The sequence below is a fragment of the Ruegeria sp. BHSC026 genome (assembly GCF_059613065.1).
This window is the reverse complement of record NZ_JBXWRV010000013.1, coordinates 1-54,294: the sequence shown is the minus strand read 5'-3', so window position 1 is coordinate 54,294 and position 54,294 is coordinate 1. Positions and strand designations below refer to the sequence as shown.

General features: G+C 61.5%; 66 protein-coding genes, 1 tRNA gene and 1 pseudogene (1 of these 68 only partly in view). 16 read left to right on the top strand and 52 right to left on the bottom strand.

Features of this window, described 5'->3' with window-relative positions:
- Positions 1–421, top strand: the 3' end of a protein-coding gene (locus tag AC2FME_RS14755) for an amidohydrolase family protein (RefSeq protein WP_496800812.1). The gene continues 449 nt to the left of window position 1, outside the view; the window shows 421 of its 870 coding nt (coding positions 450–870); the start codon falls outside the window, past its left edge; its stop codon occupies positions 419–421.
- A gap of 10 nt (positions 422–431) precedes the next feature.
- Here the strand turns inward: AC2FME_RS14755 and AC2FME_RS14750 are convergent, their stop codons facing one another.
- The 8 genes from AC2FME_RS14750 to AC2FME_RS14715 all read right to left on the bottom strand — a co-directional run bounded on the left by AC2FME_RS14750 (position 432) and on the right by AC2FME_RS14715 (position 9,548).
- Positions 432–1,433, bottom strand: coding sequence for a HupE/UreJ family protein (locus tag AC2FME_RS14750; RefSeq protein WP_496800811.1), 1,002 nt, complete (start codon positions 1,431–1,433; stop codon positions 432–434).
- Positions 1,430–2,257, bottom strand: coding sequence for a peptidyl-prolyl cis-trans isomerase (locus AC2FME_RS14745; protein ID WP_496800810.1), 828 nt, complete (start codon positions 2,255–2,257; stop codon positions 1,430–1,432). Before AC2FME_RS14745 ends, AC2FME_RS14750 begins: the two co-directional genes overlap by 4 nt.
- 131 nt (positions 2,258–2,388) lie before the next feature.
- Complete coding sequence (locus AC2FME_RS14740) at positions 2,389–4,311, bottom strand: DUF3604 domain-containing protein (protein ID WP_496800809.1); 1,923 nt, start codon at positions 4,309–4,311, stop codon at positions 2,389–2,391.
- A gap of 134 nt (positions 4,312–4,445) precedes the next feature.
- Entirely contained in the window at positions 4,446–5,204 is a 759-nt protein-coding gene (locus AC2FME_RS14735) for a porin family protein (protein WP_496679139.1), read from the bottom strand.
- A 648-nt stretch (positions 5,205–5,852) separates the two neighbouring features.
- Positions 5,853–5,929: transfer RNA gene (locus AC2FME_RS14730), tRNA-Arg, on the bottom strand.
- 64 nt (positions 5,930–5,993) lie between these two features.
- A complete protein-coding gene (locus AC2FME_RS14725; RefSeq protein ID WP_496686955.1) occupies positions 5,994–7,328 on the bottom strand; it encodes a sensor histidine kinase in 1,335 nt (444 codons plus the stop codon).
- A gap of 66 nt (positions 7,329–7,394) precedes the next feature.
- Positions 7,395–8,813, bottom strand: a complete 1,419-nt coding sequence (locus AC2FME_RS14720; protein WP_496800808.1) for a dihydrolipoyl dehydrogenase family protein — start codon at positions 8,811–8,813, stop codon at positions 7,395–7,397.
- 3 nt (positions 8,814–8,816) lie between these two features.
- Positions 8,817–9,548 carry a TVP38/TMEM64 family protein gene (locus AC2FME_RS14715; RefSeq protein ID WP_496800827.1) on the bottom strand — a complete coding sequence of 244 codons (732 nt, stop codon included), beginning with the start codon at positions 9,546–9,548 and terminating at the stop codon, positions 8,817–8,819.
- Between the two features lie 295 nt (positions 9,549–9,843).
- Between AC2FME_RS14715 and rpmH the strand changes: the two genes are divergently transcribed.
- The 15 genes and pseudogenes from rpmH (at position 9,844) to AC2FME_RS14640 (ending at position 22,543) form a co-directional block, all read left to right on the top strand.
- Entirely contained in the window at positions 9,844–9,978 is a 135-nt protein-coding gene (gene rpmH / locus AC2FME_RS14710; RefSeq protein ID WP_005980833.1) for a 50S ribosomal protein L34, read from the top strand.
- Between the two features lie 26 nt (positions 9,979–10,004).
- Positions 10,005–10,427: a ribonuclease P protein component gene (gene rnpA / locus AC2FME_RS14705; RefSeq protein WP_496686700.1), complete on the top strand. Its 423-nt coding sequence runs from the start codon at positions 10,005–10,007 to the stop codon at positions 10,425–10,427.
- Complete coding sequence (gene yidD, locus AC2FME_RS14700) at positions 10,424–10,663, top strand: membrane protein insertion efficiency factor YidD (protein WP_093965416.1); 240 nt, start codon at positions 10,424–10,426, stop codon at positions 10,661–10,663. Before rnpA ends, yidD begins: the two co-directional genes overlap by 4 nt.
- 78 nt (positions 10,664–10,741) lie before the next feature.
- Positions 10,742–12,364, top strand: a complete 1,623-nt coding sequence (locus AC2FME_RS14695; RefSeq protein ID WP_496800807.1) for an acyl-CoA dehydrogenase family protein — start codon at positions 10,742–10,744, stop codon at positions 12,362–12,364.
- A gap of 42 nt (positions 12,365–12,406) precedes the next feature.
- A complete protein-coding gene (gene ttcA / locus AC2FME_RS14690; protein ID WP_496679153.1) occupies positions 12,407–13,300 on the top strand; it encodes a tRNA 2-thiocytidine(32) synthetase TtcA in 894 nt (297 codons plus the stop codon).
- A 68-nt stretch (positions 13,301–13,368) separates the two neighbouring features.
- Positions 13,369–14,910 (top strand): putative bifunctional diguanylate cyclase/phosphodiesterase, encoded by a 1,542-nt coding sequence (locus AC2FME_RS14685; protein ID WP_496800806.1) that lies wholly within the window; start codon positions 13,369–13,371, stop codon positions 14,908–14,910.
- Positions 14,911–15,026: 116 nt separating this feature from the next.
- Complete coding sequence (yidC, locus tag AC2FME_RS14680) at positions 15,027–16,856, top strand: membrane protein insertase YidC (protein ID WP_496800805.1); 1,830 nt, start codon at positions 15,027–15,029, stop codon at positions 16,854–16,856.
- Positions 16,853–17,590 (top strand): MOSC domain-containing protein, encoded by a 738-nt coding sequence (locus AC2FME_RS14675; protein ID WP_496800804.1) that lies wholly within the window; start codon positions 16,853–16,855, stop codon positions 17,588–17,590. The genes yidC and AC2FME_RS14675 overlap by 4 nt, the downstream gene beginning before the upstream one ends.
- On the top strand, positions 17,587–18,240 hold the full coding sequence (gene yihA / locus AC2FME_RS14670; protein ID WP_496800803.1) for a ribosome biogenesis GTP-binding protein YihA/YsxC: 654 nt from the start codon (positions 17,587–17,589) through the stop codon (positions 18,238–18,240). The genes AC2FME_RS14675 and yihA overlap by 4 nt, the downstream gene beginning before the upstream one ends.
- 70 nt (positions 18,241–18,310) lie before the next feature.
- Positions 18,311–18,601: a DUF2946 domain-containing protein gene (locus AC2FME_RS14665; protein ID WP_496742856.1), complete on the top strand. Its 291-nt coding sequence runs from the start codon at positions 18,311–18,313 to the stop codon at positions 18,599–18,601.
- A 66-nt stretch (positions 18,602–18,667) separates the two neighbouring features.
- A pseudogene (locus tag AC2FME_RS14660) lies at positions 18,668–19,384 on the top strand (PepSY-associated TM helix domain-containing protein); the annotation flags it as partial.
- Positions 19,385–19,683: 299 nt separating this feature from the next.
- Entirely contained in the window at positions 19,684–20,547 is an 864-nt protein-coding gene (argB, locus tag AC2FME_RS14655) for an acetylglutamate kinase (protein WP_496686689.1), read from the top strand.
- A gap of 57 nt (positions 20,548–20,604) precedes the next feature.
- Positions 20,605–21,399 (top strand): sterol desaturase family protein, encoded by a 795-nt coding sequence (locus AC2FME_RS14650; RefSeq protein WP_496794666.1) that lies wholly within the window; start codon positions 20,605–20,607, stop codon positions 21,397–21,399.
- Complete coding sequence (locus AC2FME_RS14645) at positions 21,396–22,061, top strand: ferredoxin (protein WP_496800802.1); 666 nt, start codon at positions 21,396–21,398, stop codon at positions 22,059–22,061. The genes AC2FME_RS14650 and AC2FME_RS14645 overlap by 4 nt, the downstream gene beginning before the upstream one ends.
- Complete coding sequence (locus tag AC2FME_RS14640) at positions 22,046–22,543, top strand: SixA phosphatase family protein (protein WP_496800801.1); 498 nt, start codon at positions 22,046–22,048, stop codon at positions 22,541–22,543. Before AC2FME_RS14645 ends, AC2FME_RS14640 begins: the two co-directional genes overlap by 16 nt.
- A 47-nt stretch (positions 22,544–22,590) precedes the next feature.
- Here AC2FME_RS14640 and AC2FME_RS14635 read toward each other — a convergent pair whose 3' ends face one another.
- The 44 genes from AC2FME_RS14635 to AC2FME_RS14420 all read right to left on the bottom strand — a co-directional run.
- Positions 22,591–23,382: an amino acid ABC transporter ATP-binding protein gene (locus AC2FME_RS14635; protein WP_496679171.1), complete on the bottom strand. Its 792-nt coding sequence runs from the start codon at positions 23,380–23,382 to the stop codon at positions 22,591–22,593.
- 12 nt (positions 23,383–23,394) lie between these two features.
- Positions 23,395–24,693 (bottom strand): amino acid ABC transporter permease, encoded by a 1,299-nt coding sequence (locus tag AC2FME_RS14630; RefSeq protein ID WP_490362205.1) that lies wholly within the window; start codon positions 24,691–24,693, stop codon positions 23,395–23,397.
- A gap of 3 nt (positions 24,694–24,696) precedes the next feature.
- Positions 24,697–25,929 (bottom strand): amino acid ABC transporter permease, encoded by a 1,233-nt coding sequence (locus AC2FME_RS14625; RefSeq protein WP_496679174.1) that lies wholly within the window; start codon positions 25,927–25,929, stop codon positions 24,697–24,699.
- 121 nt (positions 25,930–26,050) lie between these two features.
- Positions 26,051–27,067, bottom strand: coding sequence for an amino acid ABC transporter substrate-binding protein (locus tag AC2FME_RS14620; protein WP_496679175.1), 1,017 nt, complete (start codon positions 27,065–27,067; stop codon positions 26,051–26,053).
- Between the two features lie 209 nt (positions 27,068–27,276).
- The gene (locus AC2FME_RS14615; RefSeq protein ID WP_496800800.1) at positions 27,277–27,984 is read right to left on the bottom strand and encodes an ATP12 family chaperone protein; all 708 of its coding nucleotides are present in this window, start codon (positions 27,982–27,984) and stop codon (positions 27,277–27,279) included.
- On the bottom strand, positions 27,977–28,660 hold the full coding sequence (locus AC2FME_RS14610) for an HAD-IA family hydrolase (protein WP_496679178.1): 684 nt from the start codon (positions 28,658–28,660) through the stop codon (positions 27,977–27,979). The genes AC2FME_RS14615 and AC2FME_RS14610 overlap by 8 nt, the downstream gene beginning before the upstream one ends.
- Positions 28,657–29,700 carry an RluA family pseudouridine synthase gene (locus AC2FME_RS14605; protein WP_496800799.1) on the bottom strand — a complete coding sequence of 348 codons (1,044 nt, stop codon included), beginning with the start codon at positions 29,698–29,700 and terminating at the stop codon, positions 28,657–28,659. Before AC2FME_RS14605 ends, AC2FME_RS14610 begins: the two co-directional genes overlap by 4 nt.
- A gap of 133 nt (positions 29,701–29,833) precedes the next feature.
- On the bottom strand, positions 29,834–30,640 hold the full coding sequence (locus AC2FME_RS14600; protein ID WP_496800798.1) for a crotonase/enoyl-CoA hydratase family protein: 807 nt from the start codon (positions 30,638–30,640) through the stop codon (positions 29,834–29,836).
- Between the two features lie 96 nt (positions 30,641–30,736).
- Positions 30,737–32,050, bottom strand: a complete 1,314-nt coding sequence (locus tag AC2FME_RS14595; protein WP_496743329.1) for a replication-associated recombination protein A — start codon at positions 32,048–32,050, stop codon at positions 30,737–30,739.
- Between the two features lie 4 nt (positions 32,051–32,054).
- The gene (locus tag AC2FME_RS14590) at positions 32,055–33,440 is read right to left on the bottom strand and encodes a trypsin-like peptidase domain-containing protein (protein ID WP_496800797.1); all 1,386 of its coding nucleotides are present in this window, start codon (positions 33,438–33,440) and stop codon (positions 32,055–32,057) included.
- A 169-nt stretch (positions 33,441–33,609) separates the two neighbouring features.
- Entirely contained in the window at positions 33,610–34,035 is a 426-nt protein-coding gene (gene rplQ, locus AC2FME_RS14585) for a 50S ribosomal protein L17 (protein WP_496679187.1), read from the bottom strand.
- A 118-nt stretch (positions 34,036–34,153) separates the two neighbouring features.
- Positions 34,154–35,170, bottom strand: a complete 1,017-nt coding sequence (locus AC2FME_RS14580) for a DNA-directed RNA polymerase subunit alpha (RefSeq protein ID WP_149775087.1) — start codon at positions 35,168–35,170, stop codon at positions 34,154–34,156.
- Positions 35,171–35,284: 114 nt separating this feature from the next.
- Positions 35,285–35,674, bottom strand: coding sequence for a 30S ribosomal protein S11 (rpsK, locus tag AC2FME_RS14575; protein ID WP_068344878.1), 390 nt, complete (start codon positions 35,672–35,674; stop codon positions 35,285–35,287).
- Between the two features lie 14 nt (positions 35,675–35,688).
- A complete protein-coding gene (rpsM, locus tag AC2FME_RS14570) occupies positions 35,689–36,057 on the bottom strand; it encodes a 30S ribosomal protein S13 (RefSeq protein WP_490362110.1) in 369 nt (122 codons plus the stop codon).
- A gap of 199 nt (positions 36,058–36,256) precedes the next feature.
- Entirely contained in the window at positions 36,257–36,898 is a 642-nt protein-coding gene (locus AC2FME_RS14565) for an adenylate kinase (RefSeq protein WP_490362109.1), read from the bottom strand.
- Positions 36,895–38,259, bottom strand: coding sequence for a preprotein translocase subunit SecY (gene secY / locus AC2FME_RS14560; protein WP_149775089.1), 1,365 nt, complete (start codon positions 38,257–38,259; stop codon positions 36,895–36,897). The genes AC2FME_RS14565 and secY overlap by 4 nt, the downstream gene beginning before the upstream one ends.
- A 109-nt stretch (positions 38,260–38,368) precedes the next feature.
- On the bottom strand, positions 38,369–38,842 hold the full coding sequence (rplO, locus tag AC2FME_RS14555; RefSeq protein ID WP_496679192.1) for a 50S ribosomal protein L15: 474 nt from the start codon (positions 38,840–38,842) through the stop codon (positions 38,369–38,371).
- 149 nt (positions 38,843–38,991) lie between these two features.
- The gene (locus tag AC2FME_RS14550; RefSeq protein WP_496679195.1) at positions 38,992–39,819 is read right to left on the bottom strand and encodes a hypothetical protein; all 828 of its coding nucleotides are present in this window, start codon (positions 39,817–39,819) and stop codon (positions 38,992–38,994) included.
- 171 nt (positions 39,820–39,990) lie between these two features.
- Complete coding sequence (locus AC2FME_RS14545) at positions 39,991–40,206, bottom strand: DUF1127 domain-containing protein (protein ID WP_496679196.1); 216 nt, start codon at positions 40,204–40,206, stop codon at positions 39,991–39,993.
- Positions 40,207–40,418: 212 nt separating this feature from the next.
- Positions 40,419–40,607, bottom strand: a complete 189-nt coding sequence (gene rpmD, locus AC2FME_RS14540) for a 50S ribosomal protein L30 (protein ID WP_149775093.1) — start codon at positions 40,605–40,607, stop codon at positions 40,419–40,421.
- Positions 40,608–40,619: 12 nt separating this feature from the next.
- Positions 40,620–41,198 carry a 30S ribosomal protein S5 gene (rpsE, locus tag AC2FME_RS14535; RefSeq protein WP_496679198.1) on the bottom strand — a complete coding sequence of 193 codons (579 nt, stop codon included), beginning with the start codon at positions 41,196–41,198 and terminating at the stop codon, positions 40,620–40,622.
- A gap of 116 nt (positions 41,199–41,314) precedes the next feature.
- Entirely contained in the window at positions 41,315–41,674 is a 360-nt protein-coding gene (gene rplR, locus AC2FME_RS14530) for a 50S ribosomal protein L18 (protein WP_005980751.1), read from the bottom strand.
- Positions 41,675–41,685: 11 nt separating this feature from the next.
- Complete coding sequence (rplF, locus tag AC2FME_RS14525; protein ID WP_490361834.1) at positions 41,686–42,219, bottom strand: 50S ribosomal protein L6; 534 nt, start codon at positions 42,217–42,219, stop codon at positions 41,686–41,688.
- An 11-nt stretch (positions 42,220–42,230) separates the two neighbouring features.
- Positions 42,231–42,623 (bottom strand): 30S ribosomal protein S8, encoded by a 393-nt coding sequence (rpsH, locus tag AC2FME_RS14520; RefSeq protein ID WP_490361835.1) that lies wholly within the window; start codon positions 42,621–42,623, stop codon positions 42,231–42,233.
- A 13-nt stretch (positions 42,624–42,636) separates the two neighbouring features.
- Positions 42,637–42,942 carry a 30S ribosomal protein S14 gene (gene rpsN, locus AC2FME_RS14515; RefSeq protein WP_005980746.1) on the bottom strand — a complete coding sequence of 102 codons (306 nt, stop codon included), beginning with the start codon at positions 42,940–42,942 and terminating at the stop codon, positions 42,637–42,639.
- Between the two features lie 19 nt (positions 42,943–42,961).
- On the bottom strand, positions 42,962–43,522 hold the full coding sequence (gene rplE, locus AC2FME_RS14510) for a 50S ribosomal protein L5 (protein WP_496712292.1): 561 nt from the start codon (positions 43,520–43,522) through the stop codon (positions 42,962–42,964).
- The gene (gene rplX, locus AC2FME_RS14505; protein ID WP_496800796.1) at positions 43,515–43,826 is read right to left on the bottom strand and encodes a 50S ribosomal protein L24; all 312 of its coding nucleotides are present in this window, start codon (positions 43,824–43,826) and stop codon (positions 43,515–43,517) included. The genes rplE and rplX overlap by 8 nt, the downstream gene beginning before the upstream one ends.
- A 2-nt stretch (positions 43,827–43,828) precedes the next feature.
- Positions 43,829–44,197, bottom strand: coding sequence for a 50S ribosomal protein L14 (rplN, locus tag AC2FME_RS14500; RefSeq protein WP_005621870.1), 369 nt, complete (start codon positions 44,195–44,197; stop codon positions 43,829–43,831).
- 75 nt (positions 44,198–44,272) lie between these two features.
- Complete coding sequence (gene rpsQ, locus AC2FME_RS14495; protein WP_068344864.1) at positions 44,273–44,503, bottom strand: 30S ribosomal protein S17; 231 nt, start codon at positions 44,501–44,503, stop codon at positions 44,273–44,275.
- A 12-nt stretch (positions 44,504–44,515) separates the two neighbouring features.
- On the bottom strand, positions 44,516–44,716 hold the full coding sequence (gene rpmC, locus AC2FME_RS14490; RefSeq protein ID WP_149775100.1) for a 50S ribosomal protein L29: 201 nt from the start codon (positions 44,714–44,716) through the stop codon (positions 44,516–44,518).
- A 350-nt stretch (positions 44,717–45,066) separates the two neighbouring features.
- Positions 45,067–45,687, bottom strand: coding sequence for a 2OG-Fe(II) oxygenase family protein (locus AC2FME_RS14485; protein ID WP_496743332.1), 621 nt, complete (start codon positions 45,685–45,687; stop codon positions 45,067–45,069).
- 248 nt (positions 45,688–45,935) lie between these two features.
- Positions 45,936–46,349: a 50S ribosomal protein L16 gene (gene rplP, locus AC2FME_RS14480; protein WP_005980704.1), complete on the bottom strand. Its 414-nt coding sequence runs from the start codon at positions 46,347–46,349 to the stop codon at positions 45,936–45,938.
- 12 nt (positions 46,350–46,361) lie between these two features.
- Positions 46,362–47,069, bottom strand: a complete 708-nt coding sequence (gene rpsC / locus AC2FME_RS14475) for a 30S ribosomal protein S3 (protein WP_149775103.1) — start codon at positions 47,067–47,069, stop codon at positions 46,362–46,364.
- On the bottom strand, positions 47,069–47,449 hold the full coding sequence (gene rplV, locus AC2FME_RS14470) for a 50S ribosomal protein L22 (RefSeq protein ID WP_005980700.1): 381 nt from the start codon (positions 47,447–47,449) through the stop codon (positions 47,069–47,071). The genes rpsC and rplV overlap by 1 nt, the downstream gene beginning before the upstream one ends.
- 3 nt (positions 47,450–47,452) lie before the next feature.
- The gene (rpsS, locus tag AC2FME_RS14465) at positions 47,453–47,731 is read right to left on the bottom strand and encodes a 30S ribosomal protein S19 (protein WP_496679210.1); all 279 of its coding nucleotides are present in this window, start codon (positions 47,729–47,731) and stop codon (positions 47,453–47,455) included.
- Positions 47,732–47,734: 3 nt separating this feature from the next.
- Positions 47,735–48,577: a 50S ribosomal protein L2 gene (gene rplB, locus AC2FME_RS14460; protein ID WP_093965344.1), complete on the bottom strand. Its 843-nt coding sequence runs from the start codon at positions 48,575–48,577 to the stop codon at positions 47,735–47,737.
- A 277-nt stretch (positions 48,578–48,854) separates the two neighbouring features.
- Entirely contained in the window at positions 48,855–50,771 is a 1,917-nt protein-coding gene (locus tag AC2FME_RS14455; protein WP_496800795.1) for a DUF3604 domain-containing protein, read from the bottom strand.
- 130 nt (positions 50,772–50,901) lie between these two features.
- Positions 50,902–51,198, bottom strand: coding sequence for a 50S ribosomal protein L23 (locus tag AC2FME_RS14450; RefSeq protein WP_170367992.1), 297 nt, complete (start codon positions 51,196–51,198; stop codon positions 50,902–50,904).
- Positions 51,195–51,812, bottom strand: coding sequence for a 50S ribosomal protein L4 (gene rplD / locus AC2FME_RS14445; RefSeq protein WP_149777559.1), 618 nt, complete (start codon positions 51,810–51,812; stop codon positions 51,195–51,197). Before rplD ends, AC2FME_RS14450 begins: the two co-directional genes overlap by 4 nt.
- Positions 51,809–52,534, bottom strand: coding sequence for a 50S ribosomal protein L3 (gene rplC, locus AC2FME_RS14440; protein ID WP_496679215.1), 726 nt, complete (start codon positions 52,532–52,534; stop codon positions 51,809–51,811). The genes rplD and rplC overlap by 4 nt, the downstream gene beginning before the upstream one ends.
- An 18-nt stretch (positions 52,535–52,552) precedes the next feature.
- Entirely contained in the window at positions 52,553–52,867 is a 315-nt protein-coding gene (gene rpsJ, locus AC2FME_RS14435) for a 30S ribosomal protein S10 (protein WP_005621947.1), read from the bottom strand.
- 275 nt (positions 52,868–53,142) lie between these two features.
- The gene (locus tag AC2FME_RS14430) at positions 53,143–53,337 is read right to left on the bottom strand and encodes a hypothetical protein (RefSeq protein WP_496800794.1); all 195 of its coding nucleotides are present in this window, start codon (positions 53,335–53,337) and stop codon (positions 53,143–53,145) included.
- A 104-nt stretch (positions 53,338–53,441) separates the two neighbouring features.
- Positions 53,442–53,783, bottom strand: coding sequence for a hypothetical protein (locus AC2FME_RS14425; protein ID WP_496800793.1), 342 nt, complete (start codon positions 53,781–53,783; stop codon positions 53,442–53,444).
- Between the two features lie 168 nt (positions 53,784–53,951).
- On the bottom strand, positions 53,952–54,294 hold a 343-nt coding region (locus tag AC2FME_RS14420), incomplete at its 5' end, for an EF-Tu C-terminal domain-related protein (protein WP_496800792.1).

The window sequence follows — 54,294 nt, the reverse complement described above, 5'->3', positions numbered from 1 at the left end:
TCTTTCATTTGATCTGCAACTGCTGCCCGAGCTGATGGAGCAAGCCGCCCGCGTTCTGGAGCGCGCGCCCGAAACGTCGGTTGCCCTGTGTCATGCCGGCTCGCCACATGATAGAACAGAGGGCGGGGTCAAATCCTGGTCCAGATCCATTCGGTCGCTGTCCGCGCTGCCGCATGTGTCGTGCAAACTGTCCGGTCTGGGCATGTTCGACCACGGTTGGACGGCAGACTCCGTCCGCCCGATCGTTCAGGAGTGCCTGAACCAGTTCGGCCCCGCCCGCTGCATGTTCGGGTCCAACTTCCCTGTAGACAGCCTGTCCTCGGACTATGCGGAACTGGTGTCTCGCCACCGTTCGCTGATTCCGGCTGAGATGCAGGCGGATGTGTTCGGGCGCACGGCCCGACGTTTCTATCGGTTTTGACGGGTCGGGGTCAGAAACCACTGACCCGCTCGATCAGCCAATACATCGAAACGGTTCCAATTCCATATCCGGTTACCGTCGTCGCCCAGTCGAGTGCGCCACGGGATTGGAAAGCACCCAGAACACGCAGCACCGCCAAGCCAAGCGCGACGACGGCGACAAATGCCAATTGGCCGGCTTCGACCCCGATATTGAAGGCTAGCAACGCGGCTGGAATGTCACCTGCAGGCAAACCGATCTCGGACAGGGCCCCGGCAAACCCCAAACCGTGCAACAAACCGAAACTGAAGCAGACAATCCACGGATATTGCTCGGACAGTCGCAACTGCCCGTCCTTGTGCCGCAATATCTCAACGGCAAGAAACACGATGGACAAGGCGATCACCGCTTCGACCGGAGGACCCGGCACTTGCAGCAAGCCAAGTGTGGCCAAGGCCAAGGTGATTGAATGTGCGACCGTAAACGCCGTAATCGCCCCGACAAGCCGCCAAGGATCGCGCACCAGAACGATCAGGGCAAACACGAACAACAGGTGATCCCAACCTTCGAGAATGTGTTCGAACCCCAATTGAAAATAGCTGGCGAAAACCGCCCAGGTTGACGGATCGGCCGGGATCGTCAGCTTGGTATTGTCTGGGGTGAAACGCAGCGTTACCGCTTCTGCAGCCAATGGCTGCATCCGCAGCAATACGTCGTTGCGTTGCAACTCAAGCCCATCAATCGCGATCGGTTGATCCGCGATCGGCCCTTGGCATTGCGCCACCCAGACCGAAACCCACGCAGCCCCATCGTTCTGCGGCGCGGGTCCTGATTGCGGCGTACAAATCTTTGGCAAGACCGCCTCGATTGCCATCGGCCGCCCGTTCACATCCGGCAGCCTCCACAGAACCTGCCACGTGTTTTCCGTCAACTGCCGCAGATCGAGGAAACCGGGATCCAAGGCATGGGCTTGGCTTTGCCCGGCCGCCAGCATCAACCAAAAGGTGGAAAGCGCTGCGAGGATCCGCGTCATTCTTGCGGCTCCCACGCGGGCAGCGAGATCTCATAACCTGCAGCCAGGCTCTGGTATTGTGCTTCGGCCAGTTCCTCGGAGGTTTGTCTGCGCCAATCTTGAATCACCATGTCACGAACGTCATCCAGCGGCGGCAGTATGCCCGGCTCCACTGCATTGACCCTCACCAAGTGCTGGCCATAGCCCGACACCACCGGTCCGGCCCATGCTCCGCTGGGCAACGTCGCCAGGATCTCGGAAAAGCCGCGCCCAAACGTGCTATCGATTGCGCGCGCCGACGACAGCGGCACCGTCTTTGGCAACAGCGTGGGCAGCCCCACCTGCATAGGGTCATTGCCCACCGCAAGAGCCGATTGAGCCGCCTCAACATCGGCGCTGCCGGGGGTCTCGCCCAAGAAGACTTGTTCAAAGGCGAATTTCGAGGGCGTTCGGAATCTATCTGGATTGTCTTGCAGATACGCCGCAAGTTCCGCATCTTCGGGCACGACAGACGACGCAATCGAGCGGGTCAGGAATTCCATCTTCTGAGCAAGCCGCGCCCGAATGACTGGATCGCCCCGGTCCAGACCAAGTTCGCGAGCCTCGCGCACCAATATTTCTTCGCGTACCAAGCCATCCACCAGCCGCCGCAATTCTTCTGGGGTGGGCGCACGATTCCAACTGGCGCTGAACCGGCTTGCCAACATCGATACATCATTGTCGTCAACAACGATTGCTTGCTGCTGAGCCTGCTCCTCGGACGGTGGGGATATCCAGTTGAACCACGCGAAGATTGCCACTCCAATCAGCAGGAAATGTGCCAGTGGTTCTTTCAGAAAACGCATAAAATTACCTGTACTCTCGAAAAGCTTTCGCGGAAAAGTGGCCACGACACCGGGGCAAAGCCCACTCGCCCATCATGACAAAAAAAACCGGGCGTTGTCATCCGCCCGGCTGAAACACTTTCGACAACCGGTCATCCCTCCGGTGTGTACCAGAGCGGCGACGAATAGGCGCGCTCCTGATGCACCAGCTGCGCTTCCTCGGGAAGCTCAAGGTCAAAGCGCAGCTTGTCGTACAGAACCCAGCGTGGGGTCGGGATTTCCAATACCCGGACATAGTAGAAAGCCCGGGCTGCCGGATCGAATTCGGGATCGGTCCAGACGGTCACCAGCTCGGACGCGCCGATCGTGTTGGTCCAGCTTGCGGTGTCCAGATCGACCGTATTTCCGACCGGGGGCAGTTTGCCATTTGCGTCCGGCTCTCGATCCCCTGACCAAACAACGTCGAACACCTTTTCCTGCATCTCACCCTCGGCGTCCAACCAGCCCTTGACCACCTGGACACGGTCCAAGTTGGCGCCGATCGGATCGCGCAATGCCCCGATCAGGAAGGTCGGTGCACCCTCACCCTCGCGCGGGCGGAGATCACTGCCCATGGGTACGCCCTTGGTATAGCCTACATCGGCCACCAGACGCGTCAGCAAATCGTCCTCGACAAAATCCCATCCGCCAAAGAACCGCAGCCCGATCCGAGGCCCGGTCGTGGCATAGGTTTCGCGCCGCTTGAACGCGTCGAAAATGGCCGAGCGCGTGTTGTCCGACGCCCAGACCGCCGTGTAGCCCGAGGCCACCAGCGTATGCCCTTCGAACGCGCCCAACTCGCTTTCGACGAAGGGGTGCAGCACACGGGTCGGCGATGGTTCGGCACTGACGGATTTTCCGAAATAGTTTTCCTCCTCCGCTGTGGTCAGCGAAGTATGGCTGTCGGTGGCGCCGCCCATTCCGAACTTGTAGGGGTTTACGCCGAATTTCTCTTCGAGCATCAATCCGCGTTTCAGCGCCTCGCGCGCGTATTCGCCGGCCAACATGTCGTCGGTTTTCAGTTGCGTAATATCCAGATTGCCCACATCCCAATTCTCGTAGTCGGCGAATTCATCATCCGGGCTGAGAAAGGGATGCGCCTCTCCGTCGCCCTTAATCTGCGTCACCTCGTAGTGCGGCTCCCACTTGGCACGGTTCTTGACGTATTCTTCGTCGACCTTGCCACCGTGATAGGTGTCTTCGGTCGGAAACATCCAGCCGTTGGACAGATTGCCATTATGCGCAAAGGCCAAAGCCCGTCCGCCGGTCCGGGCCTGATAGTCTTCCAACCAAGCATAGAGCGCCTTGGGATCCGTATCCCCGTAGGGCGGTTGTGTGACCGGTGGCACCACCTGCAGCGCTCGGATCGGCCCGTCCCGCAGCATGACGTTGCGGTGCAGGTTGAACCCCTTGGGTACCGAAGTCCATTCGAACCCAATGAAAGCGGTGAAATTGCCGGGGTCGTTGTGCCGTTCGGCGGCCAGAACGATCTGCTCCCATGTAAAGGCAAATGCATCGGCGCCGGGGCTGTAGGATTCCAGCAGCACCTCGGGCAGGGTCATTTGCGAAAAATTGGTAATGATATCAAAGGCGGCCTTGGCGGCCTCTTCCCCGCCAGCCTTGTAGCCCTGGTACCATTGCAACCCCTTCGGATCAGCCAGCACACCCGGCTTGCCCGCCTGCAGGTCAGGCGCAAACCCCATCAAGTCGGTGTGATCGGTCAGAACCATCCAGTCGAGAGGCCGCGCAAGGCGCACCGGCTGACCTGTCGAAGAGATTACCTGCTCGCCCTTCGCAAATCGCCACGCCTCATCCGGACCGAGCGTATTGCCGAAAGCGCCGGCGTCCAATGACAAGGACGTGTGCAGATGTGTATCGCCCCACAACGGACGTTCGGGAAAAGTACGATTTGCATAAGGCGAAAACGGTGCTTCGGCGAAAGTGCCTTCGGCAGCCTCCTTGCTGGGAACGGCATCCGCAAAACCCGAGGTTGGCAAGGCTATCAATCCGGCGAGTATCGCGGTCACTCTAAACATCTGGTCCCCCCATTTCCGTTTTGTGCGACCGGTCTTTGCCGCAGGCTCGACTCACAGAGTATCACAGTGAGGCAGCACAAGTCTGAGAAACTTGCCTTGGGGCCAGATGACCACCTAAAGACCCTGAAAAGTCGTCAGAAACGGTAAGTCGCCCCGATCACTGGCCCAGATTGGCTGAACGTGAAGTCGTTGCCGTTCAGGACGTGATCAAAGGAAATGTAGCGATAGCCACCCCGGATCAGCCACCTTTCGTTCAAAGCATAATCCGCCGTCAGCAGCACCTGCCAGGTTTCGCTGTCACTCTGAAAGCCGCCATAATCGAAAAAGGCGGTGCCGGTCCACCGTTCGGACAGGACGAAACGCGCCCGCGCTGCAATCACCGCATCGGTCCAACTATTGTCGACCGAACTTGTACCACCCGGCGCGGAACCGGGCCGAAGCGTGAAGGTAGTTTCAGTACTGAACCAGCGCAGACCACCCGCCAGATCCAGTTGAACGGTCGGATCCTCGTAGACCCGATAGCCCAGATAGGCGCTGAGGAATTGTGTTGTTGCCGAGGTGTCGAGACCCGAGAAAATCGGTCCGGGCGTATCGGTTCCGAACGACAGGTCCGTGTAGTTGTAGTCCGCCAACAGGGTCCAGCGCCCGTTGGTCGCGGAAAATGTACCCATGAAGGCCAGATCCAAGTTGCTCAGCGCGTCCGAGAAGCTCAACGTGCCCTCTACGCCTCCTGCGGGCGTGTCGAGGCCGGTCTTGGTTTCCGGCATGAACAGGTAGATCGTCGCCTGATAGGACCAATCGCCTTGCTGGGCCCGGGCCGAATCTGCCCCGATGACAAACGCAACCGCACACGTGGCGGTCGCTGCGATCAAATTTCGTGTTGTTCCAAACATCATTTTCCTCCCGCAAACACAAAAATTTTTTTCTTTCGCCCAGAAAGAGGGGCAAGCAGCACTGGTTGCCCAGTTCAACATAAAAACATCTTGATGTCGCCGCCCGAATTGCCGCTCGCCCTGATTAGATCTCGTAAACGCTGCTAAACGGTACGCGCCGTCATGCAGGCCACCGGAAGGAAATCTTCGGCCGGTTTACAGCCACGTTACCCGTCGAATTCGCGGCGCTTCGGCGCCAGTTCCATGTACTGGGAACCGGAGTCTGCGCCGCTCAGCCCGAACGACTTGCAGCAGAAGTGCCCCCCACGAGGATGTGAGCTCTTGCAAAGTGACGGGTCAAATCAAACGGCTATTCACCTGCCCCAGTCCAGATGCAACGCCGCGCGGCAGGCCGGTTCTTCCAGAACCCCGAAGGGCCGCCTCCCGTCTGCCAGAAGGCCGCACCGACCGGCGTTTTGGATACCGCGAAGAAATCCGATGCCAGTCCATCACTCTTTGTATTGCTTCCGCCGCACGGCAGGGTCACACCGCGCATTTAAAGTGCATTGCGGCCGGGAGTGTCGGCACCTTCCAGATTGTCTTGGGGGAGCAAGACAGTCTCCGACTTGCAAAGTATCTCTTGAAAGTCACCGGCTGGATTTTACCAAGTGGCGGACCGAGGAGGATTCGAACCCCCGACCCCTTGATTCGTAGTCAAGTACTCTATCCAGCTGAGCTATCGGTCCGCGTTGGTGAGGCGCTATTTAGACCCGCCGCCCGAGACGTGCAACCCGATTCTTCAAAAATATTTCAAAAACCCGCATCGCCGCGCGGAAGCCTTATTTCAAAGGCCGTGCCATCGGGTCCGGTGCGGCTCAGCACCAGTTCGCCGCCATGTCCGCGCACCAATTCCTGCGAAATCGCCAGCCCCAGCCCCGACCCGCCCTTGCGCACGCCGCCCTGAAATGGCGTGAACAGATTCTCCTGCGCGCGGAGCGGCAGTCCCGGACCGGTGTCTTCGATGTCTATGAGCCAGGCGTCGTCGTCCTCGCGCGCGGACACGGTGATCCGGCCCGGCTGCCCTGACGCCACCAGCGCCTGTCGGGCGTTGCGTACGAGGTTCATCAGAACCCGGAACATCTGTTCGGGGTCAGCGCGAATGACCATGTCTTCGGGAACTTCGTTACGAATCTCGATACGCGCGTCGTCTACGGCCAGCGCCTCGCTGCCGACCACATCCGCCGCCACGTTGCGCAGGCGCACCATGGTCAGCGTCGGCGCCGGCTCTTCGGCGCGGCCGAAGGCCAGCGTGCTTTCACACAGGGAAACGGCGCGGGTGATCGAGTTGACCAGCTTGGGCGCCATGCGACGCACCAACGGGTCTTCGCTGGACTCGAGCCGGTCGGTAAACAGCTGGGCCGAGGTCAGGATGTTGCGAAGATCGTGGCTGACCTTGGCCACCGCACCACCAAGTTGCGCAAGCCTCTCGCGCTGTTTCAGGGCCTGGGTCAGGTCGGTCTGCAACATCTGCAGGGCTTCCTCGGCCTCGCGCAGTTCGGTCACCTTTGACTGGGGCGAAATGATCCCGCGCGCGTCTTCGGGCGCACGCGCATAGCGCTGCATGTAGCCCACCACGCCCTTGATCGGGCGAACAAGGACCACCCGCACAGCCAGAAACAGGAAAAACGCGGTGATGATCGAGATGACGAAGGACAGGCCGAGGATACGCAGACCGTAATCGATCATCGCCATCCGCAGGGGCGCCGTATCCATCGTGACCTCGATCAGCAGGCCGGCGTCTCGGACCGGCTGGCCGATCACGCGGATGATCTCGTTTTCGGGGGTGAACAGCCGCAGCATCGCATCGCGGATCAGAACCCACGGCCCCGCCTCGCGCAGATCAAAGGTCTTGGACACGTCGCCGGGAATGGGCGAGGACAGCATCAGCTGGCGCACCTCGTCCCGGCGCAGCACCACGTTGTAGACCCCGGCATTGGCTAGAAGCTCGGCCTCTAGCTCTTCGGCCAGCATGTCGTCGGCCAGCAGCGCCAGCGAGGCGATCTGGGCGCGTTCTAGCCGGTTCAGAAGGAAATCCTCGCGGAAGCGCGCGATCGACGGCACGAAGATCAGCACCTCGGCCAACATCACGAAGACCGTCGTCAAGATCAGGAAACGACCCGACAGCGAGTTCAAGTGGCGCTCCTTTCCCGATCAGGGGAGCCAACGCTGGACCAGCCTGACCACCCGTTCAACCATCTGATTTTCAAACAGTCTTGGCGAGAAATAGGCGCCCGCCACCCGTTTGTTAAGCTCTCCGATCGTGGGATAGGGCGACACCATCGCCGCGATCTGGCTCATCTTCAGGTTATTGGCCAGCGCCAGAGACCACAAGTTGATCAATTCGCCCGCCTGATGCCCCACGATTGTGGCCCCCACCGGGCGCCCCTTGACGACCATGACCTTGATGAACCCGGTCGTTTTGCGTTCGGCCACGGCGCGATCGTTGTGGGCATAGTCGAACCGGGCGATCTCGACCTTGTCGCCGTGGCGGTCGCGCGCCTGCGCCTCGGTCAGACCAACCTGAGCCAGTTCGGGGTCGGTATAGGTCGCCCAGGGGATATGCGACGTCCTGGCCTTGGACGGCAGCCCGAACAGAGCCGACCGGATGATGACCCCGGCATGATACCCCGCCACATGGGTGAACTGCAGCCCGCCCGCGACGTCGCCGATCGCGTAGACCCTGCGGTTGGTGGTGCGCAGGCTGTCATCCACCTTGATGCCCGTGCGCGTCTGCTCGACCCCGGCAGCCTGCAGGTTCAGGCGGTCGGTGTTGGCCTTGCGCCCCACCGCCAGCAGCAGGTGTGAGCCCGCGTGGACCGCGCCATCCTCGGTGACGACCTCGACCGCGCCGGCCTTCCCGCGCACCCGGGCCACCATCGCGTGTTCCAGAATTTCGACCCCTTCGGCGCGCAGAGCCTCCAATACCACTGCGGCCGCCTCGGGGTCATCATTGCCCAGCGCCCGCGCGCCTTCGATCACCGTCACCTTGCAGCCCAGCCGGGCATGCGCCTGCGCCATTTCCATGCCGATAGGTCCCCCGCCGATGATCAGCAGGTGGTCGGGCTTGTCGCGCAGGTCGAAGATGGTCTCGTTGGTCTCATACGGCACCTCATCCAGCCCTGGGATCGGCGGCACCAGCGGCGACGAGCCCGTGGCCAGCACCACGCGACGGGGGGTGATGACGAAATGGCCGGCCTGAACCTGCGTGGGCGACAGAAAGCTCCCCCAGTCACGAATGACGCGCACGCCGAAACCTTCGAACCGTTCCTGGCTGTCCATGGGCTCGATCTGCGCGATCACGTCCCGCACATGGTCTTTTGCGGCGGCATAGTCCACCTGTGGCGCGTGTTCGGCAACGCCGAACGGCGCGGCATGGCTTTGTGCATGGGCTAGCTTGGCGCTGGCCAGCAGGGCCTTGGACGGGACGCAGCCATAATTCAGGCAGTCGCCACCCATCTTGTGCCCTTCCAGCAAGATCACGTCGGCGCCCATCTGGCTGGCCCCAGCGGCCACCGACAGGCCACCCGACCCGGCCCCGATCACCAGGATGTCGGTCTTGAGGTCTTGCATGGATCAAAGGCCCCTTCGGCCGCGAATGGTTTTGAGGAAAATCGGCAGAGCCGCCAGCGCGCACAGCCCCAGGATCGGGCCGATCACGAAGGGCTCGGTCAGCAGCGACAGGTCTGGCGTCTCGCCCTGGTCGAACACGCCGCCCAGGCCGACGCCGATCCAAGTATAGACGATGCCGCCCGGAATGATGCCCAGCGCCGTGGTCAACAGAAAGTTCCGGAACCTCACCCCCACCAGCGCCGGGACCAGATTGGCAACGAAAAACGGTACCACCGGCACCAGCCGCATCAGGAACAGCACCGGGATCTCGTTCTCGCGCAACCCGTCCTTGATTCGCTTGACGGTGCCTTCCGAGGCCTCCAGCCGCGCCGTCAACGCCTCGCCCAAACCCCAGCGGGCCGCCAGAAAGATCGCCGAGGCACCCAAGGTTGCGGCAAATACGTTGAACACGGTGCCCGCGAACAGCCCGAACAGGAACCCGCCCGTCATCGAGGCCACGGCCGCACCGGGCAAAGAAAAGGTGACGATCAGGACATAGACCAGGATAAAAACCCCCGCCAACGACCAGTAGTTGGCATCACGCCAGGCCAACAGCGCCTCGCGATTGTCGCGCAGGGTTTCAAAAGTCAGGTAGTCGCCCAGCGCAAAGAACCCGACGACGGCAACCGTCAGGATCACGATCAGGGGAATATGTCGCGCCAGCCCACTGCGCGGCACCTGGGTGGTTTCGGTCATTTCGTCGTCCGGGTTCGAATGCTTCATCTGCCCCACAAGATGCGCGCTTGGTCGCCTGCGCAACAGGGTCCTCACGCCGGGTTGAACACGCACCGGTTCAATGTGAGAAATCCGCCGTCCTCGGGCTGATTCTGAAACTTTTGGGTGGTCGCCCGGCAGAATTGTTGCAAAAGGCAAGAAAACCGTTGCGATGGGGTTTGACTTGCCCGCCGGTTCCCAGTAGAGGACGGGCTTCGAACACCACGGGCAGGCGAATCCGCGCCGCACCCGACCGCCAAAGATTGGAGACGGAGCGATGAAACGCACCTATCAGCCTTCGAACCTGGTTCGCAAACGCCGCCACGGTTTCCGCGCGCGCATGGCCACCAAGGCCGGCCGCAAGATCCTGAACGCTCGCCGTGCCCGCGGCCGCAAGTCGCTGAGCGCATAAACCGCGCGACCTTTCAGGTTTTGAACATGACGCCGCCGGAGGCCCCTGTGGATGGCACTGACCACCCCGGGGATATGCCCCCGGCGGTGTCCGTTTGCGCGCCTGCCTTGTCGGTACTGCGCAAGCGCAGCGATTTCCTCAGGGCCGCACGGGCGCGCCGACAGGGCACGCCTTCCATGATGGTGCAGGCCCGCAAGCGCGCACCGGATGAGGCCGAGGGCATCCGTGTCGGGTTCACCTGCTCGAAGAAGGTCGGCAATGCCGTAGCCCGCAACCGGGCCAAGCGCCGGCTGCGCGAGGCGGCCCGCGCCGTTCTTCCGGACCATGGCCGGGACGGGTGGGATTACGTCTTGATCGGTCGGGTCGAGGTGACCGCCGCCCGCCCCTTCGGCGCTCTGCTGGACGATCTGCGCCAAGCCCTGCGCAAGATCCACAGCCCGCGCAAATGACCCCTCTTGCCCATATCCTCGCGCTGCCAATCCGGGCCTACCGGCTGATCTTCAGCCCCTGGGTGGGGTTCAACTGCCGCTATCAGCCGACCTGCTCGGCCTATGCGCTGGAAGCGCTGGAAAAGCACGGTCCGATCAAGGGCGCTTGGCTGGCCGCGCGCCGTATCGGGCGCTGCCACCCCTGGGGGGGTGACGGCTATGACCCGGTGCCCGACGACAAACCCGACGCGCCCTGATCTGACACCCCGTTACGCTTGACCCAAGGGGGGTGCGCCGCTGAACATCGGTTTCATCAACAACCGTCCGAGGCGCCCATGTCCAGATCCAACGCCCGCCAGTCTCTGCCCACGCATGAGGTGACGAACCAACCGCCCGAGCGCGGCGACGTTGACCTGTGGACCTCGGACCCGGTTCTGCGCGATTGCGCCACGCGCGCCGGGGCACGGGCGATCCCACTGGCTGCCTACGGGGCCGCTCTGGGCCGGAGCGAAACCCGCGACGCCGGGCGCGACGCCAACATGCACCCGCCCGAACTCTGCCTCTTCGACCGGGGCGGCCGCCGTCTGGACGAGGTGCGGTTCCACCCGGCCTATCATCACATGATGGATCTGAGCCAATCGGCAGGCTATGCCGCGCTGGCCTGGGACGGAGCACCGGGCGGTCACGCCACTCATGCCGCGATGGTCTATCTGGCCAGCCAGGTCGAGCCGGGCCATTGCTGCCCGCTGACCATGACCTATGCCGCCGTGCCGGCGCTGGCCGCCAACCCCGAACTGGCCGATATCTGGCGCCCGAAACTGACCGCCAACACCTATGACCCAGCCCCCCGCCCGATCGGAGAAAAACGCTCGGCGACCTTGGGCATGGCGATGACCGAGAAACAGGGCGGCTCGGACGTGCGTGGCAATACCACCACCGCCACCCGTGACGGTGAGGCCTGGCGGCTGCGCGGCCACAAATGGTTCTGCTCGGCCCCGATGTCCGACGGGTTCCTCACGCTGGCGCAGGCTCCGGGCGGGCTGACCTGTTTTCTGCTGCCCCGCTGGCTGGAGGGCGAGCGCAACGCCATCCACCTGATGCGCCTCAAGGACAAGCTGGGCAACCGCGCCAACGCCTCGTCCGAAGTCGAGCTCCACGACGCGCTGGCCTATCAACTGGGGGACGCGGGGGCCGGCGTACGCACGATCATCGAGATGGTGCATCACACCCGGCTCGACACCGCGATGGCACCGGCCGGCCTGATGCGTGCGGCCTTGTCCGAAGCGCATCACTGGGTTAGCCACCGCAGCGCCTTTCAGCGCCGCTTGATCGACCAGCCGCTGATGCGTGCCGTTCTGGCCGACCTTGCGCTGGACTGGGAAGGCGCCCTGACCCTGGGCCTGCGCGTGGCACGCGCCTTTGACGGGGACACCGCCGAAGACCGCGCGTTTGCCCGGATCGGGGTGGCGCTGGCCAAGTTCATGTCGAACAAGCGCTGCCCCGTCGTTGCGGTCGAGGCGATGGAGGTGCTGGGTGGCATGGGCTATGTCGAGGACACGCCGATGCCGATGATCTATCGCGAAGCGCCGCTGAACGGCATCTGGGAGGGGTCCGGCAACGTGATCTGCCTGGACATTCTACGCAGCATTGCGCGCGACCCGCTGGCCGGCCAGACAGTACATGCCGAACTGGACGCGGCAACCGGAGCCGACCGCCGCTATGACGCCGCCCTGAAGGCGCATCGCGACCGTTGGCCCACCCTGCCCCCCGAGGCCGAGGCCCGCTGGTTCGCCGAGGCCACCGCGCATCTGCTGACCGCCGCACTGCTGCTGCGCCACGCGCCCGGTGCGGTGGCCGATGGATATATTGCCACGCGGGTTCTGGGCGAAAGCGGGCGCATACCCGGATCGGTCTCGGGGCTGGACACCGACGCCCTGCTGGGCCGGCTGTCCGGCTAGGCGGGCCTTGCTCGGTCGGCGCATCTGCGGTAGGGGCTGCGCATGTTCGACGAAGCCGACGATATCCATCCGCTGTTTGCCGGTGCGCCCTCGACCACCGAGTTCAAGAAGCTGCGCAAACGCATCGTGCGCCAGACGCGCGAGGCGATCGAGCAATACGGCATGGTTGACCCGTCGGCCCATGACAAGGATGGCAAGCCGCCGCGCTGGCTGGTCTGCCTGTCGGGCGGCAAGGACAGCTATACCCTGCTGGCCGTTCTGTACGAGCTGAAGTGGCGCGGCCTGCTGCCCGTGGACCTGCTGGCCTGCAATCTGGATCAGGGGCAGCCGGGCTTTCCGGCCACCGTGCTGCCCGAGTTTCTGGAACGCATGGGCGTGCCGCACCGGATCGAGTACCAGGACACCTATTCCATCGTGGTCGACAAGGTGCCGCAGGGCCGCACCTATTGCGCGCTGTGCTCGCGCTTGCGCCGCGGCAACCTGTACCGGATCGCGCGCGAGGAAGGGTGCTCGGCTGTGGTGCTGGGTCATCACCGCGATGACATCCTGGAAACCTTCTTCATGAACCTGTTCCACGGCGGCCGTTTGGCGACCATGCCCCCGAAACTGGTGAACGAGGATGGCGACCTGTTCGTTTATCGCCCTCTGGCCCATGTGGCCGAGGCCGATTGCGAGAAATTCGCCAAGGCGATGAACTATCCGATTATTCCCTGCGACCTGTGCGGCAGCCAGGACGGCCTGCAACGCCAGCAGGTCAAACAGATTCTGGACCAATGGGAAAAGAACAGTCCCGGCCGCCGGCAGGTGATGTTCCGTGCGCTGACCAATGCGCGTCCGTCCCACTTGCTAGACCCTGATCTCTTCGACTTTGCCGGCCTTTCGCTGAAACCCCGAAAAAACCCGGATGATCAGGGCGAAATACCGCGGTTGCGTTAACTTCTGACTCAGATTGGTTTTCTACCCTCGCCCTGCACGACAACGCCAAGGACGAGGGCCGAAACCCGATGCGGACCCATACTTTCTTCAGACAGATCCGGCACGCGCTGCTGACCGTTCTCTCGATTCCGCAGGGGCTGGCATTCGTTCCCGCACTCAGCCTCGCCGCATTCTGGCTGGGTGGAGAAACCGCACTGATCTTCGCGGCCCTTGGCCTGCCCTTGGCCTTTCTGATCGCCCTGCGCCTGACTGACAATACCTTGCCCGACGGCCAGAATATCTCGGGCCTGGTTTCCAACGACGCGTTCCGAACCCGGCTGGAGCAGATGCACCTGGCGGCGCGGGAGACCGGGTGCGATGCCGCCTGTCTGGTCGTCGCCGTGGATCAGTTCGACGACCTTCAGGACCTGCACGGTTCCGCCGCTGCCGATTTCATCGCACAGCGATTCGGCGACCGGGTTCTATCGGTCATACGCAGTCAGGACGTCGCGACCCGCATTTCCCGAAATGCGTTCCTGGTTGGCATGCACCCCTCCACGCAGCTCGGGCTCGAGGCTTGCATTCAGGCATCGGGCCGCATTCAGAGCGTTGTCGAGGAACCCGTTCCGCTCAACAGCGTCAGCGTCTACCTGTCCTGCTCGATCGGGTTCTGCCTGCAGTCAATGGTTCCCGATGGACCGGCGTCCGACTGGATCGAGGCCGCACAGGCCGCGCTGTCCGAAGCGCAGCGCAACGGGCCGTCGACGATCCGGGCCTTTTCCACCGAGACCCGGCGCCGGTCTCTGATCCATGTCAATCTCCGCAAAGAGCTTGAGGCGGCGCTGGACAACGGCGAAATCCAGCCGTGTTTCCAGCCACAGGTTTCGACCGATACGGGGGACGTCACCGGTTTCGAGGCTCTGGCGCGCTGGAATCACCCCACCAAAGGGGTACTGCGCCCGCAGGTCTTCCTGCCTTTCGCAGAGCAGGCCAACCTGATGGGAATGCTTGGCCAGGCCATTCGACACCAAGCCTTTTCGGCCATGCGCGATTGGGATCGCGCGGGGGCGGTGGTGCCCAGGATCGGCATCAACTTTTCGTCGGAGGAACTGCGCGACCCCAAGCTGATCGACCGCCTCAAATGGGAACTGGACCAGTACGACCTGACCCCGGAGCGGCTGGCTGTCGAAGTTCTCGAGACAGTGTTCGCCCGACATCCCGACGATATCATTGCGCGCAACGTGGCGCAGATGTCCGCCATGGGCTGCCATATCGATCTGGATGACTTTGGCACTGGCCATGCTGCTTTTGCATCGATCAAACGTTTCAACGTGAACCGCATCAAGATCGACCGGTCCTTTGTCACCAACGCCGACAAAGACCCTGAACAGCAACAGCTCGTCGGCGCGATACTGACGATGGCCGAACGCCTGAACCTGGAAACTTTGGCCGAGGGCATCGAGACCCCCGGTGAGCATGCGCTGATGGCGCAGTTGGGCTGCCACCATGTTCAGGGCTATGGAATTGCCAAACCGATGCCTTGGGAAGAGACCGTGCGGTGGATCACCAACCACCGCAACAGCCTCAAGGGAGCGCCCGCGATCGGACGAAAAATGGGAGGAGAATCCTGAAATCGCCGCCTGCATTGCCGCTACAACGGGCAAACAGCGGCGATTCCGCTTGACCTTTCGGGCTGCACTCTGTTGAACCCTGCGGTGTCTTTCACTGCTCAAGGTGGCTGTCCCCGATGGACGATCAGAACAAGAATCTCATCCTCGCAACCGCGCTCAGCTTTCTCGTGATCCTCGTGTGGTTCGTGCTGTTCCCTCCGCCGGAACCCGCCACGAACCTTGACCGAACCGAGATCAGTGCGACCGATGGTGACGGGCTCCAAACACCGAGCGCCGCCGGGCCTTCGACCATTGGCGAGACCACCTCGGAAGCCTCTGAAGCGGCCCCCGAGTCCAACGCGCCGCGGCTCGAGATCGACACCCCGCGCCTGACGGGCAGTCTTTCGCTTTCGGGTGGTCGGATCGATGAGCTGTTTCTGAAGGATTACAAGGTCTCGCTCGAAGAAGACGCGCCCATCGTCGAACTTCTGTCGCCGGTCGGATCGGAATCCGCATATTACGCGCTGTATGGTTGGGCCCCCGGCGCCGGACTTGCTGGGGCCGACGTGCCTGGCCCGAATACCTTGTGGGAAATTGAGAGTGGCGAAACGCTGGGCGTGGACAGCCCGGTCACTTTGGTCTGGAACAACGGCAAGGGCCTGACCTTCCGTCGCACGATCGCGGTGGACGAAGACTATATGTTCACGGTGACCCAGTCGGTTGAGAACGCGAGCCAGACCGAGGTCGGCATGGCGCCGTATGGCATCCTTGCCCGGCATGGCATGGGCGAGGATGGCGATCTTCCGGGATTGAAGAATTTCTTCATCCTGCACGAAGGCGTCATTGGCATGGCCGACGGGACGTTGTCCGAAGTCGATTATGGGGATGTCCGAGAATTCGACATCGACCCGAACGAACGCGCCCAGGCTGAGGTCTATCAGGTGAAGGAAAACGGCTGGATCGGCTTTACCGATCACTACTGGATGACCACACTGATCCCCGAGCCGGGCTCGGCCTTCAAGGCCGCCGCGAAATACGACGCCCGCCGCAAGATCTATCAGACCGAAACAGTACTGCCGACCTTGACGGTCGCACCCGGCGAAACCTCCCAGGTTACCACCCGGCTGTTTGCGGGGGCGAAGGAATGGGAAACCATCCGCGAATATCAGGCGCAGGGCGTTCAGAAATTCATCGACAGCATCGATTGGGGCTGGTTCTTCTTCCTGACCAAGCCGATCTTCTGGCTGCTGCACAACATCAACGCCCTGATCGGCAACATGGGTTGGTCGATCATCGGGCTTACTCTGATCATCAAGGCGATTCTGTTCCCGCTGGCCTTCAAGTCCTATGTCTCGATGGCCAAAATGAAAGAGCTTCAGCCGCAGATGGAAGCCCTCAAAGAGGCCGCTGGCGACGACCGCCAAAAGATGCAGCAGGGCATGATGGAGCTGTACAAGAAGGAAAAGGTCAACCCGGCTGCCGGCTGTCTGCCGATACTGCTGCAAATTCCGATCTTCTTCTCGCTGTACAAGGTGATTTTCGTCACCATCGAATTGCGCCACGCGCCCTGGTTCGGCCCGTTCCGCGATCTGAGCGCGCCGGACCCGACCTCGATCATGAACCTGTTTGGGCTGCTGCCCTGGGCCGGTCCCGAGCCGGGAACCCTGATGGCGACCATCTTCATCGGGATCCTGCCGCTGTTGCTGGGTATCTCGATGTGGCTGCAGCAAAAGCTGAACCCGGCGCCCACCGATCCGACCCAGGCCATGATCTTTGCCTGGATGCCTTGGGTCTTCATGTTCATGCTGGGCAGCTTCGCCAGCGGGCTGGTGATTTACTGGATCGCGAACAACACGATCACGTTTACCCAGCAGTACCTGATCATGCGCAGCCAGGGCTACAAGCCTGACGTGTTTGGCAACATCAAGTCCGGCTTCAAGCGAACACCGAAAACGGACGGCAAATGACGGGGGCGGTCACCGAAATCTGGCGGCACCCGATCAAGAGCCACGGCAGGGAAACCCTGTCCGAAGTCACCCTCATCCCCGGGCAGACCATGCCCGGGGATCGTGTTTGGGCGGTGGCGCATGAAATGTCCGAGGCCGACGGATCCGAATGGGCGCCCTGCGCAAATTTCAGCCGCGGTTCGAAGGCACCCCGCCTGATGGCGATCTCGGCCGTTCTGGACGGGGATCGCGTGACACTCAGCCACCCGGATCGGCCAGATCTGACCTTCCACCCAGACACCCAGCAGGATCTGTTTCTGGATTGGGTCCGCCCGCTCATGCCCGCCGACCGCGCGGCCTCGGCCCGGATCGTCCGAGTTCCGGGGCGGGGCATGACCGACAGCGACTACCCGTCGATCAGCCTTTGCAACATGGCCTCGCACCGCGCGGTCGAGCAAAGACTGGGCCGCAAGCTGTCGATCTGCCGCTGGCGGGGCAATATCTGGTTCGACGGCCTTCCTCTGTGGGAAGAATTCGACTGGCTGGATCGCGAGGTCCGGATCGGTGATGCCGTTTTTCACGTCAAGGAGCGGATCACCCGCTGCCTGGCAACCACTGCCAACCCCCAGACCGGCCAGCGCGACGCCGACACGCTGGGCGCGCTACGCAGTTGGGACCACCAGGATTTCGGCGTCTATGCGACTGTGATCCGCGGTGGCACGATCCGGCCCGGAGACGAGGTGCAGGTCCTATGAGTACATTGCCTTTCCCTTTGGCCCCCGAGCCCGACGCATTCAATTTGGAAAAAGGCCGCAAGCTGTTTGCCGGGCCGTCCGAATTCGTCAAGGGCGTCGTGGCGATGAACGGCCTTCCCGCCCCCGACCGGATCGAGGTCTGTTTCGCCGGCCGGTCGAACGTGGGCAAGTCCAGCCTGATCAACGCCCTGACCGGCACCAAGGGGTTGGCCCGCGCCTCGAACACGCCGGGCCGCACGCAAGAGATCAACTTCTTCACCCAGGGCCCCGACCTGTATCTGGTTGACCTGCCCGGCTATGGCTATGCCAATGCGCCGGTCAAGGTGGTCGAGAAGTGGCAACGCCTTCTGAAACAGTACCTGAGCGGGCGGCAGACCCTGCGCCGGGCCTTCGTACTGATTGATTCCCGCCACGGAGTGAAGCCCGTGGATGACGAGATCATGAAGCTGCTGGACACCAGCGCCGTGACCTTTCAATGCGTGATGACCAAGGCCGACAAGGTCAAGGCCAAGGACCGCGAAAAGGTTCTGGCCCAGGTGCGCGGCGCCTTGTCCAAACACCCCGCCGCCTATCCCGAGATCGTGCTGACCTCGTCCGAGAAGGGCGACGGCATCCCGGCGCTGCGTTCGATCATCGCCAATCTGGAATGATGCTGCTGCGCGTCATATCGGTGCTGACGCTGGTTGCTGTGATGGTACCCGGTGCAATCCCGATGGCTGGATGCCCACGCGCAACTCGGACGGGGCGATTCTGATGGTGATCTGCACCGGCGACGGCCTGGTCGAGCGCTGGATCAACCCGGGCGAGGACGCCCCGGACCACGACGAAACCGACGAACGCAGCGCCTGCCCCTGTGGCGGGGTGAATCTGGCAGGCCAATTGCCCGAAGTGGGAGCGGTGCTGCCGGCCGACTGGCCGATTGCCGCGCGTTGGGCGCATGTGGATTTCACCCATCGCAGCGCCGGGTTCCACACCCGGTACGATGCCCCGGGTCCGCCCCACCTCTCTTGAGACCGAGAACAAGACTTGAAACCTCAGCCGCCCGGCCGGCGATGTTCCGAATTTCTGGAGACTGAAATTGTACAAGACGGCCAAACCGGTGGCGCTCAGGCGAGCCGGCGCGAACAGGCGCAAAAATTCTACCTGGCCGCCTGGCGGTGGCACTTCTATGCGGGGCTTTTTGTTGTCCCCTTCCTGATCATCCTGGCGGTGACCGGCCTGATTTTGATGTTCATTACCCAAGCCGATGGTCGCGACGGAGAAAAAATCGCGGTCGAGATCAAGGACCAGGCGATGCCCGCATCCGAACTGGCCGACATAGTTCAGGCCCGCGTGCCGGGCCGCGTGGTCGAATGGATCGGCCCCAAGGCGCCGGATCTGGCAACCGTGTTTCGCGTCAAGGCCGAGACCGGTCAGCGCATGGTGGCCATCGACCAGTATTCCCGCGAGGTGATCCAGGTCTGGGACCGTCGCGCGGGGTGGTACGATCCGGCCGGCAACATCCACTCGACCCTACTGATGGGCGATACCGGCGACCGGATTCTGGAAATCGCGGCCGGGATGGCGCTGCTGCTGGCGTTCACCGGCCTTTAAAGGTGGTGGCCCCGCGGAAACGTTGTGGCGGCCCTGGTGCCTGACCTGCGGGCGCGGGGCCGGGCCTTTGGGAAATCGCTGCACGCGGTCGCCGGGTTCTGAATGTCGCTGCTGCTGGTCGGGTTCCTCATCTCGGGCATGTCGTGGGCCGGGATCTGGGGCGGCAAGTTCGTGCAGGCCTGGAGCAGCTTTCCGGCCGAGATGCCCGTGTGGAAGGGCGCGGTGCTGATCGGGCTGTGCACGGCCATGGCCTTCCCACTGGTTGGGCTGACGCCGCTTGCGGCGCTGGCCGTCGACCTGCTGGTCGTCAGCAACATACCTACGGTACGGCGCGCATTCAACTGACCGGTTCAGGCGGCGCCGCGTGGCGTTGCCCGGTTGCGTGGCGCGGCAGCGTCCCCCTTTTGGCGCGCCACGCAACAAAACCTGCGGCCTGCCCGTTCCGGGCTTGGCAGGTCCGGCCAAAGGCCCTAACAGGGAAGGCCAGAGGGACGACAGCCATGAAGAAACAGGACATGAACCGGGATTGGATAGCCACCGCCGCCACGCTCAACAGCGCCCTGCCCTATCTGCAGCGTTATGACGGGGCAATCGTCGTGATCAAGCTGGGCGGGCACGCCATGGGCAGCGACGAAGCGATGGAAAGCTTTGCCCGCGACGTGGTGCTGATGCGTCAGGTCGGCGTGAACCCGGTGATCGTGCATGGCGGCGGGCCGATGATCAACGCGATGCTGGACAAGCTCGACATCCAGTCCGAGTTCGTGAACGGCAAGCGCGTCACCGATGCCGCCACGGTGGAAGTGGTCGAAATGGTGCTGTCCGGCGTGGTGAACAAGCGCATCGTGCAGGCGATCAACGATCAGGGCGGCATGGCCGTCGGCCTTTCCGGCAAGGATGCCAACCTGATGATCTGCGACCAGACCGACGCCTCGTTGGGATATGTGGGCACACCCGCCGAGATGAATCCCAAGATCCTGCACGACCTGTTCTCGCATGACGTGATCCCGGTGATCGCCCCGCTGGGGGCGGGCCGCAATGGCGAGACGTTCAACGTGAACGGCGATACAGCCGCCGGGGCGATTGCCTCGGCGCTCAAGGCCGATCGCCTGTTGCTACTGACGGACGTGTCCGGCGTCAAGAACGCCGCAGGAGAGGTCGTGACCGAGTTGAAAGCGGGCCAGATCCGTGAGATGACCCGCGAAGGCACAATCGCCGGCGGCATGATCCCCAAGACAGAAACCGCGCTGGATGCGCTGCACAGCGGGGTCCGCGCCGTGGTGATCCTGGATGGCCGCGCGCCCAACGCCGTGCTGCTGGAGCTGTTCACCGAACATGGCGCCGGCTCGCTGATCCGTCCCGACTGACGGCTTCTTGGCGCAACTGGGCTTGTGATTCTCAATCGCATGCCCAATTGTGAATGTATGGAGCACGAAGCCACCATTCGCCTGGGCGTTTTCCTAGGGCTGTTTATCATCTTTGCCTGTGCCGAGGCGCTTTTGCCGCGCCGTCCGCGCCAATACGGGCGGCCGAAAAGATGGGCCACCAACCTGTCGATCACGATCCTCAACACCGTCGCGCTGCGGCTCATGGCGTTCGGATTGCCGCTGCTGGCGGTCGGTGCGGCGCTGGATGCGGGCCAAAAGGGCTGGGGCCTGTTCAACCATCTCTCTTGGCCTGTATGGGTCGAGGTGGCGCTGTCCATTCTTATCCTCGACTTTGCCATCTGGGCGCAGCACCTGGTCACGCACAAGGTGCCGATCCTGTGGCGCCTGCACCGGGTCCACCATGCGGACCGTGACATGGACGTGACCACGGCGGTCCGTTTCCATCCGGTGGAAATCGCGCTGTCGATGCTGCTCAAGATCGGCCTCGTCTACCTGCTGGGGCCCAGTGCACTGGCCGTGGTGCTGTTCGAAGTTCTTTTGAATGGCACGGCAATGTTCAACCACTCGAACCTGAAACTCCCTCTTGCTCTGGATGCGGTCTTGCGTAGGCTGCTGGTAACGCCCGACATGCACCGGGTGCACCATTCGCGGCTGAGGGAGGAACACGACAGCAATTATGGGTTTGCCCTGTCGATCTGGGACCGCTGGATGGGAACCTATGTGGCGCAGCCCGGAAAGGGGCATGACGGCATGACCATCGGTCTCGAATGGCAGGACGACCGCCCGACAAGACTGGGCTGGAGCCTGTCGCTGCCGTTTCGCAAGAAATGATCTATGACGAGGTTGAAAAGGCGGCGCACGAACACGGGCTGATCGTGATGGGCGCCCAGCATCCGCGCCTGAGCGGTGCCAAGGGGCTCGACGGCGGTACCCTGATCCTTTTGGGCGCTGCCGGGGCGTTCTGGCCTGCGCTCAAGGCCTCGCCCGAATGGCGCGACGGCGATCCTGACCCGGTCGATCGCTGGTCAACCCGCGTTGTCAGCGCGATGGCCGAGAGCCTCGGGGCAGAGGCGCATTTCCCGTTCGGCGGACCGCCCTACATGCCATTCATCGACTGGGCACTGAAATCTGGTCGCGCCTTTCTTAGCCCCGTCGGTGCAATGGTGCATGATACGGTGGGCATGATGATCTCTTATCGGGGCGCGCTGTATTTCGCAGAAGAATTTTCGATCCCCGAGGCGACGGCCCCTTCGCCTTGCCTGACCTGTCCTGCCCCCTGCGCCACCGCTTGCCCGGTGAAGGCGCTGAACGCCACGACGTTCTATGATGTTGAGGCCTGCCACGGTTATTTGGACACTGCCGAGGGGCGGTCCTGCATGACCGGAGGCTGCGCCGCCCGGCTGGCTTGCCCCCTCAGCGCAGGCGCCGGGAGAGACCCCGAGCAATCGGCCCACCACATGCAGGCGTTTCATCCACCATGCCCCGCACATTGATCCTGACCCGCCACGCCAAGTCCAGCTGGGACAACCCAGACCTGAGCGACCATGCACGCCCGCTGAACAAGCGGGGCCGAAAATCGGCGGCGGCAATCGGGGCCTGGCTGAAGGAAAAGGGATGGTTGCCGGACGAGTTGCTCTGCTCCTCATCCGTTCGCACCCGCGAAACCTGGGAGCGGATGGGGCTCGAGGCGGAAAAGCTGACCTTTACCGACGAGCTATACCATGCTTCGCCGGATCGGATGTTCCTGCTTCTGTCTTCGGCAACCGGGGAAACCGTGCTGATGCTGGGGCACAATCCAGGAACTGCCGGGTTTGCCGGCGCCATCGTGGAAGAGGCCCCGATGCACGGCCGGTTCTTCGACTACCCGACCGGCGCCACAACAGTGATCGGCTTCGACATCGACGATTGGCGGGATGTGAACTGGCGCAGCGGCACGGTGAGGGGTTTCGCCATCCCGCGCGAGTTGACGGAATAAAAAAGGGCGGGATGCCCCCGCCCTTTGCTGTTGTCTTTCAGCCCGCGTCAGTGTCCCAGGATCTGGCTGAGGAACAGCTTGGTGCGTTCGCTCTGCGGGTTGTTGAAGAACTCTTCGGGTTCATTCTGTTCGACGATCTGGCCGGCATCCATGAAGATCACGCGGTTCGCCACCTGACGCGCAAAGCCCATCTCGTGCGTCACGCAAAGCATGGTCATGCCTTCCTCGGCCAGCTCGATCATGGTGTCGAGCACCTCTTTGATCATCTCGGGGTCAAGGGCCGAGGTCGGCTCGTCGAACAACATGATCCGCGGCATCATGCACAGGCTTCGCGCAATCGCCACACGCTGTTGCTGACCACCTGACAGTTGGCCGGGATACTTGTTGGCCTGATCCGGAATTTTCACCTTCTCCAGGAAGTGCATAGCGCGTTCTTCGGCCTCTTTCTTGGGCGTCTTGCGCACCCAGATCGGGGCCAACGTGCAGTTTTCCAGAACCGTCAGATGCGGGAACAGGTTGAAGTGCTGGAACACCATCCCGACCTCGGAGCGGATCTTGTCGATGTTCTTGAGGTCGCTGGTCAGCTCGATCCCGTCCACGACGATCTTGCCGGCCTGATGCTCTTCCAGCGCGTTGATGCAGCGGATCAGGGTCGATTTGCCCGAACCCGACGGCCCCGCGATCACGATCCGCTCGCCCTGGTTGACGGTCAGATTGATGTCGCGCAGCACGTGGAAGGACCCGTACCACTTGTTCATGTTGTTGATTTCGATGGCGACCTCGTCGCTCACCTGCATTTTCGAACGATCGATTTCGCGATCAATGGCAAGTTCAGACATGTGTTGAACTCCTTAACGGTGATCGGTGGCAAGGCGACGCTCGAGCCACTGTGAATATTGAGAGATGCCGTAGCAGACGACGAAAAACAGAAGCGCGGCAAAGCCCAAAAGCTCCCAATAGACGCCATTCCACTCGGTCGATGCCAGGATCGGGCCGCGGATCATGCCAACGAGGTCGAACATCGAAATGACCGAAACCAGCGTCGTATCCTTGAACAGGCCCACGGCCACGTTCACGATACCCGGGATCGAGATCTTCAGTGCCTGCGGCAGGATGATCAACCGCATTGCCTGGGCATAGTCCAAACCAAGACTGTCTGCGGCCTCGTACTGTCCACGAGGAAGCGCTGCCAGACCGCCGCGGATCACCTCGGCGATGTAGGCAGCCGAGAACATGGTGATCATGATCACCACGCGCAGGAACAGGTCGACCGTGCTGTCAGGCGGGAAGAAATACGCCAGCATCACCGAAGCCACGAACAGCAGCGTGATCAGCGGCACGCCCCGGATGAACTCGATGAAAATGACGCAGACCCACTTGATCAAAGGCATGTCGGACTGGCGGCCCAACGCCAACGCGATGCCAAGGGGCAGTGACAGCGATACACAGGTCACCCCGAGCATAAGGTTCAGCATGAACCCGCCGAGGTCGCGACTGGGAACAGCGGTCAACCAAGCATTTTCCGATGCATCTTCGGGGATCAGCGCACCGCCGACGTTCCAGACGATCAGCGCGACGACGATCCCACCGAAGAACCCGGCGGCAAAGCTGTTTTTTCCGTATTTCTGGAAAACGACCGCCGCTGCGACGCAGCCCAACAACGCCACCAAGGGGACAAGAACGGTGCCACCCCAAATCAGCCAGAAGGCAACAAACGGGTAAACCGCAGTGAACAAAAGCATCTTTCGAGGCAGATCGAAGAACAGAACCGGCGCTGCGGCCACCAGCATCAGCACGAACGCGAGGTTCGGGCGCCAATAGGCTTCCACGGGATACTTGAACCCGTAGATCAACTGGTTCCACCGCTCCGTCAGAACGGCGAAACACGCGCCGGTCTTGCCGTCCAGGATCTCACGGCACTGCGAAAGCGAATCCGCATTCCAAACTCCGTTGAAGATCCATGGCAGCGTGTTCTTCAGCAAAACATAGATCAGCAGCACGGAGAGAATGGTCAGAATGGTGTTCCCTACGCCCGAGAACAGGTTCTCGCGCAGCCATTTGACCACGCCGGTTTCATTGGCCGGCGGCGGCGAAGGCGGAATCGTCCCCTCGGCCACGAATGCGATCGAGTTGGTGGTTTGATCACTCATGGCTCAGCGCTCCTTCAATTTGACGGATGCGTTGTAGATGTTCATCACAGCCGAGATCAGCAGCGAAGCCGTCAGATAGAACAGCATCAGCAGCAGAACACATTCGATCGCACGACCGGTCTGGTTCAGCGAGATCCCACCCAGGGTGGCGGTAATGTCCGCATAGCCCACGGCGATCGCCAGAGACGAGTTCTTGGTGATGTTCAGATATTGCGAGATCAACGGCGGGATGATCACCCGCAGCGCCTGGGGCAGGATCACGAGTTTCATGATGCGCCCCGGACGAAGACCCAAAGCGGCCGCAGCCTCGGTCTGACCTTTCGAAATTGCCTGGATGCCTGCGCGCACGTTCTCGGCGATGAAGGCCCCCGTGTAGATCGACAGGGCGAACCACAAGGCGATCAAGGGACCGCCCACCTTGATGCCACCGCTGAAGTTGAAGCCTTTCAACGCGGGCACATCCCAGGTCAAGCCCATCAGGACCATCAGGGTCAGGAAGGGTACCAACCACACGGCCAGTTTTACCAGGAAGGTCTTGGGACGTTCACCGGTTTGCTCCTGCTTAAGGGTCGCACGCTTTTCAACTTCGTGCGACGCGAACCAAGAGCCGACCAGACCCGCAAGCACCAGAAGCCAGTTCAAGATCGTGGAGCTGAAAAGACCGTTGCTGAATTCCGGCCGCGGGATGTAAACACCGCGGTTCGTGAAGGCGAACAGGTCGAACAGCATGCTCGAGGTCGGGTTGTCACCCCGGAACGCCCGTGGCCCCGGCAGCACTGCCGTCATGATGGTGAAGATGATGATGATCCAGATCAGAACCGGAATGTTCCGGAAGATCTCGACATAGATCGCCATCAGCTTGGAGACGAGCCAGTTGTTCGACAACCGCAGGACACCTGCGATCACACCGAAAATGGTGGCCGTGACACAGGCAAGAAACGCAACCAGCAGCGTGTTGAGGATACCAACGATCGCCGCGCGTCCATGTGAGGACTGGCTGTCATATTCGACCAGGCGCTGGTTGATGTCGTAACCGGCCGGGTCGCCTAGAAATGCAAATGAGATGTTCAGGCCAGCAGCCCGGAGGTTCTGGATCAGGTTGTTGCCAAGATACCAGATGCTGAGCGCAATAACGATGGCCGCAATCACTTGGAAGGTCAAAGAGCGATAGCGGGTATCGTTTATGAGCATCGACAACCGAAAATCAGCTTTCGGTGGGTCAGTCATAGTCGACATGTTTTGGGATCCCCGTGGCTTGCGGATGCTTCTGATTTGGCAGGGTATTCCCTGCTCCCGAGCTGTCCGCAGCTATTTATGAGAAATGGGCGCAGGAAACCCTGCGCCCTTCTCGGTTTTCTTAACGGAACGGCGGCGAGTACAGCAGGCCACCATCGGTCCACTGGGCGTTCAGGCCGCGTGCCAGACCGATCGGGGTGTCTTCGCCGATGTTCTTGGCAAACACTTCGCCATAGTTGCCGCCCGCCTTGATCGCGCGCATGGCCCACTGGGCGTCCAGACCCAGCATCTCGCCCAGGGTGCCTTCGCTCCCAAGCAGGCGGTTGATTTCCGGGTTCTCGGTGCCGGCTGCCATCTCATCGATATTGGCCGAGGTGATGCCCAGCTCTTCGGCCGAGATCATCGCGTTCAGGGTCCAGCGAACCACGTCGCCCCACTCGTTGTCGCCGTGACGGACCAGCGGGCCCAGCGGCTCTTTCGAGATGATTTCGGGCAGCAGGACATGGTCACCGGGGTTTTCGAACGTGGCGCGGGTTGCGGCCAGGCCCGATGCGTCGGTGGTGTACACGTCACAGGCACCGGCAAGGTACTGCTGCTGCGCTTCGGCGTTGGTTTCGATCGGCACCGGCTCGTAGCTGATGTTGTTCGAGCGGAAGAAATCCGCCAGGTTCAGCTCGGTGGTGGTGCCGGTCTGGATGCAGACGGTTGCGCCGTCCAGTTCCTTGGCCGAGCTCACGCCCAGCGACTTGGGCACCATGAAGCCCTGACCGTCATAGTAGTTGACGCCGACAAATTCGAACTTCAGGTCAACGTCGCGGCTGAAGGTCCAGGTGGTGTTGCGCGCCAGCATGTCGACCTCGCCCGACGCCAGAGCGGTAAAGCGGGTCTTGCCGGTGGTGGGCACGAATTCGACAGCGTTCGCATCGCCCAGGACGGCGGCGGCAACGGCGCGGCAGACGGCCACGTCAAAGCCTTGCCATTCGCCGTTAGCGTCGGGTGCCGCAAAACCGACCAGACCGGTGGTCACGCCGCAGTTCAGCTTGCCGCGCGCCTTAACGTCGTCCATGGTTCCCGCCGCGGCCGCGCCAGCAGCCAGACCAGCAATCGTCGCCGCGCCCAAGATTACGGATTTTTTCATTTTTACCTCTTCCTGATTTCCCGCCCCGATCCGGGACGGGCTTTTATCCGACACGCAAGGTAGCCGGACCGGTTACCCAAAAGGTGTCTCCCCTTTAGTGCGCCCGAGTTTGGGCGCATTCATAAACAAACGTCAAGGGCCGGATCATGGAAATCGATGAGATCAAGCGGGCACCGTAGGCAAGTCTCTCAAATCGGGACCAAAAAGGCTCAGACCGATAGATCGTAGAACTGTTTGGCGTGCAGGAAGGCGGCCCTTTTGATCTCGGCGGCCTGAACGGCTTCTGCGTCGTCGCCCCATTGCTCGGCCTGCCACGATTCATCCAGCCGCGAAATGCGCCATATATCGTCCGGTTTGCGCCAATTCCGGGCAGCTGCAAAACCCAGAATCAGCGACCCCGACAGGCTCACCAGATCGTGAAAGGCCGCCAGACGGAACGCGTCCAGCGCGTGCACCATGTCGCGCAACCTGTTTACGGCTTCCGCAGGCTGCGGCTGATGCACCACGCCCGCAACCGTCTGCAGACGCGCCCCCAACGTTTCGGCGGCCCAGTCCAGCGCCGGGTCCCATTGTTCGGCCTGACGCTCGGCCAGCTCCCGAGGATGGGTGGCGCGATAGCACAGCAGGTCAGAGTCGCCATAGTCGGCCAGCATGTCGGCCACCTCGGCATGTTGATGCGTCACCTTGTCGATCGCGGCATTGGCCGAGCGGGTAAAGGGCATGGTCGCGGGGTCGACTTCTTTTTCCTGCACGTCCCATTCCCGCGCGACCGCTTCGGCCATGGCCCGGGTGGGCAGCACCAATGGCGCCTTGGCCGGCGTCTTCACACGGCGCCCGTCCAGCTCGACAGCATAGCCGTCATCGGCTGCGACCACGGCGCTTGATGTCCAGAAGCGTTTCGGTTTCCAGTCACTCATGCTCTTGTCCCCAGAATTCTGTCAGCGCGTCGGGCAGTTGATCGAAACTGTCGATCACCCTGCGCGCGGCCACCAGACGTGACCGGTCGTGATAGCCCCAGGCCACTCCGATCCCGTGAACGCGCGCCGCCTGCGCCATTTCCATGTCGAAACTCGTGTCGCCGATCATCACCGCATCCGCAGGTGTGACGCCAGTCTCGGACAGGGCCGTTTCGATCATCGAGGGATGCGGTTTCGACGGGTGATGGTCGGCCACCTGCCGGGTGACGAAAACGTGCCCGAGGTCGTGCGCCTCAAGCAGCGCGTCCAGCCCGCGCTGTGACTTGCCCGTGGCCACGCCCAGCAGGATCTCGGGGGTGGCGTGCAGCCGATCGATGACGTCGCGGGCGCCGGGGTACAGGGGCGAGCCAGCGGCGCCCTGCTGAAGGCGCTGCGCGTGGTAGGCTTGCTTGTAGCCATCGACCAGCCGGGCCTGCATGCGCGGCGGCTGCTCGGGCACGAGGCGCGCAATCGCAACCGGCAGGGAAAGACCCACGATCGACAGGATCGCGGCGCGATCCGGCACCGGCAGCGACACCGCCTGGAAACTGGCGGTCATGGCCGACACGATGCTGGCCTGGCTGTCCACCAGCGTCCCGTCCACATCGAACAGAACCAGTCGCAGGTGCGCGGTCATCGCAGCGCCTCGAACGGGTCCTCGGCGGCCAGATCCTCGGTCCAGCCCAAGGTGTCCCAACTGTCTTTCATGTGCGGCGGCAGCGGGGCGTTGATCGTGATTTGCTTGCTGGTCATCGGATGCTTGAATGACGCGGTTCGGGCGTGCAGATGCAACTTTTTGCTGATGACCCCACCCAATTGTGCGCCCCAGCCATCGCCCAGATTTTCCTGACCCGAGCCGCCATATTTCCCATCCCCGATGATCGGGTGCCCGATGGCCGCCATATGCGCACGCAGCTGATGTGTGCGACCGGTGACGGGCTCCATCGCCACCCATGATGCACGGCTGGCCACCCGATACAGCGTGGCATAAAGCGTGTGCGCCCGTTTGGCGCCCGGCGTACTGTCGATTTCGTTCAGGTGGAGGGCGATCATCTTTTCGCCTTCGCCCTGCTTGCCGTGACCGGGGGCCTTGACCAGCCCGGTCTTGATCTCGCCCAGATACGGGGTCGGCACACCAGCCACCAGCGCCCAGTAGATCTTGCGTGTGTTGCGATGCCGGAAGGCCGCGGTCAGGCCCTTGGCCGCTTCGCGCGTGCGCGCCATCAGCAGCACGCCCGACGTGTCCTTGTCGAGACGGTGCACGAGCCGTGGGTTCTCGTCATAGCCAAAGCGCAACGCTTCGGCGAGGCCGTCCACGTGCCGGACCTGGCCGCTGCCCCCCTGAACGGGCAGGCCTTGGGGCTTGTTCAGCGCCAGCACGTGGTCATCCCGGTAGATCACGCAGGCTTGGATCATTTTCGCATCGGCATCCGTCACGCGGGGGCGGGCCGGGGCAGGTTTGTGATCCGGGTCGGGCAGGGGCGGCACACGCACCACCTGCCCCGCCTGCAGCCGGGTCGAGCCCTTGACCCGCCCGCCGTCCACGCGCAGTTCACCCTTGCGGCACATCTTTTCGATCCGGCCCTGGCTGACATGCGGGAACAGGCGCCGCAACCAGCGGTCCAACCGCTGGTCGCCGTCGCCCGGCTCGACCGTGATCATCTGTACGCCGCTCATGCCAATACCCCTTGCAACCGGATGCTGCGCGCCCGGAAAATCGCCCGTGTCAGTGCCTCAGAAAACATCCGCGTCTGTCGCGCGCCGCAAGGCAAGAGTCAAGCAGGCTGACGGGCTCGCGGGCCAAGGCCGCTCAGATATCGTTGAAATCCCCGTGCCGCCCCGCCCCATCGCGGAACCGAGCCGCGCCGGACGTACCCTCGCGGCGGATGGCGTCCAGCCCGTTGGCCCATTCGACCTTCAACGCCTCGCGCAACGGCATCCCCCGGGTTTCGATGATCGAGCGGCGGTCGGCGCGGACGGCCTCCTGCGGGAACCAGGCAATCTCGTGCGCCATCGCTTCGGCCGCGATGCGGGTTTCACCCTGCGGCACGATTTTCTCGGCCAGCCCGATCCGTTCGCACTCGTCAGCCATGACCGTGCGCCCGGTCAGCGCGATCTCGAGTGCCTTGCCCTGCCCGACCAGCCGCGGCAGCCGCACCGAACCGCCATCCATCAGCGTGATTCCCCAACGGCGGCAATAGACGCCCATATAGGCGTCCTCGGCCATCACCCGGATGTCGCACCAAAGGGCCAACTCCATGCCGCCGGCAACAGCGGCGCCTTCGATCGCGCCAATGACCGGCTTTGACAGCTCCAGCCGCGATGGGCCCATCGGGCCCAGCAGCGACGGCGCGGCCCCGATTGGAAAAGCGTGCCTGTCGAAATAGGGCTCGCGCAGGTCCGGGTCAGACAGCGTGGCTGCCATCTTGAGGTCCCAGCCCGCGCAGAAATTGCCGCCCTTTCCCCAGAACACGGCGACCTTGGCCGCGCTGTCCTCGAAGGCAATGAAGGCCTCGGCCAGGGCTGCCGCGTGTTCGGCATCTACGGCGTTTCTGGCCTGGGGCCGGTCGTGGATGATGGTCCACACGTCGTCTGTCTTGTCGATGAAAAAGGTCATCTGCGCTCCTCCCTAGCGGCATGTAATCCTAGGGAACCCCGGGCGCGCCTTGAGTGTCCCGCGAAACGCGACGGCACGGTCCGAACTGACCCTGCGTCACGACCCGTTGCGTTGACTGCGCAGTTTCGAAAAGTAGTCCAGACGCTTTTTCAACTCGCGCTCGAACCCGCGTTCGACCGGCTGGTACAGGACCGGGCGCTTCATGGTCTCGGGAAAGTAGTTCTGCCCCGAGAACCCGTCCTCGGCATCATGATCATAGGCATAGCCCGCGCCATAGCCCTGATCCTTCATCAATCCCGTCGGCGCGTTCAGGATGTGTTTGGGCGGCGGCTCGCTGCCCGACTGCTTGGCCAGGCGCATCGCCGCCTTGTAGCCCACATAGGCCCCGTTGGATTTGGGCGCCAGCGCCAGATACACGACCGCCTGCGCCAGCGCCAACTCACCCTCGGGCGACCCGAGCCGCTCGTACACTTCCCAGGCATGCAGGCAGATCGACTGGGCCTGCGGATCGGCCAGACCGATATCCTCGACCGCCATCCGGGTGATGCGGCGGGCCAGGTATCGCGGATCCTCGCCCCCGGTCAGCATCCGTGCGAACCAGTACAGCGCCGCATCCGGGTCGGACCCGCGCACCGATTTGTGCAGCGCCGAGATCAGATTGTAGTGCTCGTCCCCCGACTTGTCGTATTTCGCGGCACGACGCATCAGGCGCTTGGCCAGCGCGTCGGGGTCCAGCGGCGCGTCCACCGACCAGGCCGCGATTTGCTCGATCAGGTTCAACAGCGCCCGGCCGTCTCCATCCGCCATTTCCTGCAGCGCGTCCCGCGCTGCGGGTGTCAGAGGCAACGCCTTGCCCAGCTCTTTTTCGGCACGCTGCGTCAGGCGTTCCAGATCGGCCAGGCCCAGCCGTTCCAGCACTAGCACCTGCGCGCGGCTGAGTACGGCGGCGTTCAACTCGAACGATGGGTTTTCGGTGGTCGCGCCCACCAGAAGGATCGTCCCGTCCTCCATATGCGGCAGGAACCCGTCCTGCTGGGCCTTGTTGAAACGATGGATCTCATCCACGAACAACAGCGTCCCCTTGCCGTTCCGCCGCCGCAACTTGGCAGCCTCGAACACCTTCTTGAGGTCGGGAACGCCAGTGAAGATCGCGCTGATCTGTTCGAAATGCAGGTCGGTTTCTTTGGCCAGCAGCCGCGCGATGGTAGTTTTGCCGACCCCCGGCGGCCCCCAGAAGATCAGGCTGGACAGGCTGCCCGACGCCAGCATCACCCCCAGCGGCGCCTCGGGGCCCAGAACCTGTTGCTGCCCGATCACCTCGGACAGCGCCCGGGGCCGCAACCGGTCTGCCAGCGGGCGGTTCGGGGCCGGTTCGGAGGCCTGCCCTTCGGTGTCGAACAGGTCACTCATGCCGTCAGAGCCTGAACCGCAACGACACGGGCTTACCGCCGCGCAACAGATCGATCTGCACCCGCCGGCCCGGGTCGCGCAGCGCCCGAACGACGTCGCGCGGGCGTTCGGCCTGTCGCCCGTTCACGGCATTGATGACATCGCCGGGCCGCAGCCCGGCACGCGCGCCATAGGGGCCGGGGTCGACAACGACCACACCGGTTTGAGACAGGGGCAGCCCCATCTTGACGATCAAAGCCGGGTTGATTCGCGCAACCGTCATCCCCGGCAGAACCGTGCGGTCGTTCAAAGTGGTTTCCTCGGCCGTCGGCGTTTCAGGCGCAGCCATCAGCGCCACACTGACATCTTTCCTGTCACCACCGCGCAGCCGGGTCAGAACGGATGTCCCACCAACACCCGCCACCGACATGCGAAACTTCATCTCGGCGGGCGAGTTCACCTCTTCACCATCCACATGCGTGACGATGTCGCCCACCCGCAAGCCAGCCTCGGCCAATGGGCTGAGCGGATGGAGGTCCGAGATCACCACGCCCTGCGGCAGCGAAAGCCCAAGCGATTCCGCGATGTCGGCGCTCATGATCTGACCGGCCATGCCGGCCCAGGGGCTGACGAATTCCGTGTTGCCCGCCTTAGCCTGACGCAGGAATTCCGCCACCAGATTGGCCGGAATGGCAAAGCCGATGCCGTTGGACCCGCCCGACCGCGTGAGGATCGAGGTGTTGATGCCGATCAGATCTCCGTTGACGTCGATCAGAGCGCCCCCGGAATTGCCCGGGTTGATGGGCGCATCGGTCTGAATGAAATACCCCCGCGCATTGCCCGTGGCAGTTCCCGACCGCGCCAGCCCCGAGATGATGCCCGACGACACGGTCTGCCCCACGCCGAACGGGTTGCCGATGGCCAGAGCCAACTCGCCAACCTCGACCTGATCCGAATCGCGCAGACGCAGGAAGGGCAGGCCCTGCGCGTCCAGCAGGCGCAGGATGGCGATGTCGCTTTCCTCGTCGCCCAGGACGACCTCGGCGTGAAATTCACGACGATCCGTTGTGACGACCCGGATCTCGGTCGCGGTGCCGACGACGTGGTAGTTCGAAACGACGTAGCCATCCTCGGTCAAGATGACGCCCGACCCCAGAGAGTTCTGCACCCGTGGACGCGGCGTACCGAAGCCGCCACCGAAAAAGTCCTGAAAGAACGGGTCTGCGAAAATCGGGCTGCGGCGTCCGGGCCGGACGATCTTGGCATAGATGTTCACCACCGCCGGGGCCGCCTTTTTGACCACCGGGGCAAATCCCATCGAAATCTCGGCCTGCGATTGCGGAACCCGCGTCTCGGCGCCGGCCTGAGTGGCCAGTGTCATCAGACATACAGCCAGTATCGTGCGTATCATGACAGCTCCGTTCTTCCTCCGCCGAAGATATGCGGAGCGCGGCGTGCGAATGCAATAGAGCGTGGCGCTCCGCCGCCGGCAGGGTCGTTTTAAAGCCCGCAAAGCAATTAAAAAACCCCTGCCCGGACGATCCGGACAGGGGTCAAGAGTTCGGCCATTCAGCCGGGTCTTATTCTTCGTCAGCGGCCGCTTCCTCGGCAGCAACGCGGGCCTTGTCGGCCGCGCCCTTGGCATCGACGTCGCGATCGACGAATTCGATGATCGCCATCGGCGCCATGTCGCCGTAGCGGAAGCCGGCCTTCAGGATACGGACATAGCCGCCCTGACGGTCCTTGTAGCGCGGGCCCAGAACCTCGAACAGCTTGGCGACGTCCTTGTCTTCCTTCAGCTGAGCTGCGGCCTGACGGCGGGCGTGCAGGTCGCCGCGCTTGCCCAGAGTGATCAGCTTTTCAACGATCGGGCGCAGCTCTTTTGCCTTGGGCAGCGTCGTCTTGATCTGTTCGTGCTCGATCAGCGAGCCGGCCATGTTCGAGAACAGGGCCTTGCGGTGCTCATGAGTACGGTTCAGGCGGCGGTAACCACGTGCGTGACGCATTTTTCAATTCCTTCTTTCGCGTTTTGCTTTGTCTGGCCGGCGATGCGTGTCACCGGCTCTCCTTGGGGCGGAAATGCCCATACGGTCCCCGGCAGCCCGGGCATTGGCGAAGACGCGCTTAGAACGCGTCTTCGAATTTTTTGGCCAGATCTTCGATGTTGTCGGGCGGCCAATCCTCGACATCCATGCCGAGGTGCAGGCCCATTCCGGACAGCACTTCCTTGATCTCGTTCAGCGACTTGCGGCCGAAGTTCGGGGTGCGCAGCATCTCGGCTTCGGTCTTCTGGATCAGATCGCCGATATAGACGATGTTGTCGTTCTTCAGGCAGTTTGCCGAACGGACCGACAGCTCCAGCTCGTCCACCTTCTTCAGCAGCAGCGGGTTGAACTCCAGACCATCGTCCTCGTCCTGGCGGCCCGCCGATTCCGGCTCGTCGAAGTTGACGAAGATCGACAGCTGATCCTGCAGGATGCGGGCGGCGAAGGCCAGCGCATCCTCGGGCGTGATCGAGCCGTCGGTTTCGATCTTCATGGTCAGCTTGTCATAGTCCAGAACCTGACCTTCACGGGTTGGCTGAACGTCATAGGCGACCTTCTTGACCGGCGAATAGATCGCGTCGATCGGGATCAGGCCGATGGGCGCGTCTTCGGGCTTGTTCTTCTCGGCCGAGACATAGCCCTTGCCGGTGTTGACGGTCAGTTCCATGAACAGGTCGGCGCCATCGTCCAGGTGGCAGATGACGTGATCGCGGTTCAGAACCTCGATGCCGGCGCTTTCGCTGATGTCGCCTGCGGTGACGACCGCGGGGCCTTTGGCATTGATCGACAGGCGCTTGGGGCCTTCGACTTCCATGCGCAGGGCAACCTGCTTGAGGTTCAGGATGATGTCGGTGACGTCTTCACGCACACCTGCGACCGAGCTGAACTCGTGCAGGACGTTGTCGATCTGGACGCTGGTGATGGCCGCACCTTGCAGCGAGCTCATCAGAACGCGGCGCAGCGCGTTACCCAGGGTCAGACCAAAGCCGCGCTCCAGCGGTTCGGCGACGATGGTGGCCTGACGCGCGGGATCGTTGCCCGGCTTGCCGTCAAGCTGGGTCGGCTTGATCAATTCAGCCCAATTCTTGTGGATCATGTAATCCCTCCATTCCTGTCCGCGCCCCATGACCAACAAGGTGCAGACGCCCGAGGTTCAAAATGACGTGCTGGGGCCGTGCGAAAACACAGCCCCAGCTCAATTCCAAATTGCTTAGACGCGGCGGCGCTTCGGCGGGCGGCAGCCGTTGTGGGCAATCGGGGTCACGTCACGGATCGACGTGATGTTGAAGCCCACGGCAGCCAGCGCGCGCAGTGCCGATTCACGACCCGAACCGGGGCCCTGAACTTCGACTTCCAGCGTCTTGACGCCATGTTCCTGCGCCTTGCGACCGGCGTCTTCTGCGGCCATCTGCGCGGCGTAGGGGGTCGATTTCCGCGAACCCTTGAAGCCCATGGTGCCGGCCGACGACCACGAAATGGCGTTGCCCTGCACGTCCGAGATCAGGATCTTGGTGTTGTTGAAGGTCGAGTTCACATGGGCGACGCCCGATGCGATGTTCTTGCGCTCTTTGCGTTTTACGCGTGTCTTGTCACGTGCCATCGGTCAGACCCTCCTTACTTCTTCTTGCCCGCGATCGGCTTTGCGGGGCCTTTGCGGGTACGAGCGTTGGTGTGGGTGCGCTGACCGCGAACCGGCAGGTTGCGGCGGTGACGCAGACCGCGATAGCAGCCCAGGTCCATCAGGCGCTTGATGTTCATCTGCACTTCACGACGCAGGTCACCTTCGACGGTGTAGTTGGCGTCGATGTGCTCGCGGATGGCCAGAACTTCGGCATCCGACAGTTCGTTCACCCGGCGGCTTTGGTCGATGCCCACGGCTTCGCAGATCGCCTTGGCCGAGGTGTTGCCGATTCCGGTGATATAGGTGAGGGCGATAGGTACCCGCTTTGCAGTCGGGATGTTTACGCCGGCAATACGTGCCACGTGTCACTTTCCTTTCGTTGCGGTTCCGTAATTCCAGAACCTTTTTTCACAACGCCCAACCGTGGCAGTGTGGCCAGAGGGTTCAGCATCATTCGAGGTGGTCTTGGCATGCGGGACGAATCCCGCACGCGCGGTTGATTCCCCAAGGGGATGGGGGTCGATATGGGCTTTTGGACTTGGCGTCAAGCCCCTTGCTGCATCAGCCCAAAATGGCCTCGATCGAGGCTCGGACTTCCTTGATATCCGCCAGCCCGTTCACCGGGCGCAGATCACCTTTGGCATAGTAGTAACCGATCAACGGAGAGGTTTTCTTGTAATACTCCATCAACCGGGTCCGCAGGCTGTCTTCGTTGTCATCGGCCCGGCGTACCATGTCGGTGCTGCCACATTTATCACATTTCCCAGCGACCGAGGTGGGCTTGGTTTCGTCGTGATAAACCTCGCCGCAATCGCCGCAAGTGAAGCGGCCGGTGATCCGCTTGACCAATGCCTCGTCATCCACACGCATTTCAATCACGGTGTGCAGCGACTGGCCCAGCTTGGCCAGCAGCGCACCCAGCGCATCCGCCTGGGCCAAGGTGCGCGGGAAGCCGTCGAAGATGAAGCCCGCGCCCTTTTCGGTGGTCAGTTTCTCTTCGATCAGGCCGATCACGATCTCGTCGGTGACAAGCCTGCCCGCGTCCATGATCGCAGCCACCTTCTTGCCCATCTCGGTTCCCGAGTTGCGGGCCTCGCGCAGCATGTCACCGGTGCTGAGCTGGATCATGCCCCGCGTTTCAACCAGGTGACGTGCCTGCGTACCCTTGCCTGCCCCCGGGGGGCCCAGAAGAATGATATTCATCGACGAGCGGGTCCCTTCCTGCCGCGTTTCTTGCCTTTGCCGCGCAACTGGGACTTTTCGATCAGCCCTTCGTATTGATGCGCCAGCAGGTGGCTCTGAACCTGTTGGATCGTGTCCATGGTCACAGAGACGATGATCAGAACCGAGGTGCCGCCGAAATAGAACGGAATGGCGAACTGGCCGCGCAGGATTTCGGGCAGCAGGCAGACCGCCGCCAGATAGGCCGAGCCCAGCACCAGCACGCGGTTGACCACGTATTCCAGATATTCGGCGGTTTTCTTGCCGGGGCGAATGCCGGGCACAAAGCCGTTCTGCTTTTTCAGATTGTCCGCCACGTCATCCGGTTTGAACGACACGTTGAACGTGTAGAAATAGGCAAAGAACACGATCATCGAAGCAAAGAACAGCAGGTACAGCGGCTGTCCCGGTCCGAAATTGGCCAGCAGCCACGACATGATCGGTCCGTTCGCAGCGCCCGACGAGAAGGTCGAGATCGTGACCGGCAGGAGCAGCAGCGAGCTGGCGAAGATCGCCGGGATCACGCCGGCCGGGTTGACCTTGACCGGCAAGTGGCTCGAGCCGCCTTCATAGACCTTCATGCCGACATTGCGGCGCGGGTACTGGATGTGGATCTTGCGCAGCGCGCGTTCCATGAACACCACGAAGGTGATCACGGCGATCACCATCACGATCACGCCGACGATCACGGCCGGGCTGATCGCGCCCGAACGGCCCGAGGCGAAGAACTGCGCCAGCGCCGCCGGAACCTCGGCGATGATGCCGACGAAAATGATCAGCGAGATGCCGTTGCCGATCCCGCGCGCGGTGATCTGTTCACCCAGCCACATCAGGAACATGGTGCCGCCGACCAGCGTGATCATCGTCGACAGGCGGAAATACAGGCCCGGATCGGTAGCCAAATCGCCCGATTCCAGCGAAACCGCCAAGCCATAGGCCTGCACGGTGGCCAGCGCCACGGTGCCGAAACGGGTGTACTGGTTGATTTTCTTGCGGCCCTGCTCGCCCTCTTTCTTGAGTTGTTCGAGCGCGGGCACCATCGAGGTCAGCAGCTGTACGATGATCGATGCCGAGATATAGGGCATGATGCCGAGGGCAAAGATACCCATCCGCCCCAGCGCCCCGCCGGTGAACATCGAAACCATCCCACCGATGCCCTGCCCCGCCTGCTCCATGAACTCGCGCAGCGCCTGCCCGTCGATCCCCGGCACCGGAATGAAGGTGCCCAGACGATAGACGATCAGCAAACCCAGCGTGAACAGGATGCGGTTGCGCAGATCGGTGGCCTTGCCCAGGGCAGCCCAGCTTGTGTTGGCTGCCATTTGTTCTGCTGCTGATACCATAAATCGGTCTCTCTTATGAAAACGCCGCCCGGAACCGTTTTCCGGCTCGGGCGGCGTCTTGGAAAACTCTGAGGTCTATGTAAGCGGGTCGGCGCCCGCTCACAAGCGCTTACTCTGCCGCAGCGGCTTTTGTGACCTTCAGTGAACCGCCCGCTTTTTCCACGGCTTCGATGGCCGACTTCGAGGCGCCGGTCACTTCCAGGTTCAGCTTGGCGGTGATTTCACCCTTGGCCAGAACGCGGACGCCGTCCAGCTTGCGGCGGACCAGGCCCGAGGCAATCAGAGCGTCCTCGGTGATCGCGGCCTTGGCGTCCAGCTTGCCGGCGTCGACGAATTTCTGGATCAGGCCCAGGTTGACGACGGCGTATTCCTTGCGGTTCGGCTTGTTGAAGCCACGCTTGGGCAGGCGCTGATACAGCGGCATCTGGCCGCCTTCATAGCCGTTGATGGCCACACCCGAACGGGATTTCTGGCCTTTGATACCACGGCCACCCATTTTACCCTTGCCCGAGCCGGGACCACGGCCAACGCGGGTCCGTTTCTTGACGGCGCCGGGATTGTCGCGCAGTTCATGCAGTTTCATGTCGCTTCTCCTTAGCCGGATATGACCCCGAAGCGTGATGGGCCAAACACGGCATTTCTTGATTTTGATTCTCGTGGCCGTCATGCCACCGAAGCCCGATACAGCGTCAGGCCTCCGGTTGCAAGTTTTGATTGTCCGATCGCAACGAGTCAGCCCTCGGGATCGGAGATCGGCGCGTCTTGCGGAACGATACCATGTTTGGCCACCAGTTGCCCGACCAAGCTGTCGGGGTGCGGAACGCCGCCGTTCTTGCGCATGATCGCGCGCATCCGGCGTCCGTAGAGATGGATCGAAACCGTATCTTCGTGGAAAAACCGGTCGAGATTCGTATTCGGCCGTGCCATGGCGCGGCGGCGCGTGAAATTGATCGGATAGAACACATGCTCTGGCAGGGCGTATTTGATCTCGCCTGTTTCCTTCAACGCCCAGGTGAACGCCTTTGGCCCCCACACACCCCACAAAAACTCGGGAACGTTGGTGGGATTTCCGGCGTCCCGCGCCTCTTCCAATGGCCGCCGGTGGCGCGGAGGCAGCCAAGGCGGTATTCGATACGGATCATTCGTGTACTCGATGAGCTTGGCCAGAGTTTCACTGTCATGCGGCAGCCCCAATACGCCGATGGCTACCTCACCCTCGAGATACCCGTAGTAATGGCCATTCGCCGTTGAATAGGGTTTCAGGCAATAGGCATCAGTGTCGGCCCAAATCAGGTCGGGCTCCTGCGCCAGCATCCGGTATCGGAACTTGTCGGAATGCGGCGCCGGGCTTTGGGTGCGGTCATGGGTGATGAATTCGGAATCGGGCAGGATCTCTCGGGCGTCCCGCTGTTCCACCCCATCGGGGACGTTGGTCACGTTGTTGTAGGTGTACAGGCGCACGCTGTGGCCCATGTCCAGATAGGACTGGATGCAAAGCAGCTCGAGGAAACTGAGCGGCCCCTCCACCCACAGCATTCCGATCTGGTAGTCCCTCGCCATGCCCTGCCCTTTCACTCGCAAAACCGCGCTGTTCAGGAAGTGGCGCAAATCCCGGGCCCATGCAACGATGCAGTTGGCGCCCCGTGGAAATTCTTGAGGAGACAGACGCCCAAAAAGGAAAAGGGCGCCCGTCCGGCGCCCCACCTGCATCGCGAAGAAGGCCTTTGCCACTTACGAGCAATAAGCGTGCTCGCGTGCGATATCGGCAATGTCGCAGCGGCGGATGCCGATGTCGTTGAGTTCACGGTCGCTCAACCGCTGCAGCTCGGAATAGGTCTTGCTGTATTCTCGCGCGCGGGTCTGGGCGCGCTTGATGCCGTCGATCAGGTCGCGGATGCGGGCGGTCAGGTTCAGGCCGCCATGGGGGATGTTCAGTGCGTGTGCCATATCTGGGCTCCTTTCTTGCCGGGGCGTATTCCCTGGCGCTGTGAGTGTCGTTCCTTTTGGACACTCCACAGATAGGCCCGGATGTTACCGCAAACAATCCAAGTCTCGGTCTACCCGTCATGCGCCAGATGCATGGCAAGCCATGCAGACGGCGCAAAGAAAAACGCCCCCGAACGGGTCGGGGGCGTTTTCGAGTTGGGTCCGAGACACGATCAGTCGCGTTCTTCGATGATCTCCACCAGATGCGGGATCTTGTTGACCATGCCGCGGATCGAGGGGGTATCCTCAAGTTCGCGGGTCTTGTGCATCTTGTTCAGGCCCAGGCCGATCAGGGTTGCGCGCTGGTCGGCGGGGCGGCGGATCGGCGAGCCGATCTGCTTGACGACGATGGTTTTTGCCATGGTGACGTCTCCTTACGCTTCTTCGGCGACTTGCGCCGATGCGGCCGGTGCTTCGTCCCGCTTGGGCAGGATGTCAGCAACCTTCTTGCCACGACGTGCGGCAACCGAACGCGGGCTCTGTTCTTTCTTCAGGCCGTCGATGGTGGCGCGGATCATGTTGTAGGGGTTCTGCGAGCCCAGCGACTTGGACACCACGTCCTTGACGCCCAGCATCTCGAACACGGCACGCATCGGACCACCGGCGATGATACCGGTACCTTCCGGCGCGGTGCGCATGACGACCTTGCCGGCGCCGTGGCGGCCTTCGATGTCGTGGTGCAGGGTGCGGCCTTCGCGCAGCTGCACGCGGATCATGTTGCGTTTGGCCTGCTCGGTGGCCTTGCGGATGGCCTCGGGCACTTCTTTCGCCTTGCCCTTGCCAAAGCCGACGCGGCCTTTCTGATCGCCGACAACCACCAGAGCGGCGAAGCCGAAGCGCTTACCACCCTTTACAGTTTTCGACACGCGGTTGATCGCAACCAGGCGATCTGCGAATTCCGGCGCTTCCTCGCGCTCGCGACGGTTGCCCCGGCGGTTTTCACGTTCTGCCATTTCGGCATCCCTTTCTCTGATGGCGCGTCAGCGCCGTTACTTCAATCCAGGTGAGCCCCGGCCCGCGGCCGAGGCTCCCGGATCATCGGGGTGGCCGCATGGGCCACCCACAGGTCTTAGATCTTCAGACCGCCTTCACGCGCAGCGTCGGCCAGAGCCTTCACCTTGCCGTGGAACAGGAAGCCGCCACGATCGAAATAGGCCTCTTCTACGCCGGCCTTCTTGGCCCGCTCGGCGATGGCCGCGCCCACCTTGGTGGCCGCTTCGATGTTGTTCTTGCCGACAACGCCCAGATCCTTTTCCAGGGTCGAGGCCGAGGCCAGGGTCACGCCGCGCACATCGTCGATCAGCTGGACCGAGATGTTCTTGTTCGAGCGGTGCACCGACAGGCGCGGACGCCCGGCGTTGACCTTGCGAAGCTTGTTCCGAACGCGCAGGCGGCGCTTCAGAAACAGGGTTCTTTTGCTGTTTGCCATTGTGTTCGTCCTTACTTCTTCTTGCCTTCCTTGCGGAAGATGAACTCGCCCTTGTAGCGGATGCCCTTGCCTTTGTACGGCTCGGGGCGGCGCCAGTCGCGGATCTTGGCCGCCACTTCGCCCACCAGCTGCTGGTCGATGCCTTCCACGACGATCTCGGTCTGCTTCGGCGCGGTGATTGTGACACCTTCCGGCGCAACGAAATCGACATCGTGGCTGTAGCCCAGGTTCAGCTTCAGGGTGTTGCCCTGCATCTGAGCGCGGTAACCCACACCCTGGATCTCCAGCTCTTTCTTGAAGCCGTTGGTCACGCCTTCAACCAGGTTGGCAACCATGGTGCGGCTCATGCCCCACTGCTGACGTGCACGCTTCGAGGTGCCGCGCGGAGTGATCTTGACCACGTTGTCTTCGACCGACAGGGTGACGTCGTCGGTTGCGGTGAAGCTGCGGGTACCTTTCGGACCCTTCACTTCGATGGTCTGGCCGGACACAGCAGCGGAAACGCCGCTGGGCAGCTCGACCGGTTTTTTACCAATACGAGACATTCCAGACCTCCTTAGAAGACGGTGCAGAGCACTTCGCCGCCAACATTGTTGGAGCGAGCGTTCGCGTCCGACATCACGCCCTTGGGCGTGCTGACAATCGACACGCCCAGACCCTGACGGACCTGCGGAATGTCATTGACGCCCATGTATACGCGACGACCGGGCTTCGAGACCCGCTTCAGTTCGCGAATGACAGGGGTGCCTTCATAGTATTTCAGGCTGATCTCAAGCGCCGGGTGGCCATTGGCGCCGGTCACTTTTTCATAGCCGCGGATGTAGCCTTCGTCCGCCAGCACGTCCAGAACCCAGGCGCGCAGTTTCGACGCCGGAGTGGTCACGGTGGACTTGCCGCGCATCTGCGCGTTGCGGATACGGGTGAGCATATCGCCGATAGGATCGTTCATATCACTCTCTCCCTTACCAGCTCGATTTCACCATGCCGGGGATCTGACCAGCAGAGCCCAGCTCGCGCAGCGCGATACGGCTGATCTTCAGCTTACGATAGTAAGCGTGCGGACGGCCGGTCAGCTGGCAGCGGTTGTGCAGACGGGTTGCCGAGCTGTTGCGCGGCAGTTTCGCCAGTTTCAGTCGCGCCTTGAAGCGCTCTTCCATCGGGCGGCTCTCGTCATTCGCGATTTCTTTCAGCTCGGCGCGTTTTGCGGCGTATTTGGCCACCAGGCGCTCGCGCTTCTTTTCGCGCTCGATCATTGCTTTTTTAGCCATGTCTCTTTCCTCCCGGCGCTTACGCGTTGAACGGCATGTTGAAGTGCTTCAACAGTGCCTTTGCTTCAGCGTCGGTTTTCGCTGTGGTGGCAATTACGATGTCCAGGCCCCAGACCTCGTCGACTTTGTCGAAGTCGATTTCCGGGAACACGATGTGCTCTTTCATGCCCATGGCAAAGTTGCCACGGCCGTCAAAAGCCGGTTTCACACCGCGGAAGTCACGCACGCGCGGCAGCGCGATGGTGATCAGACGGTCCAGGAATTCGTACATCCGGTCGCCGCGCAGGGTGACCTTGGCGCCCAGCGGCATGTCTTCACGGACGCGGAAACCCGCGATCGACTTCTTCGCCTTGGTCGCCACGGCCTTCTGGCCGGCAATCGCAGTCAGATCCTCGACGGCGGCCTTCGCCTTCTTCGAGTCCTTCACCGCCTCGGCACCACAGCCGATGTTCAGAACGATCTTGTCCAGCTTGGGGATCTGCATATCGTTCTTGTAGCCAAACTCTTCTTTCAGAGCGGCGCGGATCTTGTCGGCGTACTGAGCTTTCAGACGCGGGGTGTAGGTTGCAGCATCAAGCATCGATCACGTCCCCCGTGGTCTTGGCGTAACGAACCTTCTTGTCACCTTCCATGCGGAAGCCGACGCGGGTTGCCTTGCCGTTCTTGTCCAGCAGAGCCAGGTTCGACAAGTCGATCGGCATCGCCTTGGGCAGGCGGCCACCTTGCGAGGTCTGCGACTGGCGGGTGTGGCGGATGGCGATGTTGATGCCATCAACCACGGCTTTGCCAGCCTTGGGGTCGACCGAGGTGATCACGCCCTCTTTGCCCTTGTCCTTGCCGGCCAGCACGATGACCTTATCGCCTTTGCGGAGTTTAGCAGCCATGATTACAGCACCTCCGGAGCCAGCGAGATGATCTTCATGAAGTTCTTCGCGCGCAGTTCACGAACGACGGGGCCGAAGATACGGGTACCGACGGGCTCGTTGTTGTTGTTCAGGATGACGGCGGCGTTGCGATCGAAGCGGATCGCGGTACCGTCTTCGCGACGGACTTCCTTGGCGGTGCGCACGACGACGGCCTTGCGGACGTCACCTTTCTTCACGCGGCCGCGCGGGATGGCTTCCTTCACCGAGACGACGATGATGTCGCCGACGGAGGCGTATTTACGCTTGGAACCACCCAGGACCTTGATGCACTGAACTCGGCGTGCGCCGGAGTTGTCAGCGACATCCAGATTGGTCTGCATCTGGATCATGTGGTTTCTCCCGACCTGTGGGGGCTGGTCTAGTTAGTTCCCCCAGGGTTTCGACAAATGGAAAGTTCCGGGGGCTTACGCCTCCAGAACCTCCCAGCGTTTCGTCTTCGATTTCGGCGCGCATTCGATGATGCGTACGGTGTCGCCGACCTTGAAGGCGTTCTTTTCATCGTGAGCCCGGTATTTCTTGGACTTACGGATGGTCTTCTTCAGAACCGGGTGCGTGAAGCGGCGCTCCACCAGCACGGTGACGGTCTGTTCGTTGGCGTCGCTGGTCACGGTGCCTTGCAGAATACGTTTGGGCATCTCTCAGGCTCCTCAGTTCGCAGCTTCAGCAGCTTTTTCGTTCAGCACGGTCTGGATGCGGGCCACGTCGCGGCGCACGCTCTTGATCCGGGCGGTGTTCTCGAGTTGTCCGGTCGCCTGCTGGAAGCGCAGGTTGAATGCTTCCTTCTTCAAGTTGACCAGATCCTCCCGGAGCTGGTCCGGGGTCTTGTTACGCAGTTCCTGGGCGTTCATCGCCTTTTCCTTTGCTCAAAACACCAGAAGGCCCCTTCGCGGGTCACCTTTGACCTGGTGGATGAATGACAGACATGCGAATCGCCCGACGCAGTCGGGAGATCGCAGGATGCCGCCGTATAAGGGTTTGGGGGGTGGGTGGCAAGGGAAAGTTTCAAACCTCCAACCCGTCACCTCCAGAGGACACTCCAGCAAGCAAATCTTCGCGCTCAACTTCCTTCAAGCCCGAGCGTCGGGCTACATGAAGAAGTCGCAGGATCATGACCTCTTCGGGCTTCCCCGAAATCCAGCGAGGCGCGGCTGAAAGAGACTCCTGATCTTCTATTTTGACCGCGGAAATCCCACTTGCCTCAATCCCACCTGTAGTTGAAGCTTACCGAGATCCTCTCTTCTTCGGCCATGTTCATCGGCACCTCGTGGCGGAGCCAGCTTTCCCAAAGCAACACGTCACCGACCTCGGGCTTCATATAAATGAACGGTTGCAATTCCCGCCGTGCGCCCTTGCGGCGCACCGGCGCGGCCATCATCCGACCTGAGCGCGGGTCCTCCAGCTTCAACGCGCTGGCTCCCTCTGGCATCGAAACATAGGTCGTTCCGGATATCACACTGTGTGGATGGATATGGCTGGCATGCATTCCACCTTCTGGCAGAATGTTGATCCAAAGATCCTCGAGCCTCAATCCGCGCCCATCCAGATCGAATTCCAAGTCTTCGGCAAACGCGGCCACATGTTGGTCCAGCACCTTGACCAGATCGGCGAAGATCGGGAAGCGCCACGGCAAGTCGGTCAGCGAGGCATAGCTGGTGTAGCCAGGATAGCCGTTTTCTTCGCACCATTCCTGGCCGGCTTCGTCGTCCTGGGCGATGACCAGACAGGAGTTCTCCAGTTCCTCCGGTTCGATCCTGGGATCGAACTCGGACAGAGCGGCGCGGTAAAGTCGGGTGACGAAGAGCGATTCGATCTGTGGCATGATCTCGTCCTAATGCAGCGTCGCAACGAAAGCCATGGAAGTTTTGCGAGGCTCTGCCTCGCGCTCCGGGATATTTGCGGCCAGATGAATCTCGCGTGAATCTCGCGGTCCATTCTTCATCAGGCAAGAAATATCCCCGGGGGAGCCGCGGCTTGCCGCGGTGGGGGAAGCGCCCCCTCGAAAAAAGCCATACCCCCGCCGGTTTCCCGACGGGGGTAGTATTGTCGCGGCGGGATTATCCCAGCCGCTTACCAGTCCTCGCGGACGACGACGCGGGTCTTGATCGGCAGCTTCATCGCAGCCAGGCGCAGGGCCTCGCGAGCGATTTCATCGTTGACGCCGTCGATCTCGAACATCACGCGACCGGGCTTCACTTTGGCTGCCCAATAGTCAACCGAGCCTTTACCTTTACCCATACGGACTTCGGTCGGCTTCGAGGTCACGGGGGTATCCGGGAAGATCCGGATCCAGACACGACCTTGACGTTTCATGTGACGGGTCATGGCACGACGTGCAGCTTCGATCTGACGCGCGGTCACGCGCTCGGGCTGCAGGGCTTTCAGACCGTAGGTGCCAAAGTTCAGATCAGAGCCGCCCTTGGCTTCGCCCTTGATCCGGCCTTTGTGCATCTTGCGGAATTTCGTACGCTTTGGTTGAAGCATCTCAAATCCTCCTTAGCGACGGCCGCCTGCACCACGCGGTGCCGGACCATCCTGGAGTTCCTGTGCTTTACGGTCACGTGCCTGCGGATCGTGCTCCATGATCTCACCTTTGAAGATCCAGACCTTGATCCCGATGATCCCGTAGGGGGTCATCGCTTCGGCATGTGCGTAATCGATGTCGGCACGCAGGGTGTGCAGAGGCACGCGGCCTTCGCGGTACCATTCGGTCCGTGCGATTTCGGCACCGCCCAGACGACCAGCGACGTTCACCCGGATACCCAGGGCGCCCATGCGCATGGCGTTCTGAACCGACCGCTTCATCGCGCGGCGGAACGAAACGCGGCGCTCCAGCTGCTGAGCGATCGACTCGGCAACCAGCTGCGCGTCGAGTTCCGGCTTGCGCACTTCGACGATGTTCAGGTGCAGTTCGCTGTCGGTCATCGCGGCCAGCTTCTTGCGCAGAACTTCAATGTCCGCGCCTTTCTTGCCGATGATGACACCCGGACGTGCGGTGTGGATCGTGACGCGGCACTTCTTGTGCGGACGCTCGATGATCACACGGGCCACGCCGGCCTGCTTGCACTCTTTCTTGATGAACTCACGGATCTTGAGGTCTTCCAGCAGAAGATCACCGTAGTCCTTGGTATCTGCGTACCAACGGCTGTCCCAGGTGCGGTTGACCTGAAGGCGCATGCCGATCGGATTGACTTTATGTCCCATTAGGCTTGCTCCTCAACTTGACGCACCTTGATGGTGATCTCCGAGAACGGCTTCATGATCTTGCCGAACCGGCCACGGGCACGCGGGCGGCCGCGCTTCATGACCAGGTTCTTGCCAACCCAGGCCTCGGCGACGATCAGCTCGTCGACATCCAGGTTGTGGTTGTTCTCGGCGTTGGCGATGGCCGACTGCAGGCATTTCTTCACGTCCTGCGCGACACGCTTGTTCGAGAAAGTCAGGTCGGTCAGAGCCTTCTCGACTTTCTTGCCGCGGATCATCGCTGCAACCAGGTTCAGTTTCTGCGGGCTGGTGCGAAGCATACGGGTCTTGGCCATTGCTTCGTTTTCAGCCACGCGGCGGGGGTTCTTTGCCTTGCCCATGACTTACTTCCGCTTCGCTTTCTTGTCCGCGGCGTGACCGTAATAGGTCCGGGTCGGCGAGTACTCACCGAACTTCTGACCGATCATGTCTTCCGTGACGGATACAGGGATATGTTTCTGGCCGTTGTACACACCAAAGGTCAGACCCACGAACTGGGGCAGAATGGTGGAACGACGCGACCAGATCTTGATGACTTCGTTGCGGCCCGACTCGCGCGCTGCTTCGGCTTTTTTCAGCACGTAAGCGTCGACGAAAGGACCCTTCCAAACAGAGCGAGACATGTCTTAACGCCCTTTCTTCTTGGCGTGCCGCGAGCGGATGATCAGCTTCTGGGACGCTTTGTTCTTGTTGCGGGTACGCTTACCCTTGGTGTCCTTACCCCAAGGCGTAACCGGCGTACGGCCACCCGAGGTCCGGCCTTCACCACCACCGTGGGGGTGATCGATCGGGTTCATGGCAACACCACGGACCGACGGACGCACGCCCTTGTGGCGCATACGACCGGCTTTGCCGAGGTTCTGGTTGCTGTTGTCGGGGTTCGATACGGCACCGACGGTGGCCATGCATTCCTGGCGCACCATGCGCAGCTCGCCCGAGCTCAGACGGATCTGGGCATAGCCGCCATCGCGACCGACGAACTGGGCGTAGGTGCCCGCTGCACGTGCGATCTGACCACCCTTGCCGGGCTTCATCTCGATGTTGTGCACGATGGTACCGATCGGCATGCCCGAGAACGGCATCGCGTTGCCGGGCTTGATGTCGGCCTTGGCCGAAGCGATGACCTTGTCGCCAACCGCCAGACGCTGCGGCGCCAGGATATAGGCCTGCTCGCCGTCGTCATATTTGATCAGTGCGATGAATGCGGTCCGGTTCGGGTCGTATTCGATCCGCTCGACGGTTGCCGCCACATCCAGTTTGTTCCGTTTGAAGTCAACGATCCGGTAGAGACGCTTTGCGCCACCGCCACGGCGGCGTGAAGTGATCCGTCCGGTGTTGTTCCGGCCGCCCGATTTGGTCAAACCCTCGGTGAGAGACTTGACCGGACGTCCTTTCCAAAGCTCCGAACGGTCGATCAGCACCAGCCCGCGCTGGCCCGGCGTCGTCGGTTTGTACGACTTGAGTGCCATGCTTTCTGTCTTCCGTTTAGCAAGCGCGAGGATCAATCCCCGCTATGTGAGAGGCCCCCGTAGGTGCCCAGGTTATAGGGCCCCGAAGGTCCCCGGCTGCAAATATCAGAGGCCCCGGAACGAATCCGAGGCCGCAAGATTGGGAGCGTGTAGCAGGGTTGGGGGTGGGTGTCTATAGGTAGTATCCCGATTTTCTTCACCCTTTGCTCACACCGGGCGCAGGAGCTACGCGACCCTTGCTCGCCACGTCACACAGAGCCCCTGTCTGTCCCGGCGCTTAGTTCTGGCTCGTGTACCAGATCGGCGAGGTGTAGGCTCGGTCTTGTACGGTGGGCGGCACCACTTCGGGCAGCGGGACACCATAAAATGCCGCGTCGAAGGTTGTCCATCGAGGCTTCGGTATCTCGATTACGCGAACGTAATAGAATGCGTCTTCGGCAGGGTCGAACGCAGGGTCCTCCCAATAGCCGGACAGAGCAGCCGCACCGATGGAATTGGTGTAGGTTGCGCTCTTGATATCTACCGTGTTCCCGACCGGTTCGCGCGCACGCCCATCATCTCCGATTTCGCGACCGCCCGACACTGCGACGTCATAGATTCGTTCGTGGGATTTACCGTCGGAATCCAGCCACCCCTTGATGATCTGCACCCGATCCAAGTTGGCGCCATCAGGATCGCGTAAGGCCCTTATCAGAAACCGAGGCGAAGCCCCTTCGGGAATATTCGTCAGATCGCCGCCCATCGGAACCCCGTTCTGATATCCATTCGACACGAAATCGGATGCGTGCAGATCGGCCTCCGCGAACTCCCAGCCGCCAAAGACACGCACGCGAATACGGCTTCCGGTCGTGGCATAGGCCTCTTTACGGGTGATTGCGCCAAAAACCTCTTGCCGGGTATTTTCCCGCGCCCAGACAGCCGTCAAGCCAGCGGCAGACTCCTGCGCGGTTATGATCCGCAGAGCTGGATCTTCGGCCGGGATGACGTCGATGTTATGGCGATTGGCTGACGGCTCGGTGTGCTGGTATTTGCCAAAATAGTTGTCTTCCCGCGTGGTGGGGATCGCGGTGTGCGTGTCGGTCGTGCCGTAGAGGCCGAACTTGTAGGGGTTCACACCGATCTCGCGGCCCAGCTCCAAACCGACTTTCAGCGCCGAGCGCGCGTATTCATAGCGCAGCATCTCGGGTGTCTTCGCAGCTGTGCCGGAAAGGTTGGCCACATCCCAGCTTTCGAAATCCGCGAATTCGTCGTCGGGCGACAGCATGGGATGCGTCTCCTCGTCGCCTTTGATCTGGGTCATCTCATGCATCGGCTCCCAGCGGATACGCTGGGCCGCATATTCAGCATCCATCGGCGAACCATCGAACTTGTTCTTACTGAACATCAGCCCGTTCGACATATTGGCGTTGTGAGGCACGGCAATGGCCTGTCCACCGGTCTTGGCCTCGTAACCCTCGAGATACTCCCACAGAAGCTGAGGGTCAGGCGCCTCGAAGAATGCCAGCGGCTTGGTCTGGCTGGTTTTGTCGGCCCCGTCCCCAAACAGAATGACACGGTGCAGGTTGTCGCCCTTGGGGGTGAAGGTCCATTCAAAGCCGCTAAGCGCGGTGAAATTGCCCGGATCGTTGTATTGATCAACCGTTTCCACGATTTCCAGCCAGAGGTCCCCATCCAGGTTTAAGCCTGCGGTCGGATCCCGACCCTGTACCGTGCCGATATCAATGATCTCGGCGAAGGCAGCCATCCTTGCCTCCTGTCCCTGCCGAAACTGATCGTGAATGCGCCTGCCCCATTCATCCTGCAGAAGTCGAGGGTTGGATGTGCGGATGGCTGTTGCCAGTCCGAGCATTTCTGCGTGCTCAGTAATGGCCAGGAAATCCAGAGGGCGAACAAGTTGGACCGGTTGCCCTGTATTCGAAATGATTTTTTCACCACGCGCCACACGGAAAGCGTCATGAATGCTGAGCGATGTCCCGATCAGCCCCGCATCGAACGAGATCTCGGTATGGAAATGCAGATCGCCGAACAAAACCGTGTCCGGATAGGATCGACCCACAAAGGGTGAGTAGGTCGTTTCCAGCTCCACAGCTTCCGGTTTCAAGGTCCCCTCGAATGCATGTGCGCCCGACACCGTGAAAACGACGGCACCCGCGGCAACGCAAGGCAGGTTCAACCGCTTGAAAAAATCGTACATTTCTATCCCCCCAACATTCACTTTTCATCTTATCACAATGCTCTTGAAAATTCTTGGCACTCAAAAAAATCAAACAAAAAACCCCCGCCTTTCGGCGGGGGCTTTCATCTCTCTCCAAGGACGGGGCCGATCAGAGACCGGTGGTCACGTCGATGGTGTTGCCCTCTTCCAGGGTCACATAGGCCTTCTTGACGTCTTTCCGCTTGCCCAGCTGGCCGCGGAACCGCTTGACCTTGCCTTTTGTCACGGTGGTGTTCACCGCCTTGACCTTCACACCAAACAACGCCTCGACGGCCTCTTTGATCTGCGGTTTGTTGGCGTCGATCGCGACCTCGAAGACAACCGCGCCGTTTTCGGACGCCATGGTCGTTTTTTCGGTGATGATCGGCTTGCGGATCACGTCGTAGTGTTCTGCCTTCGCGCTCATTTCAGTCGAGCCTCCAGTGCTTCGACACCCGCCTTGGTGAGCACCAGGGTGTCACGCTTGAGGATGTCATAGACGTTTGCGCCCATCGACGGCAGGACATCCAGACCTTCGATGTTGCGGGCTGCGCGGGCGAACCCTTCGTTCACGGTGGCGCCGTCGATGACCAGAGCGCGCTTCCAGCCCAGGTTTGCAACCTGCTTGGCCAATGCGGCGGTCTTGCCTTCGGCTTCGGCAGCCTCGATCACGACCAGCTCACCTGCCTTTGCCTTGGCCGACAGAGCGTGGCGCAGGCCCAGCTTGCGGAACTTCTTGGGCAGGTCGTGGCCGTGCGAACGCGGGGTCGGGCCCTTGTAGATACCACCCTTGCGGAAGATCGGCGCGTTGCGGTCACCGTGACGTGCGCCACCGGTGCCCTTCTGGCGATAGATCTTCTTGGTCGAGTAGCTGGTCTCGGACCGTGTCTTGACCTTGTGGGTGCCGGCCTGCGCGTTGTTGCGCTGCCAACGGACCACACGGTGCAGGATGTCCGCACGCGGCTCGAGGCCGAACAGAGCTTCGTCCAGCTCGATGTCGCCGGCTTTCTTGCCGTCCAGTTTGATCACGTCAAGTTTCATGCTTCACCCCCTTCCGCGGGCGCTTCTTCAGCCGGAGCCTCGGTCGCTGCAGTTTTCAGAGCAGCCGGGAACGGCAGACCCTCGGGCGCTTTCTTCTTCACGGCGTCCTTGACGGTGACCCAGCCCGATTTCGGCCCGGGAACGGCACCCTTGATGAAGACAAGGCCACGCTCGGCGTCGGTTTTCACGACTTCGAGGTTCTGCGTGGTGACACGGGCAGCACCCATGTGACCGGCCATCTTCTTGCCCTTGAACACCTTGCCCGGGTCCTGACACTGACCGGTCGAACCGTGCGAACGGTGCGAGATCGAGACACCGTGCGAGGCGCGCAGACCACCGAAGTTGTGGCGCTTCATCGCACCGGCAAAGCCTTTACCGATCGAGGTGCCCGAAACGTCAACCTTCTGACCTTCGACGAAGTGATCTGCCGAGATCTCGGCGCCCACTTCGATCAGCGCGTCTTCCGACACGCGGAACTCGGCCAGCTTGCGCTTGGGCTCGACCTTGGCGGCGGCGAAGTGGCCGCGCATGGCCTTCGAGGTGCGTTTTGCCTTGGCGGCACCGGCGCCCAGCTGAACGGCGGTATAGCCGTCTTTGTCAGCGGTGCGCTGTGCGACGACCTGCAGGTTGTCCAGGTGCAGAACGGTGACAGGGATCTGACGACCGTCTTCCATGAACAGCCGGGTCATGCCGACTTTCTTTGCGATAATACCAGAGCGCATCATCAATACCCTCCGATCTTACGACTGCAGCTTGATCTCGACGTCCACACCAGCGGCGAGGTCGAGCTTCATCAGCGCGTCCACGGTCTGGGGCGTCGGATCTACGATGTCGAGCAGACGCTTGTGCGTGCGGATCTCGAACTGATCGCGGGATTTCTTGTCAACGTGAGGGCCACGGAGAACCGTGAACTTCTCGATCTTGTTCGGCAGCGGGATCGGGCCACGCACTTGCGCGCCGGTCCGCTTGGCAGTGTTGACGATCTCTTGCGTGCTGGCATCCAGGACGCGATAGTCAAATGCCTTGAGCCGAATACGGATGTTTTGGCTTTGCATCATAACAGCCTTTTTTTCAGGCGTTGGAGTTGAGAGGAGGACAGGCGCTCATCGCCAACCCTCATCGAACCCAAAAGGCGGGAATCACCCCGCCTTTACGTTCTGCATGAGAACCCGCGCGGCTTACATGGGAGAAAGGGGTTTGGCAAGCGGTTTGTTTGGATCAAGTCCACCGCATCTTACGCCTGATAGGCCGTGAACACGTCCAAAAAATTGGGAAATCATTGTCAGATCGAAGCATTCCAAGCCCAATCAAGCACATGCTTTGACCGGGCCTAGAGATCTTCACGGACAGAAACGAATAGCCAAAGTAAGAAAATTGCACCAAAGGGGTTGATAATCAATGCTGCCATTTGCCATAGCAGTCGATCTTGTCCGCGCCGTTCCGCCATGTCGCCTACCAGAGCAAACAGCTCCCAAATCAACCATAGGAAGAAAGAAATGAATAGAAGGGCAAGTATTGCTTCCATAGGCTGCTTTTTCCCTGCTCTCGCGTGTTTGCGTTTGTGACATTCTGAATGTCATCACGTTGTTGGCCCGATAGGGAGTTCAGGCTTTAACTTGATTGAGTAGTCTAAAGTTTCGGCACTGAAGTCACGACGCCTCTAAATACTTTGTCACCTTCAACATCAATTTCACAAACGCCTTCGATGCGTTCGCCAGGTTTGTTGCCCAACTGCTGCAGTAACTGCTGCCTTTCCAACTCAGGTGAGCGATGGCAAAATGACCATACGTTTTCGAGATAGAATGGCACTTCAACCGGATAGCCAAAATAGCGCCGCGAAGCCCTTTCATTCGGTACATCGAGTAGGATAGCTCGCAGCCCACTCTTGGAAGAGATCGAAAATGCCCCTTCCGGCAAATCTGGGCGTGTATGAAACCCGGCGCTGTAGTAGTCATAAGCTATGTAGCTCACCCCAAGCACCAAGACCCCGCCAGCCAACCATTTTCACATAATCGGACAAATCCGTTTGCTCTCGTTTTGATTGTTTTACCCTGAATAGGCGGAATGTCCACTAGAGAGGAGCACCAAAAAGGGCGCCCCGAGGGACGCCCTTTCCGTCTGATCATTTGCGTGTGCGAATTACTCGATGATTTTCGAGACGACGCCGGCGCCGACGGTGCGGCCGCCTTCGCGGATGGCGAAACGCAGGCCGTCTTCCATCGCGATCGGAGCGATCAGTTCGACGGTGAAGCCGACGTTGTCGCCCGGCATGACCATCTCAGTGCCTTCCTTCAACTGAACCGTGCCGGTCACGTCAGTCGTACGGAAGTAGAACTGCGGACGGTAGTTCGCGAAGAACGGGGTGTGACGGCCGCCCTCTTCCTTGGTCAGGATGTAGGCTTCGGCTTCGAACTTGGTGTGCGGGGTCACCGAACCCGGCTTGGCCAGAACCTGGCCACGCTCGACGCCGTCACGGTCGATG

Coding starts and splice junctions, on each gene's coding strand:
- AC2FME_RS14620 (WP_496679175.1), bottom strand. CDS start 27,067: ATGAAAAAATCCGTAATCTTGGGCGCGGCGACGATTGCTGGTCTGGCT.
- AC2FME_RS14645 (WP_496800802.1), top strand. CDS start 21,396: ATGATCTATGACGAGGTTGAAAAGGCGGCGCACGAACACGGGCTGATC.
- yidD (WP_093965416.1), top strand. CDS start 10,424: ATGACCCCTCTTGCCCATATCCTCGCGCTGCCAATCCGGGCCTACCGG.
- AC2FME_RS14610 (WP_496679178.1), bottom strand. CDS start 28,660: ATGACCGCGCACCTGCGACTGGTTCTGTTCGATGTGGACGGGACGCTG.
- rplR (WP_005980751.1), bottom strand. CDS start 41,674: ATGGCAAACAGCAAAAGAACCCTGTTTCTGAAGCGCCGCCTGCGCGTT.
- AC2FME_RS14725 (WP_496686955.1), bottom strand. CDS start 7,328: ATGTTGGCCGAGGTGCTGATCTTCGTGCCGTCGATCGCGCGCTTCCGC.
- rpsQ (WP_068344864.1), bottom strand. CDS start 44,503: ATGCCCAAACGTATTCTGCAAGGCACCGTGACCAGCGACGCCAACGAA.
- rpmH (WP_005980833.1), top strand. CDS start 9,844: ATGAAACGCACCTATCAGCCTTCGAACCTGGTTCGCAAACGCCGCCAC.
- AC2FME_RS14720 (WP_496800808.1), bottom strand. CDS start 8,813: ATGCAAGACCTCAAGACCGACATCCTGGTGATCGGGGCCGGGTCGGGT.
- AC2FME_RS14715 (WP_496800827.1), bottom strand. CDS start 9,548: ATGACCGAAACCACCCAGGTGCCGCGCAGTGGGCTGGCGCGACATATT.
- ttcA (WP_496679153.1), top strand. CDS start 12,407: ATGTTCGACGAAGCCGACGATATCCATCCGCTGTTTGCCGGTGCGCCC.
- rpsJ (WP_005621947.1), bottom strand. CDS start 52,867: ATGCAAAGCCAAAACATCCGTATTCGGCTCAAGGCATTTGACTATCGC.
- rplN (WP_005621870.1), bottom strand. CDS start 44,197: ATGATCCAGATGCAGACCAATCTGGATGTCGCTGACAACTCCGGCGCA.
- rplQ (WP_496679187.1), bottom strand. CDS start 34,035: ATGCGTCACGCACGTGGTTACCGCCGCCTGAACCGTACTCATGAGCAC.
- rpsC (WP_149775103.1), bottom strand. CDS start 47,069: ATGGGACATAAAGTCAATCCGATCGGCATGCGCCTTCAGGTCAACCGC.
- AC2FME_RS14640 (WP_496800801.1), top strand. CDS start 22,046: ATGCCCCGCACATTGATCCTGACCCGCCACGCCAAGTCCAGCTGGGAC.
- AC2FME_RS14550 (WP_496679195.1), bottom strand. CDS start 39,819: ATGGCGAGGGACTACCAGATCGGAATGCTGTGGGTGGAGGGGCCGCTC.
- yihA (WP_496800803.1), top strand. CDS start 17,587: ATGAGTACATTGCCTTTCCCTTTGGCCCCCGAGCCCGACGCATTCAAT.
- rpsE (WP_496679198.1), bottom strand. CDS start 41,198: ATGGCAGAACGTGAAAACCGCCGGGGCAACCGTCGCGAGCGCGAGGAA.
- AC2FME_RS14740 (WP_496800809.1), bottom strand. CDS start 4,311: ATGTTTAGAGTGACCGCGATACTCGCCGGATTGATAGCCTTGCCAACC.
- AC2FME_RS14650 (WP_496794666.1), top strand. CDS start 20,605: ATGGAGCACGAAGCCACCATTCGCCTGGGCGTTTTCCTAGGGCTGTTT.
- AC2FME_RS14565 (WP_490362109.1), bottom strand. CDS start 36,898: ATGAATATCATTCTTCTGGGCCCCCCGGGGGCAGGCAAGGGTACGCAG.
- rplC (WP_496679215.1), bottom strand. CDS start 52,534: ATGCGCTCTGGTATTATCGCAAAGAAAGTCGGCATGACCCGGCTGTTC.
- rpsK (WP_068344878.1), bottom strand. CDS start 35,674: ATGGCACGTGACAAGACACGCGTAAAACGCAAAGAGCGCAAGAACATC.
- rplF (WP_490361834.1), bottom strand. CDS start 42,219: ATGTCTCGTATTGGTAAAAAACCGGTCGAGCTGCCCAGCGGCGTTTCC.
- AC2FME_RS14595 (WP_496743329.1), bottom strand. CDS start 32,050: ATGAGTGACCTGTTCGACACCGAAGGGCAGGCCTCCGAACCGGCCCCG.
- AC2FME_RS14695 (WP_496800807.1), top strand. CDS start 10,742: ATGTCCAGATCCAACGCCCGCCAGTCTCTGCCCACGCATGAGGTGACG.
- rpmC (WP_149775100.1), bottom strand. CDS start 44,716: ATGAACGCCCAGGAACTGCGTAACAAGACCCCGGACCAGCTCCGGGAG.
- rpmD (WP_149775093.1), bottom strand. CDS start 40,607: ATGGCAAAAACCATCGTCGTCAAGCAGATCGGCTCGCCGATCCGCCGC.
- AC2FME_RS14635 (WP_496679171.1), bottom strand. CDS start 23,382: ATGTCTGAACTTGCCATTGATCGCGAAATCGATCGTTCGAAAATGCAG.
- rplP (WP_005980704.1), bottom strand. CDS start 46,349: ATGCTTCAACCAAAGCGTACGAAATTCCGCAAGATGCACAAAGGCCGG.
- rplX (WP_496800796.1), bottom strand. CDS start 43,826: ATGGCTGCTAAACTCCGCAAAGGCGATAAGGTCATCGTGCTGGCCGGC.
- argB (WP_496686689.1), top strand. CDS start 19,684: ATGAAGAAACAGGACATGAACCGGGATTGGATAGCCACCGCCGCCACG.
- rpsH (WP_490361835.1), bottom strand. CDS start 42,623: ATGAACGATCCTATCGGCGATATGCTCACCCGTATCCGCAACGCGCAG.
- AC2FME_RS14735 (WP_496679139.1), bottom strand. CDS start 5,204: ATGTTTGGAACAACACGAAATTTGATCGCAGCGACCGCCACGTGTGCG.
- rplE (WP_496712292.1), bottom strand. CDS start 43,522: ATGCTTGATGCTGCAACCTACACCCCGCGTCTGAAAGCTCAGTACGCC.
- rplD (WP_149777559.1), bottom strand. CDS start 51,812: ATGAAACTTGACGTGATCAAACTGGACGGCAAGAAAGCCGGCGACATC.
- AC2FME_RS14545 (WP_496679196.1), bottom strand. CDS start 40,206: ATGGCACACGCACTGAACATCCCCCATGGCGGCCTGAACCTGACCGCC.
- rnpA (WP_496686700.1), top strand. CDS start 10,005: ATGACGCCGCCGGAGGCCCCTGTGGATGGCACTGACCACCCCGGGGAT.
- rplO (WP_496679192.1), bottom strand. CDS start 38,842: ATGAAACTGCATGAACTGCGCGACAATCCCGGCGCCGTCAAGAAACGG.
- AC2FME_RS14430 (WP_496800794.1), bottom strand. CDS start 53,337: ATGGAAGCAATACTTGCCCTTCTATTCATTTCTTTCTTCCTATGGTTG.
- AC2FME_RS14485 (WP_496743332.1), bottom strand. CDS start 45,687: ATGCCACAGATCGAATCGCTCTTCGTCACCCGACTTTACCGCGCCGCT.
- AC2FME_RS14630 (WP_490362205.1), bottom strand. CDS start 24,693: ATGAGTGATCAAACCACCAACTCGATCGCATTCGTGGCCGAGGGGACG.
- rplV (WP_005980700.1), bottom strand. CDS start 47,449: ATGGGCAAGGCAAAGAACCCCCGCCGCGTGGCTGAAAACGAAGCAATG.
- AC2FME_RS14600 (WP_496800798.1), bottom strand. CDS start 30,640: ATGACCTTTTTCATCGACAAGACAGACGACGTGTGGACCATCATCCAC.
- yidC (WP_496800805.1), top strand. CDS start 15,027: ATGGACGATCAGAACAAGAATCTCATCCTCGCAACCGCGCTCAGCTTT.
- AC2FME_RS14455 (WP_496800795.1), bottom strand. CDS start 50,771: ATGTACGATTTTTTCAAGCGGTTGAACCTGCCTTGCGTTGCCGCGGGT.
- rpsS (WP_496679210.1), bottom strand. CDS start 47,731: ATGTCTCGCTCTGTTTGGAAGGGTCCTTTCGTCGACGCTTACGTGCTG.
- AC2FME_RS14745 (WP_496800810.1), bottom strand. CDS start 2,257: ATGCGTTTTCTGAAAGAACCACTGGCACATTTCCTGCTGATTGGAGTG.
- rplB (WP_093965344.1), bottom strand. CDS start 48,577: ATGGCACTCAAGTCGTACAAACCGACGACGCCGGGCCAGCGCGGGCTG.
- AC2FME_RS14450 (WP_170367992.1), bottom strand. CDS start 51,198: ATGAGCGCGAAGGCAGAACACTACGACGTGATCCGCAAGCCGATCATC.
- rpsN (WP_005980746.1), bottom strand. CDS start 42,942: ATGGCTAAAAAAGCAATGATCGAGCGCGAAAAGAAGCGCGAGCGCCTG.
- AC2FME_RS14625 (WP_496679174.1), bottom strand. CDS start 25,929: ATGTCGACTATGACTGACCCACCGAAAGCTGATTTTCGGTTGTCGATG.
- secY (WP_149775089.1), bottom strand. CDS start 38,259: ATGGTATCAGCAGCAGAACAAATGGCAGCCAACACAAGCTGGGCTGCC.
- AC2FME_RS14685 (WP_496800806.1), top strand. CDS start 13,369: ATGCGGACCCATACTTTCTTCAGACAGATCCGGCACGCGCTGCTGACC.
- AC2FME_RS14675 (WP_496800804.1), top strand. CDS start 16,853: ATGACGGGGGCGGTCACCGAAATCTGGCGGCACCCGATCAAGAGCCAC.
- AC2FME_RS14605 (WP_496800799.1), bottom strand. CDS start 29,700: ATGAGCGGCGTACAGATGATCACGGTCGAGCCGGGCGACGGCGACCAG.
- AC2FME_RS14750 (WP_496800811.1), bottom strand. CDS start 1,433: ATGACGCGGATCCTCGCAGCGCTTTCCACCTTTTGGTTGATGCTGGCG.
- AC2FME_RS14590 (WP_496800797.1), bottom strand. CDS start 33,440: ATGATACGCACGATACTGGCTGTATGTCTGATGACACTGGCCACTCAG.
- AC2FME_RS14665 (WP_496742856.1), top strand. CDS start 18,311: ATGCCCACGCGCAACTCGGACGGGGCGATTCTGATGGTGATCTGCACC.
- AC2FME_RS14615 (WP_496800800.1), bottom strand. CDS start 27,984: ATGAGTGACTGGAAACCGAAACGCTTCTGGACATCAAGCGCCGTGGTC.
- AC2FME_RS14580 (WP_149775087.1), bottom strand. CDS start 35,170: ATGATCCACAAGAATTGGGCTGAATTGATCAAGCCGACCCAGCTTGAC.